This is a genomic window from Mangrovimonas futianensis (assembly GCF_021245805.1).
GTDB classification, from domain to species: domain Bacteria; phylum Bacteroidota; class Bacteroidia; order Flavobacteriales; family Flavobacteriaceae; genus Mangrovimonas; species Mangrovimonas futianensis.
This window is the reverse complement of sequence record NZ_JAJJNF010000003.1, coordinates 346,029-403,699: the sequence shown is the minus strand read 5'-3', so window position 1 is coordinate 403,699 and position 57,671 is coordinate 346,029. Positions and strand designations below refer to the sequence as shown.

The 57,671-nt window shown below is 37.0% G+C and carries 54 protein-coding genes (2 of these 54 cut by a window edge); 26 read left to right on the top strand and 28 right to left on the bottom strand.

Annotated elements, in window-relative coordinates; all coding sequences use genetic code 11:
• Positions 1 to 405, top strand: the end of a protein-coding gene (locus LOK78_RS07170; RefSeq protein ID WP_232634464.1) for an endonuclease/exonuclease/phosphatase family protein. It extends 678 nt beyond the left edge of the window; 405 of the gene's 1,083 nt are visible here — the last part of the coding sequence; the start codon falls outside the window, past its left edge; the stop codon is at positions 403 to 405.
• Here LOK78_RS07170 and guaB read toward each other — a convergent pair.
• Positions 389 to 1,861, bottom strand: a complete 1,473-nt coding sequence (gene guaB, locus LOK78_RS07165) for an IMP dehydrogenase (protein WP_232634463.1) — start codon at positions 1,859 to 1,861, stop codon at positions 389 to 391. The genes LOK78_RS07170 and guaB overlap by 17 nt on opposite strands.
• A 92-nt stretch (positions 1,862 to 1,953) precedes the next feature.
• Positions 1,954 to 2,670: an Insecticidal toxin complex protein gene (locus LOK78_RS07160; protein WP_232634462.1), complete on the bottom strand. Its 717-nt coding sequence runs from the start codon at positions 2,668 to 2,670 to the stop codon at positions 1,954 to 1,956.
• A gap of 173 nt (positions 2,671 to 2,843) precedes the next feature.
• On the opposite strand from LOK78_RS07160, the gene LOK78_RS07155 reads away from it, so the two are divergent.
• Complete coding sequence (locus LOK78_RS07155; RefSeq protein WP_232634461.1) at positions 2,844 to 5,078, top strand: TonB-dependent receptor family protein; 2,235 nt, start codon at positions 2,844 to 2,846, stop codon at positions 5,076 to 5,078.
• Here LOK78_RS07155 and LOK78_RS07150 read toward each other — a convergent pair.
• Positions 5,075 to 5,938, bottom strand: coding sequence for a hydroxymethylglutaryl-CoA lyase (locus LOK78_RS07150; RefSeq protein WP_232634460.1), 864 nt, complete (start codon positions 5,936 to 5,938; stop codon positions 5,075 to 5,077). The two genes, LOK78_RS07155 and LOK78_RS07150, sit on opposite strands and share 4 nt — an antisense overlap.
• A 51-nt stretch (positions 5,939 to 5,989) precedes the next feature.
• Positions 5,990 to 6,745: a hypothetical protein gene (locus LOK78_RS07145; protein WP_232634459.1), complete on the bottom strand. Its 756-nt coding sequence runs from the start codon at positions 6,743 to 6,745 to the stop codon at positions 5,990 to 5,992.
• Between the two features lie 69 nt (positions 6,746 to 6,814).
• Between LOK78_RS07145 and LOK78_RS07140 the strand changes: the two genes are divergently transcribed.
• Complete coding sequence (locus LOK78_RS07140) at positions 6,815 to 7,306, top strand: GNAT family N-acetyltransferase (protein ID WP_232634458.1); 492 nt, start codon at positions 6,815 to 6,817, stop codon at positions 7,304 to 7,306.
• Here the strand turns inward: LOK78_RS07140 and LOK78_RS07135 are convergent.
• Positions 7,303 to 8,337, bottom strand: coding sequence for a quinone-dependent dihydroorotate dehydrogenase (locus tag LOK78_RS07135; RefSeq protein WP_232634479.1), 1,035 nt, complete (start codon positions 8,335 to 8,337; stop codon positions 7,303 to 7,305). The two genes, LOK78_RS07140 and LOK78_RS07135, sit on opposite strands and share 4 nt — an antisense overlap.
• A gap of 73 nt (positions 8,338 to 8,410) precedes the next feature.
• Here LOK78_RS07135 and pepT point away from each other — a divergent pair, with 73 nt between their 5' ends.
• Positions 8,411 to 9,652 carry a peptidase T gene (gene pepT / locus LOK78_RS07130; RefSeq protein WP_232634457.1) on the top strand — a complete coding sequence of 414 codons (1,242 nt, stop codon included), beginning with the start codon at positions 8,411 to 8,413 and terminating at the stop codon, positions 9,650 to 9,652.
• Between the two features lie 65 nt (positions 9,653 to 9,717).
• Here pepT and LOK78_RS07125 read toward each other — a convergent pair whose 3' ends face one another.
• Positions 9,718 to 12,093 carry a TonB-dependent receptor gene (locus LOK78_RS07125; protein ID WP_232634456.1) on the bottom strand — a complete coding sequence of 792 codons (2,376 nt, stop codon included), beginning with the start codon at positions 12,091 to 12,093 and terminating at the stop codon, positions 9,718 to 9,720.
• 166 nt (positions 12,094 to 12,259) lie between these two features.
• On the opposite strand from LOK78_RS07125, the gene LOK78_RS07120 reads away from it, so the two are divergent.
• Positions 12,260 to 12,865 (top strand): YdeI/OmpD-associated family protein, encoded by a 606-nt coding sequence (locus LOK78_RS07120; RefSeq protein WP_232634455.1) that lies wholly within the window; start codon positions 12,260 to 12,262, stop codon positions 12,863 to 12,865.
• 54 nt (positions 12,866 to 12,919) lie between these two features.
• On the opposite strand, the gene yajC is transcribed toward LOK78_RS07120, so the two are convergent.
• From yajC to LOK78_RS07100, 4 genes are all read right to left on the bottom strand, one after another.
• Positions 12,920 to 13,210, bottom strand: coding sequence for a preprotein translocase subunit YajC (yajC, locus tag LOK78_RS07115; protein ID WP_232394266.1), 291 nt, complete (start codon positions 13,208 to 13,210; stop codon positions 12,920 to 12,922).
• A 4-nt stretch (positions 13,211 to 13,214) separates the two neighbouring features.
• Positions 13,215 to 13,706 carry a DUF1573 domain-containing protein gene (locus tag LOK78_RS07110; protein WP_053972586.1) on the bottom strand — a complete coding sequence of 164 codons (492 nt, stop codon included), beginning with the start codon at positions 13,704 to 13,706 and terminating at the stop codon, positions 13,215 to 13,217.
• Positions 13,707 to 13,755: 49 nt separating this feature from the next.
• The gene (gene nusB, locus LOK78_RS07105; protein WP_053972585.1) at positions 13,756 to 14,667 is read right to left on the bottom strand and encodes a transcription antitermination factor NusB; all 912 of its coding nucleotides are present in this window, start codon (positions 14,665 to 14,667) and stop codon (positions 13,756 to 13,758) included.
• 116 nt (positions 14,668 to 14,783) lie between these two features.
• Entirely contained in the window at positions 14,784 to 15,887 is a 1,104-nt protein-coding gene (locus LOK78_RS07100; protein WP_232394267.1) for a Glu/Leu/Phe/Val family dehydrogenase, read from the bottom strand.
• Between the two features lie 149 nt (positions 15,888 to 16,036).
• Here LOK78_RS07100 and LOK78_RS07095 point away from each other — a divergent pair, with 149 nt between their 5' ends.
• On the top strand, positions 16,037 to 17,791 hold the full coding sequence (locus tag LOK78_RS07095; RefSeq protein WP_232634454.1) for an ABC transporter ATP-binding protein: 1,755 nt from the start codon (positions 16,037 to 16,039) through the stop codon (positions 17,789 to 17,791).
• Between the two features lie 120 nt (positions 17,792 to 17,911).
• Positions 17,912 to 18,286, top strand: a complete 375-nt coding sequence (locus LOK78_RS07090) for a PUR family DNA/RNA-binding protein (protein WP_053972524.1) — start codon at positions 17,912 to 17,914, stop codon at positions 18,284 to 18,286.
• A 63-nt stretch (positions 18,287 to 18,349) separates the two neighbouring features.
• On the opposite strand, the gene LOK78_RS07085 is transcribed toward LOK78_RS07090, so the two are convergent.
• Complete coding sequence (locus LOK78_RS07085) at positions 18,350 to 18,685, bottom strand: tRNA-binding protein (RefSeq protein WP_232634453.1); 336 nt, start codon at positions 18,683 to 18,685, stop codon at positions 18,350 to 18,352.
• 48 nt (positions 18,686 to 18,733) lie between these two features.
• Between LOK78_RS07085 and LOK78_RS07080 the strand changes: the two genes are divergently transcribed.
• A complete protein-coding gene (locus LOK78_RS07080) occupies positions 18,734 to 19,291 on the top strand; it encodes a thioredoxin family protein (RefSeq protein ID WP_232634452.1) in 558 nt (185 codons plus the stop codon).
• On the opposite strand, the gene LOK78_RS07075 is transcribed toward LOK78_RS07080, so the two are convergent.
• Positions 19,292 to 19,837, bottom strand: a complete 546-nt coding sequence (locus LOK78_RS07075) for a YfiT family bacillithiol transferase (RefSeq protein ID WP_232394271.1) — start codon at positions 19,835 to 19,837, stop codon at positions 19,292 to 19,294.
• A gap of 67 nt (positions 19,838 to 19,904) precedes the next feature.
• Positions 19,905 to 20,837, bottom strand: a complete 933-nt coding sequence (locus tag LOK78_RS07070; protein WP_232394272.1) for a peptidylprolyl isomerase — start codon at positions 20,835 to 20,837, stop codon at positions 19,905 to 19,907.
• Positions 20,838 to 21,347: 510 nt separating this feature from the next.
• Between LOK78_RS07070 and LOK78_RS07065 the strand changes: the two genes are divergently transcribed.
• The 11 genes from LOK78_RS07065 to LOK78_RS07015 all read left to right on the top strand — a co-directional run bounded on the left by LOK78_RS07065 (position 21,348) and on the right by LOK78_RS07015 (position 33,588).
• A complete protein-coding gene (locus LOK78_RS07065) occupies positions 21,348 to 22,418 on the top strand; it encodes a tetratricopeptide repeat protein (protein ID WP_232394273.1) in 1,071 nt (356 codons plus the stop codon).
• 81 nt (positions 22,419 to 22,499) lie between these two features.
• On the top strand, positions 22,500 to 23,330 hold the full coding sequence (locus LOK78_RS07060) for a DUF4261 domain-containing protein (protein WP_232405841.1): 831 nt from the start codon (positions 22,500 to 22,502) through the stop codon (positions 23,328 to 23,330).
• 103 nt (positions 23,331 to 23,433) lie between these two features.
• The gene (locus tag LOK78_RS07055) at positions 23,434 to 24,579 is read left to right on the top strand and encodes a tetratricopeptide repeat protein (RefSeq protein WP_232394275.1); all 1,146 of its coding nucleotides are present in this window, start codon (positions 23,434 to 23,436) and stop codon (positions 24,577 to 24,579) included.
• 586 nt (positions 24,580 to 25,165) lie between these two features.
• Positions 25,166 to 26,449 carry an erythromycin esterase family protein gene (locus LOK78_RS07050; RefSeq protein WP_232394276.1) on the top strand — a complete coding sequence of 428 codons (1,284 nt, stop codon included), beginning with the start codon at positions 25,166 to 25,168 and terminating at the stop codon, positions 26,447 to 26,449.
• A gap of 507 nt (positions 26,450 to 26,956) precedes the next feature.
• On the top strand, positions 26,957 to 27,217 hold the full coding sequence (locus LOK78_RS07045) for a hypothetical protein (protein ID WP_232634451.1): 261 nt from the start codon (positions 26,957 to 26,959) through the stop codon (positions 27,215 to 27,217).
• A 323-nt stretch (positions 27,218 to 27,540) separates the two neighbouring features.
• Positions 27,541 to 29,607: a M3 family metallopeptidase gene (locus LOK78_RS07040; protein ID WP_232394278.1), complete on the top strand. Its 2,067-nt coding sequence runs from the start codon at positions 27,541 to 27,543 to the stop codon at positions 29,605 to 29,607.
• A 301-nt stretch (positions 29,608 to 29,908) separates the two neighbouring features.
• A complete protein-coding gene (locus LOK78_RS07035; protein WP_232394279.1) occupies positions 29,909 to 30,424 on the top strand; it encodes a RidA family protein in 516 nt (171 codons plus the stop codon).
• A 198-nt stretch (positions 30,425 to 30,622) separates the two neighbouring features.
• A complete protein-coding gene (locus tag LOK78_RS07030; RefSeq protein WP_166959801.1) occupies positions 30,623 to 31,153 on the top strand; it encodes a hypothetical protein in 531 nt (176 codons plus the stop codon).
• 213 nt (positions 31,154 to 31,366) lie between these two features.
• Positions 31,367 to 31,879 carry a hypothetical protein gene (locus tag LOK78_RS07025; protein ID WP_232394280.1) on the top strand — a complete coding sequence of 171 codons (513 nt, stop codon included), beginning with the start codon at positions 31,367 to 31,369 and terminating at the stop codon, positions 31,877 to 31,879.
• Between the two features lie 171 nt (positions 31,880 to 32,050).
• Positions 32,051 to 32,956 carry a pirin family protein gene (locus LOK78_RS07020; RefSeq protein ID WP_232634450.1) on the top strand — a complete coding sequence of 302 codons (906 nt, stop codon included), beginning with the start codon at positions 32,051 to 32,053 and terminating at the stop codon, positions 32,954 to 32,956.
• A 32-nt stretch (positions 32,957 to 32,988) separates the two neighbouring features.
• Positions 32,989 to 33,588 (top strand): hypothetical protein, encoded by a 600-nt coding sequence (locus tag LOK78_RS07015; RefSeq protein ID WP_232634449.1) that lies wholly within the window; start codon positions 32,989 to 32,991, stop codon positions 33,586 to 33,588.
• Positions 33,589 to 33,752: 164 nt separating this feature from the next.
• Here the strand turns inward: LOK78_RS07015 and recQ are convergent, their stop codons facing one another.
• Positions 33,753 to 35,954: a DNA helicase RecQ gene (gene recQ / locus LOK78_RS07010; RefSeq protein ID WP_232394283.1), complete on the bottom strand. Its 2,202-nt coding sequence runs from the start codon at positions 35,952 to 35,954 to the stop codon at positions 33,753 to 33,755.
• 231 nt (positions 35,955 to 36,185) lie between these two features.
• Here recQ and LOK78_RS07005 point away from each other — a divergent pair, with 231 nt between their 5' ends.
• The 4 genes from LOK78_RS07005 to lptB all read left to right on the top strand — a co-directional run bounded on the left by LOK78_RS07005 (position 36,186) and on the right by lptB (position 39,082).
• Positions 36,186 to 37,103, top strand: a complete 918-nt coding sequence (locus tag LOK78_RS07005; RefSeq protein ID WP_053972584.1) for a KpsF/GutQ family sugar-phosphate isomerase — start codon at positions 36,186 to 36,188, stop codon at positions 37,101 to 37,103.
• Positions 37,103 to 37,915, top strand: a complete 813-nt coding sequence (tatC, locus tag LOK78_RS07000) for a twin-arginine translocase subunit TatC (RefSeq protein ID WP_166959786.1) — start codon at positions 37,103 to 37,105, stop codon at positions 37,913 to 37,915. Before LOK78_RS07005 ends, tatC begins: the two co-directional genes overlap by 1 nt.
• A gap of 3 nt (positions 37,916 to 37,918) precedes the next feature.
• The gene (locus LOK78_RS06995) at positions 37,919 to 38,266 is read left to right on the top strand and encodes a carboxymuconolactone decarboxylase family protein (RefSeq protein ID WP_053972512.1); all 348 of its coding nucleotides are present in this window, start codon (positions 37,919 to 37,921) and stop codon (positions 38,264 to 38,266) included.
• Between the two features lie 75 nt (positions 38,267 to 38,341).
• A complete protein-coding gene (lptB, locus tag LOK78_RS06990) occupies positions 38,342 to 39,082 on the top strand; it encodes an LPS export ABC transporter ATP-binding protein (RefSeq protein ID WP_053972511.1) in 741 nt (246 codons plus the stop codon).
• A 249-nt stretch (positions 39,083 to 39,331) separates the two neighbouring features.
• On the opposite strand, the gene LOK78_RS06985 is transcribed toward lptB, so the two are convergent.
• On the bottom strand, positions 39,332 to 40,204 hold the full coding sequence (locus LOK78_RS06985) for a DUF808 domain-containing protein (RefSeq protein ID WP_232634448.1): 873 nt from the start codon (positions 40,202 to 40,204) through the stop codon (positions 39,332 to 39,334).
• Between the two features lie 197 nt (positions 40,205 to 40,401).
• Entirely contained in the window at positions 40,402 to 41,151 is a 750-nt protein-coding gene (locus LOK78_RS06980; RefSeq protein WP_232634447.1) for a CDP-alcohol phosphatidyltransferase family protein, read from the bottom strand.
• Between the two features lie 129 nt (positions 41,152 to 41,280).
• On the opposite strand from LOK78_RS06980, the gene LOK78_RS06975 reads away from it, so the two are divergent.
• Positions 41,281 to 42,351 (top strand): putative type IX sorting system protein PorV2, encoded by a 1,071-nt coding sequence (locus LOK78_RS06975; RefSeq protein ID WP_370465556.1) that lies wholly within the window; start codon positions 41,281 to 41,283, stop codon positions 42,349 to 42,351.
• A gap of 12 nt (positions 42,352 to 42,363) precedes the next feature.
• On the top strand, positions 42,364 to 43,518 hold the full coding sequence (locus LOK78_RS06970) for a lipoprotein N-acyltransferase Lnb domain-containing protein (RefSeq protein WP_232634446.1): 1,155 nt from the start codon (positions 42,364 to 42,366) through the stop codon (positions 43,516 to 43,518).
• 194 nt (positions 43,519 to 43,712) lie between these two features.
• Here the strand turns inward: LOK78_RS06970 and LOK78_RS06965 are convergent, their stop codons facing one another.
• The 6 genes from LOK78_RS06965 to LOK78_RS06940 form a co-directional block, all read right to left on the bottom strand.
• On the bottom strand, positions 43,713 to 45,104 hold the full coding sequence (locus LOK78_RS06965) for an exopolysaccharide biosynthesis polyprenyl glycosylphosphotransferase (RefSeq protein WP_232634445.1): 1,392 nt from the start codon (positions 45,102 to 45,104) through the stop codon (positions 43,713 to 43,715).
• 1,067 nt (positions 45,105 to 46,171) lie between these two features.
• The gene (locus LOK78_RS06960; protein ID WP_232634444.1) at positions 46,172 to 47,179 is read right to left on the bottom strand and encodes a glycosyltransferase family 4 protein; all 1,008 of its coding nucleotides are present in this window, start codon (positions 47,177 to 47,179) and stop codon (positions 46,172 to 46,174) included.
• Positions 47,130 to 48,497, bottom strand: coding sequence for an O-antigen ligase family protein (locus tag LOK78_RS06955; RefSeq protein ID WP_232634443.1), 1,368 nt, complete (start codon positions 48,495 to 48,497; stop codon positions 47,130 to 47,132). The genes LOK78_RS06960 and LOK78_RS06955 overlap by 50 nt, the downstream gene beginning before the upstream one ends.
• A gap of 23 nt (positions 48,498 to 48,520) precedes the next feature.
• A complete protein-coding gene (locus LOK78_RS06950; RefSeq protein ID WP_232634442.1) occupies positions 48,521 to 49,222 on the bottom strand; it encodes a transglutaminase-like domain-containing protein in 702 nt (233 codons plus the stop codon).
• A 200-nt stretch (positions 49,223 to 49,422) separates the two neighbouring features.
• Complete coding sequence (locus LOK78_RS06945) at positions 49,423 to 50,541, bottom strand: glycosyltransferase (protein WP_232634441.1); 1,119 nt, start codon at positions 50,539 to 50,541, stop codon at positions 49,423 to 49,425.
• 31 nt (positions 50,542 to 50,572) lie between these two features.
• Positions 50,573 to 50,722 carry a hypothetical protein gene (locus LOK78_RS06940; RefSeq protein WP_232634440.1) on the bottom strand — a complete coding sequence of 50 codons (150 nt, stop codon included), beginning with the start codon at positions 50,720 to 50,722 and terminating at the stop codon, positions 50,573 to 50,575.
• Between the two features lie 275 nt (positions 50,723 to 50,997).
• Here LOK78_RS06940 and LOK78_RS06935 point away from each other — a divergent pair, with 275 nt between their 5' ends.
• Complete coding sequence (locus LOK78_RS06935) at positions 50,998 to 51,345, top strand: GIY-YIG nuclease family protein (RefSeq protein WP_232634439.1); 348 nt, start codon at positions 50,998 to 51,000, stop codon at positions 51,343 to 51,345.
• Between the two features lie 444 nt (positions 51,346 to 51,789).
• On the opposite strand, the gene LOK78_RS06930 is transcribed toward LOK78_RS06935, so the two are convergent.
• From LOK78_RS06930 to LOK78_RS06905, 6 genes are all read right to left on the bottom strand, one after another.
• Positions 51,790 to 52,878, bottom strand: a complete 1,089-nt coding sequence (locus LOK78_RS06930; RefSeq protein ID WP_232634438.1) for a glycosyltransferase family 4 protein — start codon at positions 52,876 to 52,878, stop codon at positions 51,790 to 51,792.
• Between the two features lie 567 nt (positions 52,879 to 53,445).
• The gene (locus LOK78_RS06925) at positions 53,446 to 54,780 is read right to left on the bottom strand and encodes a glycosyltransferase family 2 protein (RefSeq protein WP_232634437.1); all 1,335 of its coding nucleotides are present in this window, start codon (positions 54,778 to 54,780) and stop codon (positions 53,446 to 53,448) included.
• Entirely contained in the window at positions 54,780 to 55,607 is an 828-nt protein-coding gene (locus tag LOK78_RS06920; RefSeq protein ID WP_232634436.1) for an FkbM family methyltransferase, read from the bottom strand. Before LOK78_RS06920 ends, LOK78_RS06925 begins: the two co-directional genes overlap by 1 nt.
• Positions 55,608 to 55,811: 204 nt before the next feature.
• Positions 55,812 to 56,942 carry a glycosyltransferase family 4 protein gene (locus tag LOK78_RS06915; protein ID WP_255673739.1) on the bottom strand — a complete coding sequence of 377 codons (1,131 nt, stop codon included), beginning with the start codon at positions 56,940 to 56,942 and terminating at the stop codon, positions 55,812 to 55,814.
• Complete coding sequence (locus tag LOK78_RS06910) at positions 56,891 to 57,505, bottom strand: sulfotransferase family protein (protein ID WP_232634434.1); 615 nt, start codon at positions 57,503 to 57,505, stop codon at positions 56,891 to 56,893. Before LOK78_RS06910 ends, LOK78_RS06915 begins: the two co-directional genes overlap by 52 nt.
• A 10-nt stretch (positions 57,506 to 57,515) precedes the next feature.
• Positions 57,516 to 57,671 carry the final stretch of a sulfotransferase gene (locus LOK78_RS06905; protein WP_232634433.1) on the bottom strand. 510 nt of this gene lie beyond the right edge of the window, so the window shows 156 of its 666 coding nt (coding positions 511-666); its start codon lies beyond the right edge, outside the window; the stop codon is at positions 57,516 to 57,518.

The window sequence follows — 57,671 nt, the reverse complement described above, 5'->3', positions numbered from 1 at the left end:
GAAATGATGATTGTGGCAGAAGAATGTAGAAATTCAAAATTACCTGTCGTCGTTTTGGGAGATTTTAATGATGTAGCATGGTCAAAAACCACCAACCTTTTCCAACGTACTGGTGAATTACTGGATCTGAGAAAAGGTCGCGGATTTTATTGTTCCTACGATGCCAATAACATGATTTTTAGATGGCCTTTGGACCACCTTTTCATTTCTGACGAATTCAGACTGAAAAAAGTCATGCTTTGCGATAAAACAGGATCTGATCATTTTCCTTTTTACACAGAGTTAACCTATGAACCCAATTTGGCACATGAACAAACTCCTGAACCTCCAACAGAATTGGAGTTAAAACAAGCCAATGATCAGATTAAACAACTTAGGAAAAAAAGACCTATCGCGAATAATTAGGTGATTCCTTAGTGATGGTCACATCATGCGGATGACTTTCATTGATTCCCGATGCCGTAATTTTCACAAAACGACCATTTTCTTTTAAGGTCTCAATATCCTTAGCACCACAATAACCCATTCCAGCGCGTAAACCTCCTACAAATTGGTGAATGCTCTCAAACAACTCACCTTTATATGGCACACGACCAACAATTCCTTCTGGAACCAATTTTTTAATATCATCTTCTACATCTTGGAAATAACGATCTTTACTACCTTTCTCCATGGCTTCCAAAGATCCCATTCCTCGGTAAGATTTAAATTTTCTTCCTTCATAGATAATGGTCTCACCCGGAGATTCTTTTGTTCCGGCCAATAGAGAACCTAACATCACACTATCAGCACCAGCAGCAATGGCCTTTGGAATATCCCCTGTATAACGAATACCACCATCAGCAATAACTGGAACACCTGAACCTTTGATAGCTGCAGCCACTTCCAAAACAGCAGAAAATTGAGGGAATCCAACCCCTGCTACTACTCTAGTAGTACAAATAGAACCAGGACCTATACCTACTTTGACGGCATCAGCACCTGCTTCAACCAAATACTTGGCTGCTTCTGGAGTGGCAATGTTTCCAACTACTACATCCAATTGCGGAAATTTTGTTTTTACTTCTTTCAATACAGCAACCACCCCTTTGGTATGTCCGTGAGCGGTATCAATAATAACCGCGTCTACTCCAGCATGAACCAAAGCTTCAACACGTTCAACAGCATCACCTGTAACACCAACAGCCGCTGCTACTCTCAAACGACCAAACTGATCTTTATTAGCCTTTGGTTTTTGGGTCAATTTGGTAATATCTCTAAACGTAATCAAGCCTACCAATTTGAAATCCTTATCAACAACGGGAAGTTTTTCAATTTTGTTTTCTTGTAAAATGACCTCAGCATCCATCAAAGAAGTACCTTCTCCTGCCGTAACCAAATTTTCAGAAGTCATGACTTCCACAATAGGACGTTGGATGTTTCTTTCAAAACGCAAATCGCGATTAGTAACAATTCCTTTTAAAACCCCTTGATCGTCAACAATAGGAATTCCTCCAATGCTATGCTCAGCCATGTTTTGTTTGGCATCAACCACCTTAGCACTTAAAGGCAATGTCACAGGGTCTATAATCATCCCACTTTCAGCACGCTTAACACGTCTTACTTTGTTGGCTTGTTGTTCTATTGTCATGTTTTTGTGCAACACACCAATTCCTCCTTCCCTAGCAATAGCAATAGCCATCCTACTTTCTGTAACCGTATCCATAGCGGCAGAAACAATAGGGGTGTTTAAAGTAATATTTCTTGAAAATTTAGTCTCTATACTAACTTCGCGAGGAAGAACTTCAGAATAAGCTGGAACTAAAAGGACGTCATCATAGGTTAAACCTTCACCTAGAATCTTGTTTTGATGTGCAGTCATGTTGCAATTACGTTTATAATTGCGGGCAAATTTACATATTTTTTTTCACTTTAAATCCCATGGAAATTATAAATGAACGTTAAGTTTCATATTTATTCCTCAGTTGTGTAAATTTCCTTTTTAAAATGAGGCCTTAGCTTTTCTAAGGCATATTGGTAGCGTACATCTGCATTGGTTATATCTCCCTGAAAACGAATATCTTTTGGAACCATCAATCCATAGAAGCCTTTCCCTTTTGCCATTTTTTCAATGGTATGTAAAGTCTTTTCGTCCACCTCACTATAAATGGGTCCCAACCATTGAAATTGTTCCATTTTCAACATGTCCTGGTCCCAAGAGAGCGCTTCATCCCCTTGAATAACTTTTCCTTTCAGCAATTTATCTACGGGATCAAAACAAGCATTAAAGACGGTAACACTCCCCATCTCTGCATACGTTTTTATCTCCTTACTTGTAAAAATGGAATAGGGAAATACCTTTATCAAAGCCAATTTTTTAGAAATATAATGAGCCATAGTAGGCCAAACAATCTCATACCCCCTTGCCACTAAAGTCTCATTGAGCCACACATAAAAATCTCGACGTTGTTTAATGGTGGTATACTCCTGAGGTAATTGATGTTCTAAATTATAGAGATTCGCCTTTTGCCAAACCAGAGTGTTTTGCTTTCTATCTTTTTTCAACCAGTCTGAGGGACCCAATTCTTTCAGATTTGTAGTCTTTTGATAGGTTTTTAAACATGGCCACTCACTAGCAGAGACAAAACACCCAATTAACATAAGGCATAAAAAAAAGAAGGTTTGTTTCATGATAAGGTCAATTAAAGCTAAAATAAATCATTTTTTAAACTTTACAACGAATTAAAATCCTAGCATCCAAGGAAAAGCAAATCGCCAACCATCCCTTTATTTTTATTTATTCTAAATAAATTTGATATTTTAAAAGGTGTTTGTACTTTTGCCGCAAAATTTAAAAAACACCAATGAAACATCTTAAAACTCTATTAATTGGCTTCCTATTTATTTCCCTAAATACCTTGGCTCAAGAACAAAAAGAGGAAACAACTTTAGATAGCGTTCAGGATTTAAGTGAAGTGATTATTAAAAGCCATGTCATATTAGGAAATAAGCATGTTGCCAAAAATCGTACGGGCTCAGCATACTACCTATCTAGTGAGGAATTAAAGAAATATAACTATACCAATATTAATAGAGTATTGGCCAGTGTTCCTGGTGTGAATTTAGTAGAAGAAGATGGATTTGGATTAAGACCCAACATTAGCTTAAGAGGGACGTCACCTGAGCGTAGTGCTAAAATAAGTTTAATGGAAGATGGTGTTTTAATTGCACCAGCTCCATATAGTGCTTCTTCCGCATATTATTTCCCGTCAGTGGCGCGCATGGAAGCAATTGAAATACTTAAAGGAAGTAGTCAAGTACAATATGGCCCCTTTACAACTGGAGGTGCCATTAACATGGTTTCTTCTTCTATTCCTGATTCATTTTCAGGAAACATTAGCGGCTCTTATGGAAGCTTCAATACGCAGCAATGGCATGCTTCGGTTGGAGATAGTAAAAATTTAATTGGATATCAGATTGAATATTTAAACTACAATTCAGACGGCTTCAAATTTCTTCCTAATCAATCAAATACGGGATTCGACAAGAATGACTTTATGGCCAAGTTTCGAGTAAACACCCCTAAAGACGCGAAAATCCAACAAGCTGTTGAATTGAAGTTCCAATATAGTGATGAAGTATCCAATGAAACCTATTTGGGTTTGACTGACGCCGATTTCTCCAATAGTCCATTCGATAGGTATGCCGGTTCTCAGAAAGACAAAATGACAAATGACCATCTACAATTTATGGTAAGTCATGACTTGAATTTCTCAGAAAATATCAAATTGGTAACCAAGGGTTATTACAATAGCTTTTCTAGAAATTGGTATAAACTAAATGATGTTACAGCAAATGGTGATAAAGTGGGAATTGCAGATATTGTGGAACAACCAGAAGCCTATTCTGCGCATTACAATTTGATTACCGGAAGTTTATCTTCTACATCTGATGATTATTTAGCGGTAAAGGCCAATAATAGAGATTATATTTCTAAAGGTGTTCAAACCAAATTGGATTATCATTACACCATTGGCAATACGTTTCATGATTTGGAAATCGGTGCTAGATATCACTACGATGAGGAAGACCGTTATCAATGGGTAGATAAATATGGTATTTATGATCAAACGATGGTTTTGGAAAATGCGGGTGTACCTGGAACAGATGCTAACCGTATTAGTAGTGCTAAAGCCTTTGCAGCATTTGCCATGTACAAATTAAAATTTAACAATTGGACCATTGCACCAGGTATACGTTACGAAAATATCGAGCTCATGAGGTCTGATTATGGAAAAAATGATGTTAGCAGAATTGGGACCGTACTATCGAATAGAGACAATCAAGTAGATGTTTTCATTCCAGGTATTGGAGTCAATTATAAGTTCAACAATCAAATGTCCCTTTTCGGTGGTATTCATAAAGGATTTTCTCCACCAGGCAATGAACCAGGACAAAAACCTGAAGAAAGTTTAAACTACGAATTGGGAGGACGATTTAATTTCATGAATATTTCGGGTGAAGTGGTTGGGTTTTACAATCAGTACAATAATCTTTTAGGTAGTGATTCGGCTGCCTCAGGAGGTACTGGATCTTTAGACCAATTTAATGCCGGAGAAGTAAATGTTTATGGTTTAGAAGTATTGCTAAATTATGATTTACTTCGTAATAATGCCAATTGGAACCTACCTATCGCCTTAGGATACACCTTTACAGATACGGAATTCTTAACCAGTTTTGATAGTGATGAAGGTATCTGGGGAGAAGTTACAGAAGATGATGAAATCCCTTATATTTCAAAGCATCAAGCCAATGCATCCATGACCTTGGAAAACAAACATTTTCTATTGGCACTTAATGGAAGATATAATGGTGCTTTTAGAACCGTAGCGGGTACCGGAGACATCCCTGCCAATCAAAAAGTTGACGGGAATATTGTTGTTGATTTTTCTGGAAAATATTTTGCTACAAAATACTTGGCCCTAACTGGGCGCATCATCAATTTACTAGATAATACCTATGCTGTTTCTAGAACTCCTGCAGGATTAAGACCTGGACATCCATTTGGTATATATGGTGGAATAGAACTACAGTTTTAATGATAAATACTGAAAATTTTGGTGGCCTCATTATGGGCACTTTCAAAACTGAAGGCATTCAAGCCTGAAGCTTTTTTTGTGGTAAAATAGGAAAGTAATTTTTCAGTTGGCATATTGCCGGTGAGTTCATCTTTGGCCATGGGACAACCTCCAAACCCCTGGATGGCTCCATCAAACCGGACACATCCAGCTTTATAAGCAGCATCTACCTTTTCAAACCAAGTGGTTGGTGTGGTATGTAAATGGGCTCCAAATTCGATATGTGGGTATTTGGGTATTAAATTGGAAAAAAGGTAGTCTATGGTCTCTGGATCGGAAGTACCTACGGTATCACTCAAGGACAATATCTTAACACCCATGTTGGCTAACTTTTCGGTCCACTCCCCTACAATATCCACATTCCAAGGATCGCCATAAGGATTTCCAAATCCCATAGAAATATAAACCACGACTTCCTTATCAGACTTATTGGCTATTTCCAAAATCTCACTTAAAGTGTCAACCGATTGGCCTATGGTTTTGTGAGTGTTCCGCATTTGAAAATTCTCTGAAATTGAAAACGGATATCCCAAATAATCGATTTCTGAATGTACAGAAGCATCCTGGGCACCACGGGTATTGGCAACAATGGCCAATAATTTACTTTTGGTGGCACTTAAATCTAGTTTTGACAACACCTCTGCCGTATCCACCATTTGAGGGATGGCTTTAGGTGACACAAAACTGCCAAAATCTATTGTATCAAACCCTACTCTTAAAAGGGATTGAATGTATTGCACTTTCTTTTCGGTAGGAATAAATGCCTTGATACCTTGCATTGCATCTCTGGGGCATTCAATGATTTTTACGGTGTCACTCATAGAAGCTCAAAGATAAGAAAGATTCACATCTGCGAAAACGTTTTCTTATAACTAATTGGAAACAGGTAAAAACTGCTCTCCCAAAAAGCCAAACCAAATTCCAAATCCCATAAAGCCACCTATCAACCCCGCCAAAATAAAAGTGAGCCTATAGGAGGTTGGGATAACCTTAAAAATTATATAAAGAGATATTCCTAATCCATAAATCATAGTAAGTAAGGGCACAATCCATTGATTAAGGCCAAAATACAATGAGATTCGAAATTCATCACCGCTGAAATATATCTGTTCATTGATTAAATTAGAAAATAAGGCCATGAGGGTATTAAAGACTTCTCTCAATACAAAAAGTCCACAAAAAATTCCAATCCAATCCAAAATCTGAAAGCTAGTTTTAAACTTGCTTTTTCGATACCACAATATCAAGAGTCCTAAGATTGAAGTTAAAAGTGTTTGTACCGGCCCTCCCAAAGTCACTAACATGTCTTTGGTAGAATTAGTTGGAAACTCCCTTTCCAATTGGTTAAATACGTTTTTGTATCGATTTTGAATGCTTACATCAAGACTATCAAATATCTGATCACCATACCTCTCGTTAAGCTGGATAAGCTCCTTAAAACTATCACTTTCTTTATACCCTTTAGGAAAATGTTCCATGCTACCATAAAAAACTCTAGCTTCATATCCCAAAGATTTTGCAACTATGTAATGTCCCAATTCATGTGTAAGGGTTCCTATAATTGTACAAAAAACAAACCCGAGAATAAGAAATATAAAAAGTCGAGGATTAAATTTGTTAGCTATCATGATCTAAATCTAAATTAAAATTCTCAAACCAATAGAATTTATTCTAGCTTTGGATTATAATAAAACAACTTGATTCGTTTAGTTCAAACCGCTTCTGAAATTGCCTTGGTTGCCCAATTAGCTCACCGCATTTGGAACCAACATTATGTGCCCATTATTGGTCAAGCACAAGTAGATTATATGGTTGATAAATTTCAAAGTGAAGCAGCCATAACTGCCCAAGTAGATAACGGCTATCTCTATTATTCAATCCATTTTAAAGATTTGCCTGCTGGTTATTTGGCACTTGTTCCAGACTTAACAGCAAAGAAATTAATGATTAGTAAAATTTATATAGCACAAGAGTTTAGAGGAAAACACCTCGGTCAGCAACTTATAAATTTTTCGGTCAGTAAAGCAATTGAACTTCAAGCCTCCACCCTATGGTTAACAGTAAACAAAGACAACCTAAAATCCATAGAATGGTACCAAGCCCAAGGTTTTAAAATCAAGGAAAAAGTGGAGTTTGATATTGGCAATGGCTTTATAATGGACGATTACCTCATGGAAAAGAAGCTTTAAGCCTTCTTCAATACCGCTTTATTAATAGCCTTCACCAACTTTGGACCTTCGTAAATAAACCCGGTATAAACCTGAACTAAATCGGCACCTGCCTCAAGCTTCTCTAAGGCATCTTCTGCAGAGTGAATACCACCCACACCAATAATGGGGAATGCTTTTCCACTTTTATCTGCAAGATACTTTATGGTTTGGGTACTCTTTTCTTTAATGGGCTGTCCACTTAATCCTCCATTTCCAATCTCTTGCAAACGTTCTGTTGAAGTCGTCAGACCACTTCGATCCACACTCGTATTACTGGCAATGACACCATCCAACTTCGTTTGTGCCATAATTTCAATAATTTCATCCAACTGAAATTCATTCAAATCTGGAGCAATTTTTAAAAGGATGGGCTTCTGTTGTGAAAAAGATGTATTACTTTTTTGCACCGCTTCAATCAATTCTATCAAATAATCCTTATCGCTTAATTTAGCATGACTTCCTACATTGGGACAGCTTACATTCAGTACAAAATAATCGACATAAGGATGTAGCGCTTCAAAACAAGCTAGATAATCTGCGGTATAATGCTCGGGAGCAGTCTGGGTGTTTTTCCCGATGTTCCCACCAATAATCATTCGGTGTTTGTTTTTCTTCAGCTGGGAGATAGCAGCCTCCAGACCCTTATTGTTAAAACCCATTCGGTTAATCAATCCCTGATCCTCTTTAAGTCGAAACAAGCGTTTTTTCGGATTCCCTGCTTGCGCCTTGGGAGTTACCGTTCCTATTTCTACAAATCCGAAACCAAAAGACCCCAATTCGTTATATAACTCGGCATTTTTATCAAATCCCGCAGCCAATCCCACTGGGTTTTTAAAAGTAAGACCAAACAGATTGCGCTCCAATCGTTTATCCTCTGTGTAATACATCGATTTAACCAAGGCTCCCATACCAGGCACCTTATGTAGTGTTTTTATAAAACTAAAGGTAAAATGATGGATGCGTTCTGGATCGAAGGAGAATAATAGAGGCCGAATAAAAGCTTTGTACATATTGGCAGAATTGTGGTGCAAAAATAGTATTTTTGAAGGTCTTTTTATAGTGAACACAAACAAAACTTATTTCATGTTAAATAAACAGCATATAATCGATAGGTTTACGAAGTATGTTACCATCGATACGGAATCAGATCCAGATTCTAAAACAACTCCTAGCACCGAAAAACAATGGGACTTAGCCAATTTATTGGCCGAGGAATTAAAGGCCATCGGTATGACCGATGTGTCCATAGATGAAAATGCCTATATCATGGCTACCTTGCCAAGTAATGTTGCTCATGAGGTACCCGCCATTGGATTTATTTCCCATTTTGATACCTCCCCTGACTTTACTGGGGCGAATGTGAAACCTAGAATCATTGAAAATTATGATGGAAAGGATATCACGCTCAATGAGGAAGAAAATATCATTTTGTCTCCAGACTATTTTGATGATCTGTTACAATATAAAGGACAGACCCTAATTGTAACTGATGGAACAACGCTTTTAGGTGCTGATGACAAAGCAGGTATTTGTGAAATTGTTTCTGCTATGGAGTACTTAATCAATCATCCTGAAATTAAGCACGGGGATATTAAAGTAGGATTTACACCGGATGAAGAAATTGGTCGTGGTGCCCACAAGTTTGATGTAGAAAAATTTGGAGCCGATTGGGCCTACACCATGGATGGAAGCCAAATTGGTGAATTGGAATACGAAAACTTTAATGCTGCTGGAGCCACTGTAAAAGTGAAAGGAAAAATTGTACACCCTGGATATGCCAAGGGCAAATTGGTCAACTCCATGTATATAGCGACCGAGTTTATCAATTCCTTACCTAGGCTTGAAACACCTGAGCATACTGAAGGTTACCAAGGCTTTTTCCATTTGCATGATATGGAAGGCCATGTAGAAGAAACCGTTTTGAAATACATCATACGAGATCACGATAAAAATCATTTTGAAGCCAGAAAGGAAGTGATGTCCAAACTGGCTACTGAAATCAATCAGCAATACGGTAAAGAAGTGATTGAAATTGAGATCAAAGACCAATACTTCAATATGAAGGAAAAGGTAGAGCCTGTGATGCATATTGTGGATATTGCAGAAGAAGCGATGAAGCAACTCAATATCACCCCCATCATCAAACCTATTCGTGGAGGGACCGATGGGTCGCAATTAAGCTACATGGGATTACCTTGTCCTAACATTTTTGCTGGCGGACATAATTTCCATGGACGTTATGAGTATGTGCCTGTAGAAAGCATTATGAAGGCTACCGAAGTCATTTGTAAAATTGCCGAAATAACAGCTGAAAAGCACAAATAATAAAGCATTATTATAAGTAAAAAAAGCAGTCTAAATGACTGCTTTTTTTATTGTTTGAATGTTTCTTAGAACTGATAAGTTAACACACCTGAGAAATTTCGAGGGTCGGTTTGATTGATAAAACTTGTTCTGTAAGCATTATATCCTATTTCATTAAACACATTGTTGAATAGTAACCTAACGTTCCAGTGGTTATTGATTCGGTATCCCGCTTGTAGATTTACAAGCGTATACGCATCCACATTAAACGGCTTTTGGCCAGGAACAATTCCTTCATGGGTCACAGCCCCAGAACTCCAGTCATTGATAGGTCTTTCACCTGTATAATAGGCTCCTGCTCCAATTGAAAATCCTTCCAAAGCACCTCTAAATTGGTAGTTTCCATACAGGTTTGCTGTATGCTTGGGTGTATTTAAAGGCGCTGAACCACTTACAAAGGCCGTATGCTCTTTGTACTGGGCATCTATGTAACTATACCCCGCAATCACCTCTAGATTCTCCAATACCCTTCCAGTCAATTCTACTTCAATCCCTTGACGTTGGTCATTTCCTCCTTTTTGATAATATAAAATGGTTGACCACGTATCATCATAAACAGGTAAGTTAATATCCTTGTTGTTGATTCGGAATAAAGTTAAGTTAAACCTAAGACGGTCTTCCAGCCATGTGGTTTTAACCCCTGCTTCAAGCTGGTCGTACCGCTCATTACCCAGTTCTTCCCCATTTTCTCCCAATCGGGCCGCTGTTCGTGGATAGGAACTGTTGGTATAGGAAGCAAAAATATTGATGTTCTTTGTAGGTGAAACCACAATACCTCCCAGAGGGTTAAAGGCATCACTCATCGTGTTTTCTACCTCGCCTATGGTCTCCGTGGTACTGTATCTCAAGCCCACAAAAGTTTGGAACCAATCAGTCCAAGATACTACATCTTGGGCAACAAAGCCAAGAGATCTTGTTTTACCACCTCCCAATCGGGCATCTCCTAAGGACAAATTAGGTAACTTATTGCTGACACTACCAAAAACATCAATAGTATCAACCGTTGAAACCGACTGACTTGAAGTGCTGTATTTGGTAGTTCGGTAATCAAAACCTATTTGTAAGGTGTGTTTCACCTTCCCGGTATAGATGTCTTGTCCTATAAGGTCAAATTGTAACACGCTGTTGTCATCGGTTCTATTGGATACCGAATACCCACGTCTTTTCAAGTTGTAAATGGTCTCTCCATCCTGTTCGATGGCACTTCCCAAACTAGCTCCTTTATCATCTAACTGTAAATGAGATTTATAAAAGGCTGCCTTTAAGGTTAATTGGTCACTTAACTCCCTGTCAAATCTGATGGAATAGGTACTGTTTTGAGTAATGGAACGGTCATTGGCAAACCCTAGAAATTGATCATAAGGCAAATCATAAATGGCATTGGTGTCATTTTCAGCCAAATTGATGGTTCCTACATCTGGCGTACGGCTATCATCAAAATAATCCATTTCTACTGTGAAACGAGACTTGTCATCTACCTTCCACTGAAAGGAAGGGTTGATATAAAACCTTTCTGAAGAAATTCCATCACGGTAACTATTGGCTCGCTCAAGAGCACCATTGATTCTATAGGCTACCTTATTATTGCTATCCATAGGCCCATAGACATCAAAGGTGGGACGTACTTGTCCAAAACTACCCACCCTCATAGAGGCTTGTCCACCAAACTCATATTTTGGTGTTTTGGTCACAATATTGATTACACCTCCCGGACTTCCTAAATCGGTGGCTACACCTTGAGTAACGGAGGCAGATCCTTTTAAAACTTGGATGTTATCTACCCCTTGCATGTCGGTAAGGATACCAACACCTCTAAAATCAGAATGTACCCTGACACCGTTTTTCAAAATCGGAATTCCTCTAAACCCTCTGGAAGACATACTTTCACGTTTGTTACCATAAGTAGCGAAAGTATAAACCCCAGGCACATTTTTAGTGACTTCAGAAATACTTAGTCCACCTTGGTTCTCAATTAACTTCTCCCCAATAACCGAAATACTTTGAATTTGTTTATAGGGTTCTAGTGGCAATCTGGTAAGCGCCTCAATCTTATCTGGATTTTTAAGACGTCTTCCAAAAACCTCAACGGCATTTAAATCGTTGTTAAACTCCAAGCTAACATTTAAGCTATAGACCTTGTTCTCTGAAAAGTCTAGGGTCTGACTTTGGGTTTCAAACCCCATATTGGACACCCTGACCTCATATCGCCCAAAAGGAATATCCTTTATAAAGAATTCTCCTTCATCATTGGTCATCGTTCCTATCGATGTTCCTTGAAGGGTCACATAGGCATTGGGAATAGGTTCTTGATTGATTTCTGTAATAATTCCTTGCAAACTGGCTTGTGCAAAAGAAAATTGTGTGAATACAAACGCTAGTAAAATAAGTGTAAATTGGCGCATGAACTATCAGTGTTTTTATTTAGATTTATTTAAAATAACGATGCAAATATACTTCCCTTCATATATCTCACCAACTTATTTAGAATGATTTTAAACAAAAATTTATAAGTGACTAAGCCAATGAAAATTAGAAGTTGTATTTTTATACATAAACAAAAAAACACCCATGAAAAAAGCCACTTCCGTTGAAGAATACATTGAGAACAATGCCCATTTCAAAGAGGAATTGACTCTGTTAAGAGACCTTTTATTGCAAACAGAATTAGAAGAAACCCTCAAATGGAGTGCCCCTGTTTACACCATAAATGGAAAAAATGTTGTGGGTTTAGGAGCCTTTAAAAACCACTTTGGCATTTGGTTTTTTAATGGCGTGTTTCTAAAAGATGAACAGGGTTTGTTAATTAATGCCCAAGAGGACAAAACCAAAGCCTTGAGACAAATGAGATTTGAAAACCTTTCAGAAATCAAAAAAGAAGCTGTTCTCTCCTATGTCAAGGAAGCAATAGACAATCAAAAATTGGGTAAAACTGTTAAACCAGCCAAAAAGGTTACCAAAGACACCTTGGAGATCCCAACCGAACTATCCCAATTTTTAAAGCAGGATAAGAATCTCCTAAGTTGTTTTGAGGCGTTAACCCCTTTCAAGCAAAAGGAGTATGCCGAGTATATTGCCACCGCTAAAAGAGAAGCCACCAAAACGTCCCGATTGGAAAAAATAAAGCCCATGATAGAAAACGGGCAAGGTCTTAATGACAAATACCGAAATTGTTAGCATAAAAAAAAGCCACTTAAAAAGTGGCTTTCCTTATATTGTAATAAACTGAAACTATTTGGTTTTAGCAGGTTCGTTAAGCTTTCTACTTCCTTCCATAGAGATGGCAGAACGATCAAACTTAATTTTTCCAGCTAAGGTTTCAATGACACAGCTACTGTCTTTCTCATTCAATTCAACAATTTTACCGTGCATACCACTTTTGGTAATCACCTTATCCCCTTTTTTAATTTCAGCGAGGTATTTCTTTTCTTGTTTTTGACGCTTAATTTGAGGGGCTATCATGAAAAAATAGACCACAGCAAACATCAAAATAAGCGGTAAAAAACTTCCAATTCCTTCCATATTCTTATTTTACAGCAGGTGCTTTAGAAATTGCTTTTGAAGGAGCGTTAGGATCTTCTTTTACAAAAGCTTTGATCTTTACCATTTCCTTACCTTTTTCAGTGTTGGCAGTAACAGTAATTGTTTTACTTACGTTTCCTTTACCAGAACCGTTGTACTTAACAGTAAACTGTCCAGACTCTCCAGCAGCTAAAGGCTCTTTACTCCAGTCTTTAGGAACTGTACATCCGCAAGAACTTTTTATATCTGTGATAACCAAAGGAGCTTCTCCTGTGTTGGTATATTTAAATACAGTTTCTACAGATTGCTTTGATTCAATTTGACCAAAATCATGTTCAGTCTTATCGAAAGAAATTTCAGGATACTTGGTAGCCTGAGCATCTCTTGCAGAAGCTTCTGCTACGTTTTCTTCACTAATTTTTTTTGAAGCATCCTCCTTACAAGAAGTAAATGCCACTAAGCATAAGGCTGATAAGCCTAATATTACTTTTTTCATAATCATTTATTTTTTGAGTTCGGGTGGTAAATGTAACAATAAATTCTTATTACATCAACCCTCGCCCTATTTTATTTAGGTTCCCTTGGTCTTCATATTCCTTTACCAACTTGTCCAAAATACCATTAATAAAGATGCTACTTTTAGGCGTAGAATATTCTTTGGCTATCTCTAAATACTCATTAATAGTAACTTTCACCGGAATGGTTGGAAACTTTTGCAATTCACACATGGCCATTTTCAACAAAACAGTATCAATGATGGCAATTCGGTCTGCATCCCAATTTTGGGTTTTCTCCTCAATGATTTTCGCATAAGAAGATTGGTTCAACAAAGTTTTTTTAAACAAAGCGACCGCATAATCCTTATCATCCAAATCCTTGAATAAAGGCGGTAAAAAGAACTCGTCATTCGATTTAGCCTTTACCTTTCTCAATAGCTTTAAAATAACCGTATTTACCAATGGAAGGTCATCTAACCAAGTTAGATTTTTGTCCTCTAGATAATCGTAAAGCTTTTCGTTAGGTGCAATAATTTCCTTGAAAAGATCAATAACAAACTCCTTATCTTCCTGGAATGTGGAAGTCTTGGTTTTCATGTAGTCCTTATAAAGATCACTCTTCATAAGCTCCTTAAACAACACATCAATGTACTCGTCGTCCAATTCCCAATTGCGAATGTGACGATCTGCCATGGCTTCCTGAAAAGGTTCGTTATTGATTAATTTTTGTAGAACTTCATTGTTTACCAGCTTTCGGTTGGGATTTTTGTCCTCAGAGGTAGCCAAATACTTTTTACTCGACCTGTCTAAATGGTCATCGGCTTTCTTTTGCAATTCAATTAAAATGGATAGCAATAATAAATACAAGTTATACATGTTATCCATACTTTGAAGAAGAAACTTTTGTTCCTTTCCAAAATCATCTCCTTCTCCACCTTGGAAGGAATAAATGGTTTGCATGACCTTAATTCTAATTTGTCTCCTGTTAAGCATATAAACAAAGAACTTTTATAACATTAAAAAGGGCAAAAGCTGCTTGAACTTTTGCCCGACAAAATTAATATTATTTTGAAGAATTACTTCTTGTTTTCTTTTTTTCTTGTCTCAATTCGATCTTGAGCCATCTTTAAAGCCGCTTGGTGGGTTGTGATATCCTCATTTTCAGCTTTATTCAAAATATCTAAAGTGGTATTATAGATGTTTTCGGTTTTACGGATGATTTCATCTTTACCATAACCTTCCAATTCTGCATACACATTGATGATACCTCCCGCATTAATCAAGAAATCAGGAGCATATACAATCCCCTTCTCTCTTAATATTCGTCCGTGTTTTTGCTCTTCAGCCAATTGGTTATTAGCTGCACCAGCAATTACTTTTGCTTGAATTTGGTTGATGGTAGCATCATTGATGGTTGCTCCCAAAGCACAAGGTGCATAGATATCCATAGCTTCTTGGTACATGTTATCTCCCGTATAAATAGTAGCACCATAAGTTTTGGCAACTTCTAATAAGCGATCTTGATTGATATCAACGATGGTTACTTGCGCTCCTTCTTCGGTTAAATGTTTTACCAAAGTTTCACCCACATGGCCAATACCTTGCACAAACACTTTTTTACCTTCCAACTTGTCTGTTCCAAATTGGTATTTGGTAGCTGCCTTTAATCCCATAAATACCCCATAGGCTGTTATAGGTGACGGATTACCTGCGCCTCCTTTAGCTTCAGAAATACCGGTAACGTAGGGTGTCGTTTCTCTTACCAAATCCATGTCTGCTGTTTCCATTCCAACATCTTCGGCAGTGATATATTTTCCACCTAAAGAATGTACAAATTCAGCAAAGCGAGTCATTAATTCAGGCGTTTTTTGGGTTTTGGCATCTCCAATAATAACGGCCTTTCCACCTCCTAAGTTCAAACCAGTAATAGCCGACTTAAAAGTCATCCCTCTCGAAAGACGTAAAACGTCATTTAGGGCTTCCCATTCATTGTTGTAATTCCACATTCTAGTACCGCCAAGGGCTGGTCCTAAGGTCGTATTATGGATACCGATTATTGCTTTTAAACCTGTATCTTTGTCGTTGCAAAAAACAACTTGTTCATGATTGTCAAAAGAAAGTTGACCAAAAACAGGGTCTACTTTTTTTAACTCTTGTGGGTTTAGGACGTCTGAAATCATTTAATGAAATATTAGGTTAAACGTTTACGTGATTTAAAAATCATTAAAATCACCGCGCAAAATTAAATCAAAATTATCAATATGTCAAAATTAACGTATCAAAAATAACAAATCGTTAATTTGATGTGTAATTTCTGTTAAATCAATATATGAAGGAACTTCGCCATCTCAATAAATATTTCCTAAAATATAAAGGCAAATTGCTTTTAGGAATCATCATTACCATCATTGCCAGAATCTTTCTATTGTTTACCCCAAGACTCATCAGAGAATCGGTGAATGTGGTAGATGAATTCCGAAAAGGCGGACTCTCTATGCAAGAAGTGCAGGATGAATTGCTTCAGGACATCATTTATATCATCATAGCTGCTGTGATTGCAGGAATTTTTACCTTTTTAATGAGGCAAACCATTATCAATGTGTCCAGGTTCATTGAATATGACCTAAAAAATGAGGTCTACCAACAATACCAGAAACTATCTCTTAACTTTTACAAGCAAAATCGTACTGGGGATTTAATGAACCGCATCAGTGAAGATGTGGGAAGGGTAAGAATGTATGCAGGTCCAGCTATAATGTATAGCATCAACACGGTGACCCTGTTTGTAATTGCGCTTATATATATGTTCAATGAGGCTCCTAAGCTAACCTTATATACGGTATTGCCATTGCCTATCCTTTCTGTAGCTATTTATAAACTGAGTAAAGAAATTCATAAACGCAGTACTATTGTTCAGGAGTTTCTTTCCAAATTATCCTCCTCCACTCAAGAAAGTTTTAGTGGTATTGCCATTATAAAGGCATATGGTTTGGAACCCATGACTTCAACTTCCTTTAATGAATTGGCTTCAGAAAGCCGTGACAAGCAAATGGATTTAGTCAAAGTTAGATCCCTATTCTTTCCTATGATGATCCTATTAATAGGTGTCAGCAATTTAATGGTGATATATATAGGAGGAAAACAATACATAGATGGTGAGATAGAAACCTTAGGAACTATTGCCGAGTTTATTATTTATGTCAATATGTTAACATGGCCAGTAGCCACGGTAGGTTGGGTGACTTCAATTGTACAGCAGGCGGAAGCATCACAAAAACGTATCAATGAGTTTTTAAAAATCCAACCAGAAATCACCAATAACAATACAGAGCCTACTAACATTGTTGGCGATATCGAATTTAAAGATGTGTCTTTTACCTATGATGACACCAATATTCAGGCATTGAAGCATGTATCCTTTAAACTTAATCATGGTGAAACTTTGGCGATTATTGGCAAAACAGGATCTGGTAAGTCTACCGTTTTAGATTTAATAGGACGCCTATATGATGTGACTGATGGAACCATCCTTATAGACAACAAACCCGTTGAAGATATTAACCTAACCTCTTTAAGAGACCATATAGGTTATGTCCCTCAAGATGCCTTTTTGTTTTCTGATTCCATTAGCAACAACATAAAATTTGGTAAAGAAGAGGCTACCGACGAGGAAGTCATTCAAGCGGCGAAATATGCCCAAGTTCATAAAAACATTATGGGCTTTAGCAAAGGATATGAAACCGTATTGGGTGAAAGGGGGATTACCCTTTCTGGCGGACAAAAACAAAGGGTATCTATTGCCAGAGCCATTGTCAAAAATCCGAATATCTTACTGCTAGATGATTCCCTTTCAGCAGTGGATACAGAAACTGAAGAAAAAATCCTAAGACACCTAAAGGAAATAGCCAAAAACAAAACTACTATTATTGTGAGCCACCGAGTGTCATCGGCTAAAAATGCTGATAAAATCCTGGTTTTGGAAGATGGAAAAATCATCCAACAAGGAAACCATGAAACCTTGTCTGCACAAGATGGATATTATAAGAAATTGTATTTGGAACAATTGAGTGAAACCCTTTCTTAAGAGGATTCCTATTAAAATTTCTTAAAATCAGCCAAAAAAGAAATAACACAAATTGTTGGTTAATATGGTTTTTTTTTAGATTTTTGGACTTCTTAAAATTGATAATTTAACAATTAGACTATGAGTAATAATGATATGATGGAGAAAGAGGAAATATTCTCTAAAGTGCTAAGGGCAGGTAGAAGAACCTATTTCTTTGATGTAAGATCTACTAAGGCTGGAGACTACTACCTAACGATTACTGAGAGCAAGAAATTTACCAATGACGATGGTTCATTTCACTACAAAAAGCACAAAATTTATCTATACAAAGAGGACTTTACTGACTTCAATGAAATCATGCAAGAGATGACTGAATACATTATTGATGAAAAAGGCAATGAGGTAATCAGTGAGCGTCACCAAAAGGATTTCAAAAAGGAGTATGAAGAGGAAACTGTAGGAGAAACTAGTTCCGCAGACAAGTTTACCGATATTGATTTTGATGATATTTAATCATCAATCTTACTAAAAGACTAACAAAGAAAAAGCCATTACAATGTAATGGCTTTTTTATTTTTAAGCTACTGTGCTTCCGTTAGGAACTACCTGCGATGGATGTAACAACATGACGTCTTTTTCCTTGACAGCACCCATGACCAAACATTCACTCATGAACTGAGCTATTTGTTTTCTGGGAAAATTGACAACAGCCACAATTTGCCTTCCTAATAAATCTTCTTTTGTGTACAATTGGGTAATTTGCGCCGAAGTTTTACGAATCCCCAAGGTTCCAAAATCAATACGCATTTGATAAGCCGGTTTTCGGGCTTCAGGAAAATCATTTACCTCAATTATCGTCCCTACTCTTAGGTCTACTTTAACAAACGCTTCAAAATTTATTTCTGGTTTCATTCCTCAAAAGTATCATTTTTTGCGTTATTTTGAAGTAAATAAAATACGATGGCAAATACACCTTCAAACATGCTTCCCCTAGGAACCAAAGCTCCAGATTTTACATTACGAGATGTGGTTTCCAACGATGAGATTTCGCTAGATGATGCCAAAGGACTTAAAGGCACCTTGATTATGTTTATTTGCAACCACTGTCCGTTTGTAAAACATGTGAATGAACAGATCAGCCTTTTGGCCAAAGATTATAAATCAAAGGGTATTACATGTGTTGCTATTTCCAGTAACGATGTGGAAAACTATCCACAGGATGGCCCTGAGGAAATGAAGACCAACGCCCTAGAACAAGACTTTATCTTTCCTTATTTATATGATCAAACCCAGGAAGTAGCCAGAAACTATGACGCTGCCTGCACGCCAGACTTCTTTCTTTTTGATGGCCAGCTCACTTTGGTGTATCGTGGGCAATTAGATGATTCGAGACCTGGAAATGGTGTTCCCGTGACGGGAAAAGACTTAAGACACGCTATGGATTGCCTGCTTGAGAATGAAACCAATACATGGAACCAAGAACCAAGCATTGGGTGCAACATTAAGTGGAAGTCTTAATTAGTGCCAGTGGTTTCTAATGATTAAGTGCTCAATGTGGGCATAGTGATGCAAACTGTGCCACGAGTACATACCAAGATTGACTTTTAAAGGAATCTCACTGTGGGTTTCTGGATGAATAAAGGACTTCTCAAAATCTTCGGGAGACAAACCTTTTAATAGATATACCAACTTGCCATGGACTGCCGTCAAGTGATCAAGTGACAATTGTATGGGTGCAGTTTTTGAATCAAACAAATCAGCCCATCGGTCTTCATAATAAGCCTTGATGACCGGCTTGTTTTCGGTAAGGGACCATTTAAATCGAGCGTAGCTGTGGTGGTGACTGTCTGCAATGTGGTGAATCAATTGCCTAACCGTCCAACCATAAGGTCTGTATGGGGTTTCCAATTGCTCGTCTGTTAACGGACGTACCAAAAGTGTCAATCTTTTGGGAAAGGTCTCCAATACATCTATCCATTCCTCGATATGTTCCGGGGTAATCGTGTTAGGTAGCTCAAAGTTACCTATGGGATATTTCAGTTTTTCCAGTTGCGCTTCGGTCATACCTAAAATTAAAAAAAGCTGTTCATTTGGAACAGCTTTTTAACGTTTTATATAAAGCGCGAGCTTCTTATTTCACATCCACAAGTTCGACATCAAATACCAAAGTAGCATTAGGAGGAATAACACCTCCAGCACCTCTGGCACCATAACCCAAATCACTTGGGATCACCAAACGAGCCTTATCACCTACCTTCAATAGACCGATACCTTCATCCCATCCTGGAATCACTTGTCCTACTCCTAATGGAAAATCAATAGGTGCATTTCTTTTGTATGAAGAGTCAAATACAGTTCCATCGGCCAATTGCCCTTTGTAGTGTACTGAAACAGTTTGTCCTTTTTGGGCTGCTTTACCAGAACCTTCTTGTAATATTTGGTAACGTAGACCACTATCTGTTCTTTTGAAACCTGCTGCCAACTTATCCAACTCGGCTTCTCTAGCAGCTTGTTCTTCTAAAAGTCTTTTTTCACGAGCCCCTTCAAAGGTTCTAAAAGCCTCTACGGCGTGGAACTTTTCTGCAGCTTCACCTTGACGAATGATCTCAACGTGGTCTATGGTATCACCTTGAGCAATAGCATCTACTACGTCTTGGCCTTCTACCACTTTCCCAAAAACGGTATGATTGTTATCCAACCATGGGGTTTCTACGTGGGTGATAAAAAATTGGCTTCCGTTAGTGCCCGGTCCGGCATTGGCCATAGAAAGTACCCCTGGGCCATCGTGTTTTAAATCGGGGTGGAACTCGTCATCAAACTGGTATCCTGGGTTACCAGAACCGGTGCCTTGAGGGCAACCGCCTTGAATCATAAAATCTGGAATGACGCGGTGAAATTTCAAGCCATCATAATAAGGTTTTCCTTGCGGTCTGGCTTCGTTTTCCAAATTTCCTTCTGCCAAGGCCACAAAGTTTCCTACGGTACCTGGGGTTTTTTCAAATTCCAAGTTAACTAGGATATCTCCCTTTGGGGTTTGGAATTTTGCATATAATCCGTCTTGCATGTTCTTGTTTTTAAATGAGGTGCAAAGATACAAGTTTTGAACTTAAGAAGGAAGTTAGGAAGCTGTTTGGTTGGGAGTGTTTTTTGTGATGGTTTACATGGTTTGGTCATGCTAAAGATGCCCACTACTTCACTCTACCAATGAAAATGCTTAGGAACAGTTTATTGTTCAATTAGAACATACAAATTAAAACGTTTTTCCTTCCAATGTCTTTTGATAGCTCTCCTTTTTTGGTTATGCTTACACCTCTCCTCTAAGAACAAAGGCTTTATAGTTTCTTGTAAGGTCATGATGGCAATTATATTTTAATTTAAAGCATGCAAACCTCTAGAATGGATGGGTAATACCTAGTTGGGTGATTTAGGGAAACCATGCTAGATGGAACCCAAAAAATTTAAAAAGACGACAATAACATCAAGTTTTTGTAAGAAATTTATTTAATTAGACGGTTCTATTGTAAGAATAAACACAGTAGGTGTGTTTAAACACTTTTTGTTAGTAATTTAAAGAATGACAAAAGACGTACTTTTAATACTTATACTTATCTCAATCAAATCATATTGTCAAACAATCAACACTTCGGAATTGTATGGCGAGTGGATTAAATATAAGATCGAGATGAAAGATGGCAGTAATTTAATTGATAGATTTTTAACTGATTCTTCTTATGTAAATTATAGCTTTAAAAAAATGGAAATGTGCACAAATGGCAATCCAACTCATCGAGTTAACAAGAGTTGTTTTCCATTCTCAATAAATCAAAATTTCATCAAAACATCTTCAACTTCTGGCTATGAAATTGAAAAAATAAAAAATGACACTCTAATACTTTGTCAATCGATTAGCGGAATGGACAATGACAAGTTGAAGAGATTTTTTTTCGTCAGAGAACAAAAGCTATTTAATGAAATTAAAGAAGCAAAAGGGAAAAGTAAAAATCAGATTGCAAATGAATTTTACACACCAACTTTAAAGTCCAGTTTAATTTTAGAGTTAAACAATGCTTTTAAGAACAAACATAGTAACTTCAAAGCTAAAGGAGTTATAACCATTGATTTAAAAAATAAAAAGGTAAGTACTTTAGTAAATTACTCTGATACTTCTGATTCATCCAAAATTGAAAGAGTAAAAAAAGTAATTGACAAATCTTATATTCTTTGGAATACAGATAGATTCAAACACCTTGAAAGATTAGAAATGCCCTTTGTTTTGAAAGATGAAAAAACCAAGACTTTTCGTGGAATTTCAATGAAGTTTTTCACTGATTCTTTTTATCAATTAGACCATTTTTATGGTGGAGATTTAAGAATAATTCGAGAAGCTAGAGGCTATTTTAACAAAGGAATAAAGTCTTATCAGAATAAAGATTATGATAACTCAATAAAAAACTTTTCTAAAAGTTATTCGCTAGATCCTAAAAACATAGATGCCCTTTATAATAGAGCAGCTATTTACTATAAATTGGGAAAATTAGAATTAGCTTGTAAAGATTGGAATGAACTATCTGAACTAGGACAAAAAAGAGGAATCGAATTATTAAAAAATAACTGTGAAAAAACTACACACAACAATGGCTATTAGTAATGGCCTGTTCTGGCCTACTTATGATTATGGCTTTGAATTTTCGTCAAACAAAACTATACACAAAGCGTTCAACACAATATGAGAAAATCACTAACCATTATATGTATCGGAATTCTTTCTATGGGATTATTTAGCTTTCTAACAAAGGAGAAAAAGACCGAGTCAAACACAAATTCACCAATTTTAGGAATGATTCTTTTAGAAGACCCAAATTCATTTGATTTAAAGGGAACTGTAAATGAATTAAAGACAAAATGGAAACTAAAAGTAAATGACAGTGACGCTGATAACAAAACTGCGGTATTAGTAATTGAAGATTACAATGTTGCTATAGCTCATATTCCAGTTGCAATTCCAGAAGGAGAGGTTGAGAGAACAGCTTCATATAATTATTTCTGGGAAAATGGAGTTGAAGAGACATCTAAACACAAAGGCCATATTGTCTTATCAATTATGAATGCAGGAAAAAATCCAGTTCATGAAAACTTGTTATATAGTAAAATTGCCTCTTCAGTTATGAATAATAGCAAAGCAATGGGAATTTATATGGGAAGTAGAACATTAGTTATAAAAAAGGATTTCTATCAAGAGAATGTAAAAATGATGAGTGAAGAAGACCTTCCTTTGTACAACTGGATTTACTTTGGTTTAAGAACAGAAAACGGAAAACAATCTGCATACACATATGGACTTGCTGACTTTGGTAAAATGGAAATGGAAATTGTTGAGTCTAAAAACTCCATAGAAAATTTGAATGAAATGATATTCAATTTAGCTTATTATGTTATAGCCTATAACGTGACGCTTAAAGATGGTGAAACAATTGGGGTATCGGCTGAACAAAAACTAAAAATTACCGAATCAAAAGGGAAGTTCTTAGATGGAAAGACTTTACAAATTGCCTATTAAAATACAATGCTTAATTATGTCTTAAAGCAATTGCTTCTTCTCCATTAATTATGAGAATGCTAATGGATTTTCAAACACCAAATACAAACTACAACCTGCACTTATGAAAAAACTCTTATTCATATTAACCATTTGCCTTTTTAGTACCAACCAATATGCCCAAGAGGAGATTACTTCGGAACTAGAAAAAGCTTATCATGAGGAAAAATATAATGTTATAATTTCCGAACATTCTGATAAAGTAAGTGCGTATCCAGCTAAAGCAATTTTCTATGTTGCGATGGCTTATTATATGCAAGCGAATGACCATAAAGTATTGGAGTTAATGGATATGTCCATTCAAAAGGACAGCATAGACCCTGATGCCTACTTTATAAAAGGTATGACTCTTAATTATATAGGGCAATATGACAATGCCATAGCGTCTTTTTATAAAGCCATCGCATTAGATTCTACAGATTCAAATTATTACAGTGGTTTAGGAGATTCTTTTATTAGTCAAGAAAAATATGAGGATGCCCTTAATGCATACATAACAGCCACTGAAAAAAAGGAGCCAATTGACCGCCCCTTTACCATGATTCCACAAATCTATGCGGAATTGAACCAGCCAAAGAATGCTTTGGAGGCTTATTACATATCAAAAGAAACTATATCTAAAGAATCGGAATCGTATATAAATGCGTTATACAATATTGGACTTTATGAATATTTGAATCAGGATTATGACAAAGCTGAATTAGCATTCAAAGAGCTGAATGAATTGGTACCCAATGACTATCATTCCATTGCAAAATTAGTTCAGGTTTACTATGGCAAAAAGGATTACGAGCAGGCAAAACCGCTAAAGGATCAATTATATGAGGCTTATAATAAAGGGATACTAAAAGACGACTTGAAAGATCAGTTTTGCTTTGACCAATTTGACTGGGAGGATAAGTACATTTTTGCGTTTGAGCGATTTGCCGAAAATGAAGGCAACTTATATTATAAACATGTATTTTATGTAACTAATAAAGAAAGTGGGAAAACCGAATTTACAATTCAAACAGAGAACTCCCCGATTTCGGTTGAATTGGGTGGACCCAAATATATACTTGGCATGGATAATAATGGAACGCACTCCACTTTTTCCTATGGACTTGAAGCGGACTACAATTATGAAGATTTGAGGAAGTTGGTAATTCTGGTACTTGAGGATAAAATAAAAGCTGGAGCAAGTTCAAGACCTGCCAAAAGAAATAACTAAAGGCTGGTAACGATTGCTGGCACACGCCTACTTGTGAAAAAATGATTGCTACTAGCCATGGGATGGTCAATGAAAAGCCTTAGTTTGGCTATGGGTTGTTTGCAGGAAATTTAGTTAATTTAGGGGTCTATAGGTAAATTAAATGACAGGTGTTTTATAGACTTGTTGGCATTCATTAAAAAATGACAAAATCTAGGTTAATAGGAGTTACAGCAACTTTATTTACTTTAATTTCATTTAGATTCATTCTGAAATTTATTCGGAGTGATGTTTTTGCTTCAATCTATCCTGGATGGAATTTTACGGTATATGCAGATTTTTGGATTTTAAATTTCCGAACTTTAATGTATGGATTAGCTACTTTGACCATGATTATCCTGTTCAGATTTTGGAGATTAATTCTGACCAAATTAATGACTTGAATCACAGATTATACAAAAACCCATGCCAACACCCAGTACAATAAATTGCTTCCTATTTTCTTCGCGGAAAACCCTCGCAGATGAACCGTACGTAAGTGCTTTTTTACTAAATTAGGTCCATAACCATACACAAACCGTTGTAAGTACATTTTAAGACAATCATTTTGCAAAAAAAATTACTTTCATTCTTTATTCTTATTTCACCACTCTTTCTATATTCTCAGAAAAAGGAAACGATAAATAGAATAACGAATAATTCCATAGAAATCGAAGATGCAAATCCTGATACTGAACTAAAAATATTTGAACAAAATACACCTCAAAAGTTTTCTAACGCCAAAATTTATGGTTTTGGAGAAGCCTCACATAACTCCAAAGAATTTTTTGACCTAAAAGCCAAGTTCTTTAAATATTTGGTAAAAAATCATGGTGTTAAAACGTTTATAATGGAGGAATCTTACCAAGCTGAATCTGGAATTAATGAGTGGATAAGCGGAGGCCAAGGGGATATAAAAACGATTGCTGAAAATTTTAATATAGGATTTTGGTATACAAAAGAAATTGTAAATCTTCTACACTGGATGAGGGCATACAACAAAGGCAAATCCAAAGAAGAACAAATTCAGTTTTATGGTATGGACATCCAAATAGGCAAAAAACTTAATCAAGAGATTCGAGAGTTTGTTGATAAGGCTAATATCTCAATAGACGAAAATCTTTTGGCCGTTGCTGATAGTTGTGCAAATAAGAAAATAGACTATGGTAAAGAAGAAACTTGGTGGCAAAATCAGCTTCCTAAATTAAACGAACTTAAACAACAAATTCTTAAATCAAACTTAAAAAGAGAGACGTACAAAAATGTTTTAAGAAGTTTAAATTACTTGATTAGCTATACGCAATATGCTTCTTTGGTTAAAGAAGAATATCCCAAGAGCACAGAATATAGAGACTTAAAAATGTTTGAAAATGTCAACTATATTGTAGAAAATTTATCTAAAAATGGCAAAGCATTTATATGGGCTCATAACGAACACATTAATAAAAAAGAAATGTACAGTACCGGTAGTAATATTATTAATCTGGGCCGTAATTTAAAAGATTATTATAGTGACGATTATTATGCAGTAGGATTCGATTTTGGATTTGGAAAAATAAACGGGTTAATCACTAACCAGAAAGGGAGTTCTTGGAAAACTTATGATATAGAAAAGCCAGTGAGAAAAACTTATGCTGAAACCTTGATTTTAGTAGACAAGGACATTTATTTTATTGAATTTGATAAAAGCTTGGAATTCTTCAACGAGAAGTCCAAACATTTATTAATTGGCGGTGGGGGATATCAACCAAAATCTTTAAGTAGGATATTAATTAATAAGGTATATGCAGATACTTATGATGCTTTAATTTTTGTAAAAGAAATCTCAGTGCCAGATTATAACTTAAATTAAGAAATAAAATGGTGTACAACAAGTTGGCTATAAGCAATTGTTTGCACTCGCCTACTTGTGAAAAAACGATGGTTGCTTGCCATGGGATGCGTTGTTAAAAGCCTTTTGTCATGCTTAACTTGTTTCAGTATCTCGTTGTTATGAACACCATTTAAAGACAGACCCTGGAATGAATTCAGGGAGACTAGCTGGTGTATTATGGAATTTCTCTATTTTAGGAGTATCTCTAATAAAATTTAATCCATTGACGTGTTTATTTGCTTATAGCACCCAATTTTGAAAAACCCTAAGAACATAAAAGAATTATTACAAATTGATATTGATTTCCTTTATCAAAATTCTCTATTCAAATCTGACTTAAAAACCGACCAAAATGATACTCGGAATTATTTACTTTTTGATTTGGAATCAAAATTTTTAGATTTATTTGACCAATTTCAAATAACACTATTTGACGGAAATGTTCGTCATTTGGAGTTAATTTCCAAAGATATAAACTCCGATAAGATGAAAAAGATTATTGAATTGATAATAAGCCAATATGGAGCTGACGAAAATAATCAAACCAAATCAGATTGGAATACTTCAAAATATCTGTCGTGGTGGTTTAAAAATTCCAATCATCAACAAACAATTGATCAACCAGAAAACTCGGACGAATTGTATTACGGCATAGTGGTTGACGGAATGAAAAATAACCAATTAAATATAGTATTGCTTGACTATATAAATATTGACCCAAAACTGAATAATAAAAACTGGTTATAACGTCGTGTCCAATAAAAAGTCTTCTGTCATTCTGAACTTGTTTCAGCATCTTATTGTGACAACCAAAACTTGAATTATAGACCATGAAATAAATTCAGGGTGACAGTAACTAGTAGGAAGTTTAGTTGTTCAGGAGTATATATTTAATAAAACACGCCACAACCCATTGTCCAACAAATCATTACTACTGAATACCTCATCGTAATCCATTGCGATTTACTATATTAGAGTTACGGCAGGAAAAGTCCTGCGGAAATATGGCGCATCCAAACCCAACACAAAACCGTTCTGCGCCTTTATAACAACATCTAACATAACTCATTATGAAACTTCATTTACTTCTTTTTACAACCTTATTAATTGGTTGCTCCTCTGCCCAAAAACCAGAAAAATTACAAATGTCTGCAGACAATCCTTTTAATGTCTCTCTAAATGAACCTTTCGATTATGCAAAAGTTACTGGAGACCATATTGAATCCTACGTAGATGCCATGATTCACAATGCCAACATTGATTTTGAAAAATTAAAGTCAACTGATAAAGTAAGTTTTGAATCCACATTTGGAGCTTATGACGAAATTTCAAATAGTTTAGGAAAAGCATACAGCAATGCCCATATGATGTATTGGGTTTCAACAGACTCTATTACCAGAGCAAAAGGACTTGAAGGCTCACAAAAAATAGATTCGCTTTTTACTGATATTAGTTCAGACAGAGCTATTTATAACAAGTTTCAAGCTTTCGTGGAATCTGAAGAAGGTAAAACCATTCAGGGACCAAAAAAAATGCTCATTGAACGTACTTTAGAGGAGTTCGCGCAATCTGGTGTTAATTTAAATCCGAAAGATTTAGCAACCTTTAAAAAGCTTTCTTTAGAAATTAAAGAACTATCGGCAAAATTCACCACAAACATGAATACGGCCCAAGAAAGCTTGGTTTTAAATGAACAAGAAGTAGACGGATTGCCTGAAAATTTTAAAGATACCTACAGATTAGAAGATGGCAGCTATGAAATTCCTGTTATCAATGCTACTTCCAGCCAAATTATGAATAACGCGACATCTAGTGACGTTAGAAAAGCTTATATCGTAAAAAAGAGCAATATCGCGGCAGATCAAAACCTACCGATTCTTGATTCTCTAATTAGCAAACGCTATCAACTAGCTCAAATAATGGGCTACAAATCGTATGCGGAATATAACCTACAGTCAAAAATGGCCAAGACACCAAAACGTGTCTGGAATTTTCTGGATAATCTGGTAGTAGAGTCGAAATCGAAAGCACTTCAGGAAATTGACTTATTAAAGTCAGTAAGAAACGAAGATAAGCACACACCTGATGACAAAAGTTCAATTAATCCATGGGATATGGGTTATTACATCAATCAGCATTTAAAAATAAAATATGATGTTGATTATGAAAAAATGCGTGATTATTTACCCATGGATGCCTGTTTGGAAGGCATGATGGCATTATACCAAGAACTTTTAGGATTAGAGTTTAAAAAGGTACAAAATCCGTCCGTTTGGCACGAAGATGTGACCATGTATGAAGTTTATGAAAACGATCAGTTAAAAGGTCGATTTTATTTAGATTTATATCCAAGACCAAATAAAGAAACTTGGTTCTATGCTGTGCCTTTAACTTCTGGCAGAACGTTTACAAATGGTCAGGAGGTTCCTGTAGCGATGCTTTTGGGGAACTTTAATAAGCCTACTGAAAATCTGCCTTCTTTATTAAGTTTTGGAGAATTAAATACCTTATTTCATGAATTTGGTCACATTGTAGACTGTATGTCTTACAATGGTGATTATAGCTCGTTGGCCTATCCAAAAGCTGATTTTGTTGAAGCCATGTCACAAATTTTTGAAAACTGGGTTGATGATTATGATATAATAAGCGCTTTTGCCAAACACTATGAAACGGGGGACGCATTTCCTAAAACCTTATTTGAAAGTAAGTTACATGCTAAAAACGTATTTTCTGGTTTAAGTGCTCAAGGAACTATAAGGTATGCGCTATATGACATGAATTTATATGATTCCTATAACCCCAATGATCCATTAAACACAGATAAGCTATGGCAAGACCTTGACGCCAAAATGGGCACTTTAAATGGTTATATTGAGGGGACACATCCACAAGCCAGTTGGATTCATATTAACACCCATCCTGTTTATACCTATGGCTATTTATGGTCTGAAGTATACGCTCAAGATATGTTTACGGCATTTAAGCAAAATGGTTTAAGAGATACCGAAACGGGAATGAGATATAGACAGCTTATACTAGCCAACGGTGGGCAAAGGGATATGGTTTCAGCTGTTGAGGAGTTTTTGGGAAGACCCTCCAATAACAAGGCTTATATAGAGAACCTGGGCTTAAAGTAAAGAAGTTAAAAATTCTTTGCAGAACAATGTGTCTAATAAAAAGCATTCTGTCATGCTGAACTTGTTTCAGCATCTGGTTGTGAGGATTAAGATTGACGTTTAGCTCCTGAAATAAATTCAGGGTGACATCGTGCTTACACGATGTTTTTGAACCTAAGAAGTTAAAATAAAAATAGTTACCTTTAGACGAACCCGATTCTCCCCTGCATAAAACTGTTATACATTATACCGATAACCCAAACTTCGCGTGAAAACGGGATAGCCGAAAACCGACCAAAGTAGGCACTAAACCATTTGAATTATGAAAAAAGCAACCAACCAACTGACTTTATTTGCTACCCTTATCATTCTAACCTTAAACTTTCAAAGTTGCGAGCAAAAACAAAAAGAAGAACCCAAAACAATTGAAAAAGAAATAATCGTAAAATCGGAAAAACCAGAATATTTCCTTTTGCGACCTGAGGTAGAAAAAGCATATGGCTATTCGCATGCAGTGAAAATTGGAAATGATATAAAAATTTCGGGAGCAGTCAGTATGGACGATGAGGGAAATCCCACTGCCATTGGCGATTTGGAGCAACAAATGAAAAACTGCTACTCCGATTTAGAAAAGATTTTAAAGCATTACGGCTGTACATTTGATGATGTAGTGGTAGAAAACATTTTTACAACAAATATGCCCTTAATGCTGGAAAAATCTGCATATCGAGCTGAAATTTACAAAAATGGTTTCCCCACAGGTTCTTGGCTTGGGGTTAAGGAATTGGCACTTCCTGAATTTATGATTGAAATTGAGTTGGAAGTACATAAACCTTAAAAATTAAAAAGGAGATTCTGAACCCTCAAGGAAAGTTTGCAATGGGTTTTAACTATTAAAGGTCTGTAGTAGTAGGATCCCATGACTTGTAACATGTTAAATCAAAAATAATTGCCTTCAGTTTGATTCGGCTCCGAAGTTGAAAATCCTCACAAAATTACTAACTTGGTTGTGAATACTGAAACTCATAATTATCGAATGATTAAGAAGATATTTTTATTGCTTTTATTGTTACAAGTATTGATTTCTTGTTCAACTAAAAAAAAATCGGATGAAGCTGTAAAAAAAGTATATCCTGCTGAGAGGTTTGGACAATTGAATAGAAGTATTATAGATTCTGTTTTGCAGCAAAATGGTAATATAAGAATTGATTCCCATAAACCATTGGTAATTATATACTATCCAGGAAAGGATAAATGTAACTCATCGGGTACTTCAACAAGACAATCTACAGAAGTTTGGTACAATCAAATGGAAATAGGGATTAATAAAATAAAGCCCTCAAATATTCTTTATGTTTATAAAGATTCTACAGGCTTGTTTCAAAGGAATGATGGATTTAAGGACTGGAAAAAAGATCCGAATGAAATAATAGAAAAAACTTTTTTCAAAGAGCATCCGCCATGTAGTGGATATGTTCTCGTTTCCGATACTGGAAGATATATTTCATGTTTAGCTGAATTTGATAAGAAATTTTTGTGGCAAAGATTAGAACAATTGGTTAATTAAAAACCAACTTATGTAATCGTTGCAATGAGGAATAAGGCTCACTCAAAGAGGTTGCCCTTAGTGTTGCACAACCTCAAAACCCAAAGAATTACCATATTTTATACTGATTAACCAACCCCTTTCCTAGCCAATAATTACCTATTCCCTAATTAAAAACAAGCTTTTACTAATTCCGATTTCATTTTGGCAATCTGATTAGATAATTTAGTCGAAATGGAAAAAATGAATGTTAAGGTATTTATAGGCTTCCTTTTAGTAACTGTTTTAGTTTCATGCAAATCAAAACAAGTAAAAAGTAGCGATGTAGATTTAGAAACTTACTGCACAAATGCTATCAAAAAAGGACTTATTGAAAAAGACCCTTTAATCCTTTTAGACGCTAAACCCATTGGTTTGCTCTCAGAAATAGATATGGAAAATTTTGAGTTTAAAACAATTAATTCTAATAGCTTAAGCATCATTCCCAAAGGTTCAGAATACTTAAAAAGGATTTGGGGGGAAGATTCAAAAAATGGTGTAATCGAAATTACTAAATTCAAAACTTTACATTGTGGAACACCACCAAAGTGGATTTATTTGTTAAATGACCAAGAAGTGAGTTTTGAACAATTAAAGAGTTTTAGAGGCAAAGATATTAAGTATTGGACTAGAATTGATGATATAGTAGATTCTGAAAAGAACGAACTTGTGATTGATATTATAATAACAAATAATATATCAAACTAAAGTCCTTTTAACTTGGCATGAATCTCACCTTCCCAGTATACCTAGCAGGAAGTTATTCTATTGTAAATATTTTACATAAAAATACTAACTTTAAAACTGTAAAATACATTCATACAAAATCTCACGATTCCACTATTTTTATGGTGTCACTTTCAAAAGGAAAACCAAGGTATGCAATCTAACGTCGGACTAATTTTAGAAGAAAAAGCAGCTGATATTGGCAATTTTATGGTGGGAAGACTTCTCCCCTTCAGACATAAACGAGCGGTAGGTCCGTTTGTGTTTATTGACCACATGGGACCAGCCTGTTTGGAGTCTTATAAAAATCTAGACGTGCCGCCACACCCCCATATCGGGCTCTCTACACTTACCTATCTATTTGAAGGAGCCATTTTTCATAGAGACAGTTTGGGCAATGCCATAGAAATCAAACCGGGAGAAGTCAACTGGATGACTGCCGGAAAAGGTGTGGTACATTCAGAGCGAACACCAGAATACCTGAGACAAAAAGACAAATTTTTACACGGACTCCAAATTTGGATTGGGTTACCCAAGGAATTGGAGCAATCAGATCCCTCCTTCTACCATATCAGCAAAGAAGATATTCCAACGTGGGACGAACATGACGTTTCCTACAAGTTAATTGCAGGTAAGCTCGGTGATAAAACCTCACCTGTACCAGTACACAGTCCGTTATATTTTTTGGAAATAAAAACCCAATCAGCGCAAAAAATTAAGATTGGCGACCAACTTTATGGCGAGGTGGGTATGTATGTTTTAGAGGGTAGTATCACTATTGAAAACAACACATACGGCACCAAACAATTGTTAATTGCCAAAGAAGCAACATTATGTGAATTTGAAACCAATGGGGAAACCACCTTATATCTTTTTGGTGGCGAACCATTTGAAGAGGAGCGCTTCATGTTTTGGAATTTCGTCAACTCTGATAAAGCTATTTTGGAGCATGCCAAAGCCAACTGGAAAGAACAAAACTTAGAAGCCTTCCCAAAAATACCTGGTGACTCAGAAGAATATGTGCCCCTTCCTGAGTATAAGTTTAATAGGAACAACTAATTTTAAAATCAAAATATAAAGAACCCCAAAACATGAAACACCTATTCTTATTATTTATTTTTAGCATAACATGTCAAACAATATCATTGGGTCAAAAAAGCGAAACAGTTTCTGATTTTACAGCTTTTGAGCCTATATATCTCCATCTAAAAGAGAGTCCAAATGTAATTTTTAAGCGATTCAATGAATTACATAGCCAATCTATAGATTCCATATTTAAAAAGGACTATAAAACTTATCATGTGCAGAATGTTTTATCTCAAGAAAAGCTCGAAAGTTTAAAAATCTCTGAGAATGATGTGGATCGTTTTTTTAAATCATTAGAAACCCAAAATCAAGAAGTAACGCTATATTCTAATTGGGATTCTCAAGGATCGACAGGTATTAACGATCACATAATATTAATGAAAGTTACAACCAAGGGATATGTTAGAAAAGAAGGAAGCGGTACCCCTCCTTACTACAAAACAAAAATTGCTTTAGCATTTTACAATCTCAATTTAAACCAATTAGAATATTATGAGGAATCCAATTATTTCCCATGGCTTTATGATGGAATGTTTAAAAAGTATAAGAAACAACTAAAAAAGATATTTCAAAATTATCAAGACCATCTGGAACAAAAGGAATAGCTAATTGCTAAAAAACTTCTGGGTTCACGATTAAACTTCTTTCAGTTGACATCAATCATATAACACAATGTTTATTGACATTTATCTGTCATTAATCGTAAAGAGCCAAACAGAATCAAAAAGCCACCAAAAACCAACAACTAAAAACTAAAAACCAGCAACAACTAATTAGCCACCTCACTGATAAATTTGATGCGGTACAATCGCAATTCCTCATCGTCATAATCGCCATCAAACTCATCTATAGCCGTTGAAATCTTATCAGATTCTGATTCCATAAAATATTCGTGGATTTCTTCCTGTTGGTCATCATCCAGAACATCATCAATCCAATAATCAATGTTCAGTTTGGTCCCTGAATACACAATGGCCTCCATCTCCTTGATGAAATCTGGCATATCCATCCCTTTAGCAGCAGCAATGTCATCTAAAGGTAATTTTCGGTCGATACTCTGTATGATATAGAGTTTAAGGGCAGAATTGGTCCCCGTAGATTTCACAATCATGTCATCAGGACGCGTGATATCGTTATCTTCCACATATTGGGCTATCAAACTCACAAAATCCCGACCATATTTTTTGGCTTTCCCTTCTCCTACACCATGAACATTTCCAAGCTCCTCCAAAGAAGTGGGATATTTCAATGCCATATCCTCAAGGGACGGATCTTGAAAAATCACAAACGGAGGAACTCCCAATTTCTTGGCATTACGCTTTCTTAGGTCTTTCAACATACCCAACAAAACTTCATCTGTAGAAGCACCACCGCCTTTGGCCGCCGTTACAACCGTTTCATCACTGGAATCATCAAACACATGATCCTCAGTCATCATAAAACTCTCAGGAGATTTTAAAAAGGCCCTTCCTTCTGGACTCATTTTAATAACCCCATAAGTCTCAATATCTTTATTTAGATAACCGGCCACCAAAATTTGACGTACCAAAGCCATCCAATAGGACTTCTCCTTGTCTTTCCCCATTCCAAAGAAAGGCTGCTCATCTGTTCTATGAGATTTAATCATCGCATTGGCTTTACCCACAATGACATTAACCAAATCCTTAGCTTTATACTTTTCATTTGTTTTTGAGACGGTTTCCAAAACCACCACCACATCATCCTGGGCTTCATGTTTCTTTTTGGGATGACGCACATTGTCATCCATATCACCGCCTTCTCCTGTTTCGTTGTCAAACTCTTCCCCAAAGTAATGTAGGATAAATTTCCTTCTGGACATAGAGGTTTCTGCATAAGCCACCACTTCTTGCAATAAGGCGTGTCCTATTTCCTGTTCGGCGACTGGTTTCCCAGACATAAATTTCTCTAGTTTCTCAATGTCTTTATAGGAATAAAACGCCAAACAATGGCCTTCGCCACCGTCCCTTCCAGCTCTACCAGTCTCTTGATAATAACTTTCGATACTTTTTGGAATATCGTGATGGATCACAAACCGCACATCGGGCTTGTCAATCCCCATTCCAAAAGCAATCGTTGCAACCACCACATCCACGTCTTCCATCAAAAACATATCCTGATGATTGGCTCTGGTCTTGGCATCCAAACCAGCATGATATGGCACCGCCTTAATGCCGTTTACTTGCAATACTTGCGCCAACTCCTCTACCCGCTTTCTACTCAAGCAATAAATAATACCAGATTTTCCCGGGTGCTGTCTCACATACCTAATGATATCGGCATCTACTTGCTTGGTCTTGGGTCTAACTTCATAATACAAATTAGGCCTGTTAAAAGACGCCTTAAAAGTATTAGCATCGGTCATTCCCAAATTCTTCAGAATATCTTCTTGAACCTTGGGGGTGGCCGTAGCCGTTAAAGCAATCATAGGAATGTTTTCCCCTATACGCTTGATGATGTGTCTTAAATTTCGGTATTCTGGTCTAAAATCGTGCCCCCATTCACTAATACAGTGGGCTTCATCTATGGCTACAAATGAAATGGAAACCGATCTTAAAAAATCGACATTTTCTTCCTTGGTCAAGGATTCTGGTGCCACATAAAGTAACTTGGTCACTCCATTGACCACATCCGCCTTCACATTTTTGATTTCGGTTTTGGTAAGGGATGAATTCAGTACATGGGCTACGCCATTATCATTAGAGACACCCCGTATGGCATCTACCTGATTTTTCATCAGGGCTATCAAAGGCGAAACAACAATTGCCGTTCCCTCTTGCATGAGAGCAGGTAATTGATAACACAGGGATTTACCACCACCTGTGGGCATGATTACAAAAGTGTTTTGTTTAGAAAGGATGCTATTAACTACTTGTTCTTGTAAACCTTTAAACTGGCTAAACCCAAAATACTTCTTTAAAGCAGATCGCAAATCTTGCTCAACTATCGACATGTATCACTATTGTTTAATTTACACTAAAAGAGAATTTACACTAATCCAAAGATAGTTTAGTTATAGAAACTCCAAGCAATTTTTTCGTTAGCTTTGCAGCACAAAAAATGCAATTAGAGTTTACTCATTAACTTTAAAGATAAAAAAATCTTTAGAAGCATCAACCCAAAAAATATTAAAATTTTGAATAATCATTCAACCATTTTAGAAAATGCACGCCAAACCATTGAAATGGAAACAGAAGCCATTTCTAATTTGAGCCAGCTATTGGATCAAGATTTTGCCGAAGCGGTTCAACTAATCTATAATTCCAAAGGAAGAGTCATTATTACTGGGGTTGGTAAAAGTGCTATCATTGCCACAAAAATTGTGGCCACTTTAAATTCTACAGGAACACCTTCAGTTTTTATGCATGCCGCCGATGCCATTCATGGCGATTTAGGGCTCATTCTTGAAGATGATGTTGTGATTTGCATTTCAAAAAGTGGTAACACACCAGAAATAAAGGTTTTGGTTCCATTGATAAAAAATGCCCAAAACAAAATGATTGCCATTACGGGTAAAAAGGATTCCTTTTTAGGGCAACAAGCCGATTTTGTATTGAATGCCTATGTTGAAAAAGAAGCTTGCCCAAACAATCTAGCACCAACTACCAGCACTACCGCCCAATTGGTTTTAGGTGATGCCCTAGCAGTTTGCTTGTTAAAGCTAAGAGGTTTTTCTAGTAAAGATTTTGCTAAATACCACCCGGGTGGTTCGCTAGGTAAAAAACTATACTTAAGAGTTAAAGATTTATCAGAAGTGAATCTAAAACCTCAAGTAAGCCCAGAAACCTCTTTAAAGGATGTGATCATTGAAATTTCAGAAAAAATGTTGGGGGTGACTGCTGTTTTGGAAAACGATGAGATCATTGGGATTATTACCGATGGGGATTTAAGACGTATGCTTTCCAAGGCAGAAGATTTTAATACCTTAACAGCTAAGGATATCATGAGTAAAAATCCCAAACGAATCCAAGGAGATGCAATGGCTGTCGATGCTATGGAGTTGATGGAAGAAAACAACATCTCCCAATTATTGGTTGAAAAAGACGGTAAATACGCGGGAGTGGTTCATATTCATGATTTAGTTAAAGAGGGTATTTTATAATGGCAGCTAAGAATGTAAACGACATGTCCTTTCTAGACCATTTGGAGGACTTGAGATGGCATATCATAAGGGCTGTTCTGGCCATTGTGGTGGGCGGAATTATCGCCTTTATTTTTAAGAGCTTTATTTTTGACACCATTATTTTGGGTCCCAAGCACATGGACTTCCCAACTTACAAATGGCTGTGCAAAATGGCGCAGACCTTAAGTATGGATACCACCTTTTGTGCCGATGAATTTCCGTTTATTATTCAAAACAGAACCATGGCCGGTCAGTTTACGGCACACATCTGGACTTCTATCTATGCCGGATTAGTCATTGCCTTCCCCTATGTTATCTATCAAATGTGGAAGTTCATTAGCCCTGGAATGCATAGCAGTGAAAAAAAATATTCCAGAGGATTTATCATAATTTGTTCCCTGCTGTTTTTTACGGGAGTACTTTTTGGATATTACATTGTCACCCCACTTTCAATCAATTTCTTGGGTACTTACAGCGTGAGTAATGAGATTTCAAATCAAATAGATATTAGCTCCTACATTTCGTTAGTTAGGTCTTCAGCTTTGGCCTCAGGTATTATTTTTGAATTGCCAATACTCATTTATTTCCTAACAAAAATTGGATTGGTAAACCCAACCATGCTTCGCAAATACCGAAAATTTGCTTTGGTTATTGTGTTAGTAGTGTCTGCAGTCATCACACCGCCAGATATTGCCAGCCAGATTATTGTAGCAATCCCGGTATTAATTCTATATGAAGTAAGTATTTATATCTCGGCATTTATTTTAAAAAGAAACAAATCTAAAGCCTAAGCTATGTCACAAATAGTAGATGATTTCAACAGTTACCGTTCCAAGATGAACGAAAAGATTTTATCAGACAATAACAAAATCATTAAAAGAATCTTCAACTTAGATACCAACGCCTTCCAGGAAGGAGCTTTGGATGTAAAAACCAAAGAATTACTCGGTTTGGTAGCTTCGGCGGTACTGCGTTGTGATGATTGTGTCAAGTATCATTTGGAAAAATGCCATGAGGAAGGACTTACCAAGCCGCAAATTGTTGAAGCGCTTTCTATAGCCACTTTGATTGGTGGAACCATTGTTATTCCGCATTTAAGAAGAGCCTACGAGTATTTGGAAGCTTTAGAAGAGACGCGTTAAACTTTTAATAAACTCCTTAGGCCTCCTTCGGTCTCTGGGATTATTTTTTATTTTAGCAACAAGTATTATAATATCATGAAGTTAGTAGCAACCAATTTAATGAAGTCCTACAGTGGACGAAAAGTGGTAAAGGATGTTTCATTGGAAGTAAACCAAGGTGAAATCGTTGGATTACTTGGACCCAATGGAGCGGGAAAAACAACTTCATTCTACATGATTGTGGGACTAATCAAACCCAATGGGGGTACCATCTTCATGGATAATACAGACATTACCAAATTCCCCATGTACAAAAGAGCACAAAACGGAATTGGGTACTTGGCACAAGAAGCTTCGGTTTTTAGAAAGTTAAGTATTGAAGACAATATTTTGAGTGTGCTGCAATTGACCAAATTAAGCAAGAAGGAACAACTTCATAAAATGGAATCCTTGATAGAAGAATTTGGTTTAAACCACATTCGTAAAAACCGTGGAGATTTATTGTCTGGTGGGGAAAGAAGACGTACCGAAATAGCAAGAGCTCTTGCAACCGACCCCAACTTCATTCTATTGGATGAACCATTTGCGGGAGTAGATCCCGTAGCTGTGGAAGACATTCAGCGAATTGTAGCCCAATTGACAAAAAAGAACATTGGAATCTTAATTACAGACCACAACGTACAGGAAACCTTAGCTATTACCGACAGAACCTATTTGATGTTTGAGGGAAGCATCCTAAAAGCAGGTGTTCCCGAAGAATTGGCCAATGATCAAATGGTAAGAAAAGTGTACTTGGGTCAAAACTTCGAATTACGTAAAAAGAAAATCAGGACTTAGTAGATTTTTGGTTTTTAGTAAAAAATAAGCATCAACTCTATCTACCATTCCTTATTTGGTCAAATTATTTTTTCCTTTTACAAAATATTCCTTTTAACCCGTTGTGAATTTTGCGATTTAAAAGAGGTTAATTTGTATCGAGAAGTCACCAAAAACGAAACACGAACAACCAAACCCTAATTCATCCTCGTCTTGACTCCTAGCTCCTGGCTCTTGACTCTTGGTTCTCATATTTCAGGCAACAAAAAACTATTTCTTCTTAAATAACTTTTTAATAAGCATCACAACACCCAGCACCACAAATCCAATCACCAACCCCATCAAAAAATCACGGATAAAGGATGGCCAAGTGTCCAACAAATGATGTAGGAAAGGAACGTTATGGGTAAAAATACCTCCAGCAACCAATACAAGGGCTATGGTTCCTACAAAGGACAAACCTTTGACGATTTTAGGAAGTACCCATACCAAGAAATTTCCAATGGTATCGGTAAAACTTTCATCGCGATCGTTAAAATTAATCAATCGCAAGCCCAAGTCATCCAGTCTTACAATCATGGCAACAATACCATAAACTCCTACGGTTGCTAGTATTGCAACTATAGAAACAACCATGATTTGCACAGATATGGGTTGCTCCATGACCGTTCCTAAGGCAATGATGACAATCTCTACCGAAAGAATAAAATCAGTGACAATGGCCGATTTTATTTTTTGCTTTTCCAATGCCAAAACCGCTTCCTTATCAACAGTTTCAGACAAGTCTACAGCCTCATGACTTTCCTTATGTTTGGAAAAATAGTGAAAGATTTTTTCAGCACCTTCATAAGACAAATAAAGCCCTCCAATAACCAAAATGATGGTTACGGCAATGGGTACAAAAGCACTTAATAAAAAGGCAATAGGTAGAATAATAAGTTTATTCAGGAACGAACCTTTAGTGATGGCCCATAATACAGGGAGTTCCCTAGAAGATACAAATCCCGAGGCCTTTTCAGCATTCACAGCTAAATCATCTCCCAGAATACCTGCTGTTTTTTTGGTACTAACTTTGGCCATAACAGCCACATCATCCATTAGGGAAGCGATATCATCTAAAAGTGCAAAAAATCCGGATGCCATATTGTTTTAATGTTTGGTTTTTAGTGTTTGGTTGTTGGTACTTGGTTGTTGGTTGCAAGATTGAGCATTTTGGTCTCATGTCAAGCGCTGTCGAGACATCTCATCATTCTTTCATAATTAAATATATCGTCATGACTCTTGTTTCTTGCCTCTAGTATCCAACCCGCCATTGTTCATTGTTAATTGTTAATTGAGCCCTACTTCACAAACCAATAGCGCTCAAATACCACAGAGACTAAGACATATCCTATAATGATCATGGGAATAGCAGCAAATTGAAAAAACAAAATAGCCAAAATACAGAACAGCAAAAACCCATAGCGCACTAAATTATCCTTAAAGGCATATGTTTTTACTTTCAACGAGAACAGCTTGATAGGCGACACCAATAAATAGGAACTTAATAAGGTTAATCCAATCAAAAACCAGGGATTCATTATCAAATTGGTTAGCCATATTTGTTGTTGAAATTCCGCTGCCAATGGCAAAGAGACAATTAATAAGGCATTGGCTGGGGTAGGCAATCCTTTAAAATAAGTCTGCTGATCCTCATCCAAATTAAACTTGGCCAACCGATAGCAGGAAGCCAACGTAATCACAAATCCAAGCAAAGCATAGGGCACAAAGGGAACATCAAACCAAGACATGGCATATTGCCAGTTCTCAAGTCCATTTTCTGGTTCCGCGACGGCAGTAAGCAACCTAAACATAACCATCCCGGGAACCAAGCCACTAGTTACCAAATCGGCCAAAGAATCCAATTGAATCCCCAACGGACTCTGAACGCCCAATATCCGAGCCAGAAAACCATCAAAAAAATCAAATAAAATCCCTAAAGCCAAAAACAAGGCAGCCATTGTAAAATTGTTTTGGGAAGCCAAAGTGACAGCCAAACAACCACAAAATAAATTAAGAAGGGTAACCAGATTAGGTATGTGTCTAATCATTAAAAAAAGATTTACAACGTAAAAATAGCAAACTATTTCCGTCTAATCCAAACCAGGCACAATATCTTAAAATAAATCAAGTTTATTATATTGAAAAATAAGTGCATCTTTGCACAAAGAATGAGCTATTTGAAAAAGATTTTAACCGCTATTTGCTTAGTTATTTCTTACGGTGCCGTTGCGCAAACGGCACGCAAGTACTCCAATGAATTTATGAATATAGGAGTCGATGCAGCCGCTATGGGAATGGCCAATGCAGTGACTGCTTATTCGGCCGATGTCAATTCGGGGTATTGGAATCCTGCCGGTTTAGTCCATTTGGAAGATAACCAATTGGCCCTGATGCACTCCAGCTATTTTGCTAACATTGCCAATTACGATTATATTGGATTTGCGATGCCTTTGGATGACCGAAGCGCCATGGGCATTTCTGTTATTCGTTTTGCAGTTGATGACATTTTGGATACCACCCAATTAATTGATGATGAAGGAAACATCAATTATGATCGCATCAGCCAATTTTCTACGGCAGATTATGGTGTGACCTTTTCCTATTCAAGACACCTCCTATTTGAAGGTTTAAACTACGGTATCAATGCCAAGGTCATCAGACGAATTATTGGTGATTTTGCATCTGCATGGGGGTTTGGATTGGATGCTGCCATTCAGTTTCAAACCAAGAACGACTGGAAGTTCGGAATCATGGCAAGAGATATCACTACCACCTACAATGCGTGGAGCATCAACGAAGAGGAGTTCGCAAAAATTCAAAATGCTGTGGAAGGACAAAACCAAGAACTGCCAGAATCCACAGAAATTACCATTCCGAAATTGCAAATTGGAGCCGCCAAAAAGTTCGTGATCCGTCACGATTATTCCCTTTTGGCTGAAATAGATCTAAATGTTCGTTTTGCTGAAACCAATGACGTGATCTCTACCTCTTTTGCCAGCATCAATCCGGCTTTGGGATTGGAATTTGGATACATAGACATGATTTATTTAAGAGGCGGATTGGGTAATTTTCAAAACGAGTTGCAATTAGATAACTCCGAAAGAGTAGGTTTCCAACCCAGTATGGGAGTGGGCTTTAAATACAAAGGCATTCAGGTAGATTATGCCTTTACCGATATTGGGGACCAAAGTGTCGCGCTTTATTCCAATGTCTTTTCCCTAAAACTCGATTTTAGTATCTTTAGATAAAATTCCCAACCCATGCTTAAAAAGCTTTTAGTTTCCCTTTTCTTTCTACCGCTATTAGCATTTTCTCAAGAAATTTTATCTCCAGAAACTGAAATAAGTGTGCTGACTGTCGGCCCTGGAAACAACCTCAACGATGCCTTTGGCCACAATGCCTTCCGAGTCAAAGACCCCAGCAAAGGCTTGGATGTCACCTTTGACTATGGTCGTTATGATTTTAATGCACCTAATTTTTATCTTAAATTCGCACAAGGAAAATTGGACTATGCCATTGGCAAGACCAATTACTCAGACTTTTTAGGCTTTTACATTTGGCAAAAAAGAACGGTTAGAGAACAAGTTTTAAACCTAAAACCCTATCAAAAAGAAGCACTTTATAAGTTTCTGGAACACAATTACCAACCAGAAAACCGCAATTACAAATACGATTTCTTTTACGACAACTGCGCCACCAAAATCAAAGATGTTTTAATAAAGGCGCAACCAGAAAAAATCAAATTTGAAAAACCAACCAACTACGAACCCCAAACTTTCAGAACCCTTATTCAAAGGGAATTGCATTGGAATACTTGGGGAAGTTTGGGCATAGATATCGCTTTGGGTTCGGTCATTGACCAAATGGCTACACCAGAAGAGCAGATGTTTTTACCAAAATACATCCATGCCTATTTTGAAAAGGCTCAAATAGGGAGCCAACCCCTGGTAAAAGAGGAAAAAACAGTGTATCAAGCTCCAGACAAAGTATTAAGCACGTCCTTCTGGATGAGTCCCATGTTTATTTTTTCCATCATAGCACTTTTCATTTTATTCCAAACATACAAGAACTATACGAACCAATCCCGAAGCCGCTATTTAGACACCATTATTTTTGTTCTTACAGGATTTATTGGCTTGGTACTACTATTACTTTGGTTAGCTACAGATCATTCAGCTACAGCCGCCAATTACAACCTTCTATGGGCATTCCCCTTAAATCTTTTGATATGGCCGCAGCTACTTTCAAAACAGCCCAAACCATGGTTGAACCGCTTTCTTAAATTTTTGGTTATTATGCTTTGCCTTATGGGGCTTCATTGGATTATTGGGGTGCAACGCTTTGCTCCTAGCCTGCTACCATTAGTTTTCGCCTTAGCCATCAGATATGTGTATTTGATAAAAAGCATGAAATAGGGAATAGTGGTTAGGAGTTAGGAGAAAAAATAATAGTCCCTTGGATCTTTGTCACTATTGAAAATACAGATCTTTTGCATCTGAACATTGATTTTCAAGATCCTTACTACTAGAAAATTGTCTTTCCAAGAAATCTATATTCTGTGTTCTGTTCTCTATTCTCTATCCTCCATTCACTTTTCACTATTCTTCTTTCATTGCCCCCTGTAAAAAATAATGGTACTTAAAGTTTTCACAAGTATGTTGGCATCCAAAAAAAAACTGCGGTGTTTGATATAATATAAATCATACTGAAGTTTAAGAAGGCTATCCTCCACCGTTTCTCCATAACGAACCTTTACTTGAGCCCAACCGGTAAGGCCTGGTTTAATAACATGACGCGTTTCATAAAACGGAATGACTTGGGAGAGATCTTGAACAAAAATAGGACGTTCGGGTCTGGGTCCTATCAAACTCATATCTCCTTTTAGAACATTCCAAAATTGAGGAAACTCATCCAAACGGGAACGTCTTAAAAACTTTCCAAAGTATGTGATGCGAACATCATCCTTACTCGCCATTTGAGCTCCTAAGGCCTCAGCATCCTTAACCATGGTTCGAAATTTAAGAATTTGAAACGTCTTGCCATTCTGTCCAACCCGCTCCTGTCTGTAAAACAGAGAGCCTCGATTACCAAATACATTTCCTATAAGAATAAGGGGTAGCAAACAAAATCCCACGAATAAACCTATCACAGAAATGAACCAATCGAACAGACTATGAAAAAACAGATAAAACTTATTTCTATTACTACGACTAAAAGGAAAATAACGGTAAAAATCTTTCCCCACATAGTGTACAGGAATACGGTGAACCATCTCCTCAAATACTTGACTATATTCCCTAATAGACACCCCTTTTTCCAAAAGACCGATCAAACCTTGGTATAATTCTGGGGTAATATGATCGGCATTATAAGCGGATACCACAATTTCAGTAACTTTTTTTTCATTAACCAAGCGCGATAAATCAGACACGCCAAATTCAGAAACCCCACCATAACGGGAAGCTTCTTTGTGGTTTCCCGCGCTGTTAATAATTCCTACGATATAGAAATTAGGATCGGCCTTTCTAAATGCCGTGACAATCTGCTCCATTTGATCGACTTCCCCAACTAAAAGGACACGTCTGTAAAACCGAGGTCGAGTAACGACCATCAAATAAAAGACCCGCCATAAAAGGATTGGCAACAAGATAGAAAAGAAAAAATAAAGAATCTGCATCCGGTTGGATGGCAGCAGGGGGGTTAAAAAGGGTGTTAACAAATAGAATAATACCGTTACCGAAACGGTAATGCCCACATTGGGGATCACTCGGTGCAACATGGCAGAGCCCTGTATATCATAAATTTCAAAAATGGTTCCAAAAACCATAAGATACAAGCCCAGGACCCCAACCCACATCCAATTCTTGGAAGAAATAGTAAAATAGTCAAAATCAAAATACGAAGACACCAACATAAGCGTAAAGAAAACCACCCCCAAATCGATAACTCGCAAAAGGATTTTACGCTCCGAAATATTAAAATGAATATCTAAGGCTGACACAAATGTTGGTTAATAGCACCCTAAAGATATAAAGAATGCAAACCACTCCAAGCCAAATCGATAAAATCGTATGAAATTTGTTTAATAGAACGTGTTTTTATAAAGTCAACCCTTAAAAAAGAGGACCTCGACCCTTGTAGACTTCCAAATCCCATAAAACGAATTCAATCAAATCGACCTTGGTTTTCACCCATATAAAAAGTCAAAACCTCATTTAGGCAAAGCCGAAAAACCGATGGTCTGCGACATAATGAGCAGAAATACTTTTAACCAGAAAAACGCTAGGAGCTATCAGACCTAAGCAGATTAAAAAGAAATAGGTTTAAATGCTCAAAGCTCATGGTAGCCATCAAAAGATATCTAATGGCATCAGAACATCTTGATGTTTTGGATACTTTTGCATCAAGGTAAAAGTATCATTCCATTTTCAGGATGCTGCAGGGTAGCACATCATGTGAGTCCTCAAAACAAATCTCGGCAACACCGAAAAAACAACGACCTAATTCTTACCTGTAATAAAAGTCAAAACCTCATTTCGGCAAAGCCGAAAAACCGATGGTCTGCGACATAATGAGCAGAAATAGCTTTTACCAGAAAAACACTAGGAGCTATCAGACCGAACCATATTAAAAAGAAATAGGTTTAAATGCCCAAAGCTCATGGTAGCTATCGAAAGATAGCTAATGGCATCAGAACATCTTGATGTTTTGGATACTTTTGCATCAAAGTAAAAGTATCATTCCATTTTTAGTATGGTGCAGGGTAGCACATCATGTGAGTCCTCAAAACAAATCTCGGCAACACCGAAAAAACAACGACCTAATTCTTACCTGTAATAAAAGTCAAAACCTCATTTCGGCAAAGCCGAAAAACAACCGACCTAGTTTTTAAGACGTAGAAAATCAAAAACCTTCCTCGCTCGGGCAGAGGAGCGCCGGACGAGCGCAGCGGTTGTGGCGCACATGATAAAGGAAGTTTGCCAGATTTTCAAGACTTAAAAAGTAAGTCTTGATGTTTTGGTTCGTTTTACATCAAGGTAAAATGAACATGAAAACTAAATTAACTTATCATTTCAACAAACCAACCCACTGCCCTTTCACCACTTCCCAATCAAACCCCTCCACCTTCTTCCTAGCCTCCAAAGCAATGGAGCTTGCCACCTCTGGATGCTCAAATAAATAGATTAAAGTCTCTACAAAAGCCTTGGTGTCATTAGGTGGCACCAACCACCCATCCTTCTTGTGCGAAACCAAATATGGCATCCCTCCTACACGCGTAGACACCACAGGTAATCCCAAGGCCATGGCTTCAATAACACTTACGGGCATGTTATCAAAATGGGTGGTATTGATAAAAAAGTTGTGGGATTTGGAAAGTTGATGCCAGTCTGTCTTGGATAACTTTCCTGTAAAAGTTACGATAACATCCATTTCCTTTGCCAAATCCTGCACCTTCTTAAAACTCCCATCACTTTCGGGACCTACCATCGTCAAAGAGGCATCATAGCCCAAGTCTTGCAAGCCCTTTAAAATTTGAACCGCTAAACTTGGATGGTAAATTTCAGAAAAGGAACGTACCCACAAGAGACGAATGGATTCAAACGAGGGTTGTTGAAAAGGATATTTAGAGATTTCAATGCTATTGGGAATATAAACAGATGGATACCCATGACTTTCAAAGGTGTCTTTCATAAAAAGCGAAGGTGACACCAAAGTATGTGCAGGCCCAAACACACAGCGCGATAATTTAGGATTTCTTTGAAGTCGCTTTTCCAAATTCCCGCCATGAAGTATGGGAATATAAGGCAAGTGTAACAAACGACACAATTGACTCACTGCCAAAGCATAATAAAAATTAATAGTGCTATAGGTATCGATCAAAACCACATCAACCCAACGTCGTTTCACTAAAACACACCAACACATATCCAGCAAACGCAACCATTTATGGCGTTTACTAGAGGTATACCACAACTTAAAACCAAAAGCTTCCAGTCTAGACCCTAAAACATGGATACTAGAAACGTTACTCTTTGATTGCTGCAGGTTGTTGCCTACGTAAAGGACGTTTTTCATAAGTAACATTTAATAAGGCCAAGGCATAAACAAAAGCAGGGGCCGCAATACGCATACTAGAATGATTAACGGTCGCAAACCAAAAAGCCAAAAAGGCATAAAAGAACACATTGCGCCTATTCCGACTTCGAATGGACACAGGTTTGAACAATAAAATCACCAACATGGCAATCCCAAAAATCCCATGTTCAGCCAGGGTACGACTCACCTCATTGTGAGAGGTCACTCCTTGCCCTTCTTCTTCCTTTCTTTGGTCCTTAGATCGACTTGAACCTATACCCAAAAAAGGATGCTCGATAAACCCTTCCAATTCTTCCATAAATAAGGTACTCCTACCAGTAGTTATATCCCCTTTTTCTCGTCCACGTGAATCCTTATTAGCATAACGAAGCTCGATATAACCTGAAGTTTCGGAATTACTGATTACCCACACCGAAAAACTAATACCAAAAAACAAACATAACATTACAACTAATTCAGTCCGTCGTTTCAAATTACTAGATTTAAAATAATAAAATAAAAATATTATCAAAGTAAGATAAGCTGCAATAACGCCACCCCGACTAAAGGTGACCAAAGCACGATACCCAATCAATCCAAACAAAAGGAGATTAAACAACTTCATAAAAAGGTTTGGAGACTTCATAAAAAAACGAATGGCTACCAAAAACATACCCAAACCTAAAGTTGTCGCAACTTGATTGGCTCCAAAACCTCCAGAAGCGGCTCTGTTAGACGCATTAGATGAAAGGACCTCTTCAATACTTGGATTATAAAAATAGATATATATAGTATGAGATATAATAGGCAACAACATTAAAAACAAGATTTCATGAAGCTGATTTTGAGTAATACGTTTGTCATAGGTAAATAAAGCTGCCAGACCCAAACAAACGGGCCCACTCAACACAAAGGCGATATTGGTTCGAAAATGGGCATCAAAACTCAAGGTCGTAGAGGCCACAAAGATAGAGGGAATCATACATAAAAGGTAGATAAAATAGGGGTACCCCTTCCCTGAAACACCTTTATAAAACATCCCCAAGACACAAAAGGCAATAACCAGATATTTTCCCGCTTCATAAGATATCCCTCCTCTAGTTGTTCTGAATAATACTTCGGCACCAACAAAATAACCACAAGCTTTTAAAACCTCAAATACACGTTCGTTATTGCTACTTGTGATTATCCTGTAAAGAAAAATTATTAAAGCTATAAGAAAATAAACCCTAGCTATGGGTTCATATAAATACAAGACCATGCCAATCAATGCATGTAAAATCACTAAACCAAAAAATGATTGATTTCTAAAATCCAAAAAATAATACTTTTTTGAGAAAGTTAGGAAAATATTCTTTGAAACCGATCCAATGGAAATAGATAATAGTAGCTCTTTCGCAATAAATAAATCCAAAAGTGAATGACAAACACAGGAACAATTTTAGGCGCCAATTTTAAACACCGATCGTAAGTTCGATTAGAATAATTACAAATCAAAAAAGGGATCGTTGATTTTTGAAAATAATTACGTTCCAGGGCCATATCATCTACATGCATACCTTCCTTAAAGCATTCAACCGAAATAGAATTTCCGCGCCTCTGAGAATCGAAAAATTCCATGACCGACAGAGGTTTCAGAGTTTCAGAATAAAATAACAGACAATAATAAACATCCACCATGACCCATTGATCCAATTCCTTGCAAAAAACCTCATTAAAACTATGACCGCCATAAACAGGATCAAAAGGAGCCCGCGTTGTTCCCCACTCCCGTATTTCTAGGTCATTAAGCACACAAAAATTGTTAAAAATTTGAGCCATATCACTACATACCCCACCTTTACCAGCCAACATCAATCTCAAAGCTTCTTCTGATGGTTTGCTTAAACCTGGACCTCCCGGAATATGATCATGCAACCAAACACTCAACTTTTTTAAATTGTCTAAATCGTCAGTAAAAGTACCTCCCATAAAAATAATATCATTGATAACCTTAAAATAAGCAGGAATCTCCGTTTTGGGATTATTAGAGTTAAAATTCATGTCCGCCATACTTTGCTCATTTCCATTTTGAGATAATAAACGAAATCGAGTTAAATAAAAAAATGGGTGGCGCTTAATGAACCGCGTAAAACTCTTTTTGGGCATTTTAAACTTCCTTTAACACCTCTAAAATAGATTAATTTTGTAAAACACAACAATTTTCACTCAATTGTCTGAATAAAATTCTAGAACTTAAACCTTTATAAAATGACCTCTTTTAAATGTTCACCATAGGAGGCATAGGAGAACTTCTTAACGCCATCCAAACATTGCTTACCCATATTTTGATAGGTCTCTGTAGTCAAATCCAAAAAAGATGATAAAGTTTTTACCAAGGTTTCAATTTTCAAATCATCCAACAAAAAGCCTGTATCAACAGTCACATACTGACCAATAGCAGAAACCGAGGAGACCATAGGTACGCACCCATATGCCATAGCTTCAGAAATGACTTTGGGGAAACCTTCCGATTGAGTGGGAAGCACAATACCATGACTTTCTGCATAGATATTATGGACATCAACCCGAGACAAAAGACCATGAAATAGGACTGGAATATTAAAACCTGCCATGAGATTTTGATATCGAGCAATCTCAGGGCCGGTGCCTACCACGTGAACCTGGTCCAATTGTTTTAGAAGGGAGTCGGGCAATTCCTTCAATGCATTCAAAAAAACATCCACGCCTTTGGCTTCCTCCAAGCGTCCAACAAAACAGAGAACCACCCCTTCAGTTATAGGTTTTTTAGTTTGGAAGGCGGATACTCCCTTTTCAAGTTCGGTTACCGTTAAACATGGATTCTCAAAGGTCAAACATTGATTGGGTTGATCGGGCCAATGCCCATTAATGGTCACCTTCCGTTTTTGATGCATCAGCAGCCACCGTTGAAAACGGTAGGACCAAGGTGCTGCCTCCTGTTTCCAGTTTCCAGCATATTTAAACCAACCTGATTTTTGAGTACACATCAAGTAAGGAATCACATATACCCCTATCCCCGTGGGCGCCCGAAATTGGAACCAGTCACTTTCTGCCACCGCCTTTTTAACCTGACGTAGCACCTTAGGAGCTTGCCAAAGCACTCTTAATTTGTCAGTCATTTTTGATCCTCCTATGGCTGGCAACCCCCGAAACTCAATCCGTTTATCCTGATAAGCCATAGCATGAGCAGGTGGCGTTCCATCGTGTAACATAGCCACATGAACAATCCGATCAAAAAGGTTTAAAAGACTATTGATTTCCATTACGGTAGGCCCAAACCCCACAATCTGGCCATTGGCTGTTTTATAATGTTCCGTATGTGAAATAATGGTCAAAGTCATAAAGAATGGTTTGGCAATCAAATATAGCCCATTACCCCAAACCACCAAGCTCTATAGCATGGAAAAGCTCCAATAAAAAATTACCCCTCATATCGGTTTGTGCAGAGTCTACCCAAAACATAATTAAAATATAAAAGGCCACCATCCCCCTGTCACCCTGAGCCTGTCGAAGGGCTGCCATAATAAGCATTTCAATTTAATGTCACATAGCCTGTCGAAGACGATTAAAACAAATACAATAATTTCAATTCATTGTCTCACTTAGGGGAGTCCATCCTGAACGCAGTTGAAGGATTAAAGTATTCATACAAAAAACATTTTAATTTAATGTCACCCTGAGCCTGTCGAAGGGCTGCCATAATAAGCATTTCAATTTAATGTCACACTGAGCTTGTCGAAGTGTTTTCAAAAAAGTTTTAAAGCAACTGACAACCATATTTTCATTAACTTAATCTCATGAAATTTTATTTTGTTTATATATTAGAATGCTCTGATAAATCCTATTACACAGGAATAACCAATGACCTTGAGAGGAGAATGATGAAGCATCAAACTAAGATATCCAAGAGCTCTTATACACATTCGCGATTACCAGTAAAGCTAATTTGGCATTGTATGGTTGAAAATCCAACCGAGGCCATTAAGATTGAAAAACAAATAAAAGGTTGGTCCAGAAGAAAAAAACAGGCCATGATACAGGAAAATTGGAAGGATTTAGTTAAGTTTTCTAAAAATTATACGGAATATGGAAATGGTGGTTTAAAAGGACCTATTGAAGATGATGCTTCGACAAGCTCAGCATGACATACGTCCTTACTTTTAAAATTCGCAATCCTTGCCTAACTTCTCACTGTCAGTTTGAGCCTGTCGAAGACGATGAACACAAACGATTTCATTTCCAATAGCATAAAAACTTTGATTATTACAATAACTCGACTAATTAAAAATGGGCCATTCGAGATAAAACATGCTGCGACAAGATCAGCATAACATTCATCACTACTTTTAAAATTACGCAATCCTTGCCTAATTTCTCACTGTCAGTCTGAGCCTGTCGAAGACGATGCATACAAAAACCTTCATTTCAAACGGAGCCTTTAGAAGGACTCTTTTCACTCCCCGCAACCACCAACCACCAACCATCAACCATCAACTAAAAACAACAAACTAAAATCATCTTGACGCTTGATTCATGAATCAAACTTCCCACGAACTCCTAATTACTAACTACTGACTACTGCTTACTGTTTACTGATTACTAAATCCTTCAATCACCTCCACATAACCTTTAACAACCTGCTCCCAAGCATGGACCTGAGCCCAAGCCTTCGCACCTTCCGAATAAGCTTTATAATAACTCAAAATCTCCTGAATGGCTTCTAAAATGGCTTGAGGGTCTTTAGCATCAACCAATTTCCCAGAAACCCCATTCTGTATGGCATCTTCCACCCCACTACCCAAGCCTCCTAAGGCGGGAATCCCAAAACCATTAGCTTCCAAAATCGCAATCCCAAAGCCCTCAACATCCCCAGAAGCTGTCTCCTGACTCAGCATCACAAAGATATCGGCGTCTTTTAAATAGGAAGCCACCTCATCTGTAGACAACCTTCCATGAAAACTGATATGTGACTCGACCCCCAACTGTTCGGCCTCTTTTTGAAATCTGGGAACCTCGGTTGGCAGTCCCACACAGTGATAATGTAGGTCTGGAAAAACACGAAGCAATTCAGGCAATAACTTAATAACCTGCAATTGTCCTTTTCGTTCATGAACGTTCCCCACGGTAATCAGTTTAGGGTTCCCTTTCAAAGTAACTGGAATAAAATGGGTGGTTGCCCATTTATCCTTCGCATACCCATTGGGAATCACGTGAACCTTATCCTGGAACTGAGAAACCTTAGAGGCTGTAAAATTGGATACGGCAACCAAACGATCAAATGATTGCAATGCTCTGTCAATACTTTTCTTTAAAGCGGTTTTATGGAAATTGACTTCAAACCCATGCAGAATCCCTATACTCGGCTTTTTATAAAGCCATTGGGTAAAACCCACCAACCACAAAGAAAATTTCCCACTGGCAAGAACCACATCCGTATGGGCTGCCAATTCACGATACTGTTGAATACGCTGAAAATACATCTGCCACCGAGAACTTCGAAGTGCAGTACGAACTACTTGAAACGGAAGAGCTTCGTCAAATGTATGTTCTTCAAGACCTTCCGAAACTCGTTGATCACACAATACGGTGATGTGATAGCCTAATCGATATAGTTGTTTCGCCAATTGGTAAGCATGCTCACCAATCCCCCCTGGCAAGGGCGGAAACTCAGACGTCACAAGCAATAAGTTTTTATTTTTCAACGATTTACACACTTTTTTTTTTTTAGAAAACTAATATTAGAACTATTCACTATTCACTTAATTCTTGCCTCTAGAATCTAACTCAAAACGATTACACAATGAAACCACAACTCACTACTGATTACTGACTCCTGACTACTGAATACTGTCTACTTAATTGCGATATGCTTTAAGCCATAGGTTCTATTTCCTTTTCTCTATATTCTATTCTCAATCCATCTTGATTCTTGATTCTTGGCTCTATATAGAGGTAATAGTATAATAGGTGGACGAAACCGACTTTTCTTCACCAATAAGGTAATTAGAGCAAAAACCACCATAAACCAACAACCAAAAACTAAACACCAATTCGTCTTGGTTCTTGCCTCTAGAATCTAACTCAAAACGATTACCCAATTAAACCACAACTCACTACTGACTAGTGACTACTGACTCCTGACTACTAACTACTGACTACTATTTTCTATTCTCTATTTTCTATTTTCTTTTCTCCTATAACTAATCCGTCTATTGTTCATTGCTAATTGTTAATTGTCCACACATCTACTCATCAATTAACCTCTCAATCTTTGGTCCCTCTTTAAGTTTCAGACGTGCCAAATACCAGGAACGTGTTACCTGAAACAAAATAAGGGGCAGCAGTAATAAACTGATTAAGCCACCTAAAACCATCATCGACTTACTTTTTTTAAACTGATAAGGCATCACCGAAAAAGGGACGGTTCGCAAAAGGCTATATATAGTTGCCTGATTTCCAAAATACCTCTTAAAATAATAAATAACACTAGGAATAGGTCTAGGTGCCAACCAATGCTTGGGTCGAAACGCATCCCAACTCCCCATATCCCGTAATCCTCCAACACCAGCCTTCACATCCAAACAAAAAGCCAGCGGATTAGAGACACTTTTAAGGCCTGCCAAATAACACCGCATTCCAAATTCCCCATCACCCATCCGTTGCTTCTCAAACTGACGATCAAATAGACCCACTAGCTTAAAAACATCTTTATGCAACAGAGCGTTACCCGTAGCAAATTGGCTAGCCAAAGTAAAAAACGAACGTTCTTTGGGCATATGCCCACCTTCTGGGTAAAAAACACCGGCAGAAATATCTGCTTTGAAATAGTCCATACATTTTAAATGCTGTTCAATCCAATCCTTGGGAATTCGTACATCATCCTCTGATAAAGCGATGTAAGTTCCGTGAGCAGCTTTGACGGACTGATTTCGAGCCAACCAAAGAGCCTTTTCTTCCTGTCGGATAACACGGATAGTTAAATCAAACCCTTGATAAAACTCCGGTCGAAAGGGTTCGGATTGATCCACAACCAAAATTTCAAAATGGGTATAGGTTTGTGCCTCAAAATCCTTTAAAACATCATGAAGATACGTATAACGATTGAGAGTAGGAATGACCACACTCACCAAAGGTGAGACCTGTATTAAACTAGAATCATAGGCATCATAATCTGGATACCGGATGGGTTTTTGATCAAAAGTAATATGCTTATTGCCTTTCGAAGCCTTCCAAGCAGCTATTTCCTTTAGGGGAGGATGTAACCCAAACAGTCGAAGTAATAGCACATAAAACACCCAAGCAACATGAAAATGCTTCCTCAAAAACCGATACTCATCCAACAGCGGAACCGGTTCAAATGTAGTATAAGTGGAAACATCACCAAGATACCCATATTGAATGGCTTGCCACGATAAATCATATTGGGTTCCCAAATCGGATTCATACCCCAAATCAGGCTGTAATTGGTTAAGAACCTCTTTAGGTAATTCACTGGCTATGGGAAATACCGATTGACCATCAGCTCGATACCGTTGAAAATAATGGGTGGGCTGTAAATACTTTAAAAGTTTAAATAGCATTATAAAGATTCTGGTAATGTACTGGCCTCAGCAATTCCTGTCAAATAGCCTGGATAAGATTTTTCTTCAGGAAGCAATAATAAATGATATTTTCCACGATGCTCTACAGGTTTGGGTGACGTTAAAAGAGTCCCAGTCTTTAAATACCACGCATTATAGGCTACCGATACACACCAATCCAAAACCATTTGAGTATTATTTACCATGGTTAGTTGGTCATTACAATGCATTTCAATAAAAAAACCACACTTCGACTTGTCTGCAAGCTTTTTAGATCCAGCCAAGACTAGAGCCTCTGCTCCTTCCACATCAATTTTGACCAAATCCGGCAATACCTCATAAAAGCTCATTAGATAATCCAAGGTTACTGAATTAACATTCATAAAGGAGTTCGTTTGTGATGCGGTTTTGGCATGAGAAGCATACATACTGCCTGCTGCTCCTGTTCCTATGGTATAAAATGTAACCGCTTCGTCACAAGTATCGCTCACAAAAGCGGAATAATAGTTGGCACGAAACCCTATTTGATTCTCTAAAAACATCTTTGAAGCAGCTTGTAACGCTTTTGGATTAGGATCAACCAACAGGATTTGTCTATTAGGGTTTTGAATAAGAGCAAGCAAGGACATATAGCCTACATTACTACCAATGTCGAATATAATATTATGATGTTTAGTCAAAGAAAACCACCAAGCATCATCCTTGTCTTGTTGCAATCTAATAGAGTTCTTTAAAACCTTTAATGGCACACCACATAAGGAAACATCCACAAAAGAAGACTCTCTTTTCGGAATATATTTTTTTATACCATTTACAAAATATTTCACTTTTAACACTTATTTCCTTTTAACTATTTCTACTCATTCAGGCATTTAAAAATCCTAAATTATTTCAACAACCTTTGATTTTAATTAAACTTTCAAGATACAATTCTTTATATCAAATCTTCAATCCTTTATCCTAAAATCTGATACAATTTTAAGTGGAAATAGCTCACAAAACACTAATTTCTTTGGATCACTCACAAAATTTCATGAGTTTAATAATACACATTTGATTTGCTTATAAATTATATCAACATCAAAATATCGTTCATAAAGCGCTCTAAAATAATGCCTTTCCATTCCCTGTCCTTGCATATAGGGCAACAACCGTTGAGTGAGTGAAGCTATCTCCCTTGGGTCAAAAACAAATCGATCCAAGATCTCTTCACTTTCCTGAACATACCCTAATGCCCCAAAGGCCGACGATACCAAAACGGGGCACCCCATGGCCAGCGCCTCGATAAACACCAATCCAAAAGCTTCATGTAAACTAGGCAAAACAATGACATCCATTTCCTGATAAAACTCAATCATTTCCGTATGGGATAAGTGGCCCAAAAACGCCAAATGCTCTTCAAACTGCAGATCGATACTTAATTGGTTTAAGGAAAATTCATCATCACCTTGGCCTGCCAAAAACAATTTAAAATGGGCAATTCCGGAATCCTTTAATTGGTTTAATGCTTGAAGAACCATTCTCTGATTTTTATGGGTTTCCAAACGCCCAGGACACCCTATTTTAAGAAGTCTATCACTAGAACGCTCCTGTTGAAGTTCTATCTCGTCTTTTAGTATTTGATGTATAGGCGTCCAAAATGGGACAGCCTTAACCCTAGAATCCAAAAGACCATAAATGGATATGAGCTCCTCCTTGGTCCTTTTGGAATTGGCAATGACCAAATCAGCCAATTTCAAAAACTGCTTTTTTATGAAAATCTGTTTTCTAGAGGCTCCAGTCTGCTCATTTAGAGAATGATACCAAACAACATTTTTCGGGACTCCAAATAGCCTTCCAAACAAAAGGGCTGGATTCACATAGCTAAAATTGGACACCACCACATCTGGTTGAGCGCTCTTTAGTATATTATAAATCTCATAATAATTCCTAAGATAGCCTCCTTTTTTTTTGATAATCAATTCAAAAGGGTGAGAATCATCTACCTTCCTTTGTCCTTTCAAGCTAAAAAAAGTGACTCGATAGCCATCATTGGAAAGTTTAGTTGCCAATTCACTATAAAATTGTGACAACAGACCTTTATTAAACGTATATAAAAATAGAATATGCACTAATACCCTTTTTTTAAATTCCAATAGAGGGACCTTAAATCCCGGTACCATTTATATTTTGGAAGGGTTCTCCTCCCATTATTTCTTCCATGTGGAAAAGCTTCAATTGGGATGTCTTGTATGTTTAAAAAACTACATAAGGTCTCATAGTTAAAATCCTTCTTCATGTCCATAACCAAAAAGTGGGGCTTGCCAGAAAAAAAGAATTGAACCTCCTTATTATTCTGTTGATAGACTTCTAAGTATCTAGATTCATAGCCCTCGGCACAAGGCACTCCATAAATTTTTTGATGCAAAGGAAAACGAATACTTCCAAAAAACTGAACAACACTTTGAATCCAAGACTGAGGATCTCTAACTGTTAAAATAAAATACGCTTCGGGATAAAGCTCAAATAACTGTTTATAAAATATGGGCCAGGGCATATCCTGAACCGCATCCCAATTCTGTAAAGTTTTCTGGATATAAGTCTTGAGTTCTATTGTATTTTGAAATTTCATTAGGTTTTTATCACCACCATACACCCGAAAGCCCAACCTTTGTAAAGCTAATTCCAATGAGGTGGTACCTGTCTTTTGAAAACCTATTACAAAAACCTTAGTTTTATCTATCACAGCTCCTTATTTAAATTCCATTTTTTCTCAAAAAAAGCATCAATTTTTGCCAACGCTTAACTCCTATGATAGGAATCCAGAAGTTCCTAATTCTTTTAATCAAAAGATACTTTTTTTTCTGACCTTGCTGATAGTTCAATTGATTAACATGTGGCTTTTTAACAAT

Coding starts and splice junctions, on each gene's coding strand:
- LOK78_RS06915 (WP_255673739.1), bottom strand. CDS start 56,942: ATGGTACCGGGATTTAAGGTCCCTCTATTGGAATTTAAAAAAAGGGTA.
- LOK78_RS07085 (WP_232634453.1), bottom strand. CDS start 18,685: ATGAAACCAGAAATAAATTTTGAAGCGTTTGTTAAAGTAGACCTAAGA.
- LOK78_RS07060 (WP_232405841.1), top strand. CDS start 22,500: ATGAGAAAATCACTAACCATTATATGTATCGGAATTCTTTCTATGGGA.
- LOK78_RS06960 (WP_232634444.1), bottom strand. CDS start 47,179: ATGAAAAACGTCCTTTACGTAGGCAACAACCTGCAGCAATCAAAGAGT.
- LOK78_RS07080 (WP_232634452.1), top strand. CDS start 18,734: ATGGCAAATACACCTTCAAACATGCTTCCCCTAGGAACCAAAGCTCCA.
- LOK78_RS06945 (WP_232634441.1), bottom strand. CDS start 50,541: ATGACTTTGACCATTATTTCACATACGGAACATTATAAAACAGCCAAT.
- LOK78_RS07070 (WP_232394272.1), bottom strand. CDS start 20,837: ATGCAAGACGGATTATATGCAAAATTCCAAACCCCAAAGGGAGATATC.
- LOK78_RS07100 (WP_232394267.1), bottom strand. CDS start 15,887: ATGATTTCAGACGTCCTAAACCCACAAGAGTTAAAAAAAGTAGACCCT.
- LOK78_RS07005 (WP_053972584.1), top strand. CDS start 36,186: ATGGAAACAGAAGCCATTTCTAATTTGAGCCAGCTATTGGATCAAGAT.
- LOK78_RS06980 (WP_232634447.1), bottom strand. CDS start 41,151: ATGATTAGACACATACCTAATCTGGTTACCCTTCTTAATTTATTTTGT.
- LOK78_RS07095 (WP_232634454.1), top strand. CDS start 16,037: ATGAAGGAACTTCGCCATCTCAATAAATATTTCCTAAAATATAAAGGC.
- lptB (WP_053972511.1), top strand. CDS start 38,342: ATGAAGTTAGTAGCAACCAATTTAATGAAGTCCTACAGTGGACGAAAA.
- LOK78_RS07030 (WP_166959801.1), top strand. CDS start 30,623: ATGATTAAGAAGATATTTTTATTGCTTTTATTGTTACAAGTATTGATT.
- recQ (WP_232394283.1), bottom strand. CDS start 35,954: ATGTCGATAGTTGAGCAAGATTTGCGATCTGCTTTAAAGAAGTATTTT.
- LOK78_RS07025 (WP_232394280.1), top strand. CDS start 31,367: ATGGAAAAAATGAATGTTAAGGTATTTATAGGCTTCCTTTTAGTAACT.
- LOK78_RS07065 (WP_232394273.1), top strand. CDS start 21,348: ATGACAAAAGACGTACTTTTAATACTTATACTTATCTCAATCAAATCA.
- LOK78_RS06985 (WP_232634448.1), bottom strand. CDS start 40,204: ATGGCATCCGGATTTTTTGCACTTTTAGATGATATCGCTTCCCTAATG.
- tatC (WP_166959786.1), top strand. CDS start 37,103: ATGGCAGCTAAGAATGTAAACGACATGTCCTTTCTAGACCATTTGGAG.
- nusB (WP_053972585.1), bottom strand. CDS start 14,667: ATGCAAACCATTTATTCCTTCCAAGGTGGAGAAGGAGATGATTTTGGA.
- LOK78_RS06970 (WP_232634446.1), top strand. CDS start 42,364: ATGCTTAAAAAGCTTTTAGTTTCCCTTTTCTTTCTACCGCTATTAGCA.
- LOK78_RS07125 (WP_232634456.1), bottom strand. CDS start 12,093: ATGCGCCAATTTACACTTATTTTACTAGCGTTTGTATTCACACAATTT.
- LOK78_RS07055 (WP_232394275.1), top strand. CDS start 23,434: ATGAAAAAACTCTTATTCATATTAACCATTTGCCTTTTTAGTACCAAC.
- LOK78_RS07110 (WP_053972586.1), bottom strand. CDS start 13,706: ATGAAAAAAGTAATATTAGGCTTATCAGCCTTATGCTTAGTGGCATTT.
- guaB (WP_232634463.1), bottom strand. CDS start 1,861: ATGACTGCACATCAAAACAAGATTCTAGGTGAAGGTTTAACCTATGAT.
- LOK78_RS07015 (WP_232634449.1), top strand. CDS start 32,989: ATGAAACACCTATTCTTATTATTTATTTTTAGCATAACATGTCAAACA.
- LOK78_RS07150 (WP_232634460.1), bottom strand. CDS start 5,938: ATGAGTGACACCGTAAAAATCATTGAATGCCCCAGAGATGCAATGCAA.
- LOK78_RS06935 (WP_232634439.1), top strand. CDS start 50,998: ATGAAATTTTATTTTGTTTATATATTAGAATGCTCTGATAAATCCTAT.
- LOK78_RS07135 (WP_232634479.1), bottom strand. CDS start 8,337: ATGTACAAAGCTTTTATTCGGCCTCTATTATTCTCCTTCGATCCAGAA.
- LOK78_RS07020 (WP_232634450.1), top strand. CDS start 32,051: ATGCAATCTAACGTCGGACTAATTTTAGAAGAAAAAGCAGCTGATATT.
- LOK78_RS07035 (WP_232394279.1), top strand. CDS start 29,909: ATGAAAAAAGCAACCAACCAACTGACTTTATTTGCTACCCTTATCATT.
- LOK78_RS07120 (WP_232634455.1), top strand. CDS start 12,260: ATGAAAAAAGCCACTTCCGTTGAAGAATACATTGAGAACAATGCCCAT.
- yajC (WP_232394266.1), bottom strand. CDS start 13,210: ATGGAAGGAATTGGAAGTTTTTTACCGCTTATTTTGATGTTTGCTGTG.
- LOK78_RS07145 (WP_232634459.1), bottom strand. CDS start 6,745: ATGATAGCTAACAAATTTAATCCTCGACTTTTTATATTTCTTATTCTC.
- LOK78_RS07155 (WP_232634461.1), top strand. CDS start 2,844: ATGAAACATCTTAAAACTCTATTAATTGGCTTCCTATTTATTTCCCTA.
- LOK78_RS07090 (WP_053972524.1), top strand. CDS start 17,912: ATGAGTAATAATGATATGATGGAGAAAGAGGAAATATTCTCTAAAGTG.
- LOK78_RS06925 (WP_232634437.1), bottom strand. CDS start 54,780: ATGCTATTTAAACTTTTAAAGTATTTACAGCCCACCCATTATTTTCAA.
- LOK78_RS06950 (WP_232634442.1), bottom strand. CDS start 49,222: ATGAATTTTAACTCTAATAATCCCAAAACGGAGATTCCTGCTTATTTT.
- LOK78_RS07160 (WP_232634462.1), bottom strand. CDS start 2,670: ATGAAACAAACCTTCTTTTTTTTATGCCTTATGTTAATTGGGTGTTTT.
- LOK78_RS07040 (WP_232394278.1), top strand. CDS start 27,541: ATGAAACTTCATTTACTTCTTTTTACAACCTTATTAATTGGTTGCTCC.
- LOK78_RS06940 (WP_232634440.1), bottom strand. CDS start 50,722: ATGGCAGCCCTTCGACAGGCTCAGGGTGACAGGGGGATGGTGGCCTTT.
- LOK78_RS07045 (WP_232634451.1), top strand. CDS start 26,957: ATGAAAAAGATTATTGAATTGATAATAAGCCAATATGGAGCTGACGAA.
- LOK78_RS06995 (WP_053972512.1), top strand. CDS start 37,919: ATGTCACAAATAGTAGATGATTTCAACAGTTACCGTTCCAAGATGAAC.
- LOK78_RS07075 (WP_232394271.1), bottom strand. CDS start 19,837: ATGACCGAAGCGCAACTGGAAAAACTGAAATATCCCATAGGTAACTTT.
- pepT (WP_232634457.1), top strand. CDS start 8,411: ATGTTAAATAAACAGCATATAATCGATAGGTTTACGAAGTATGTTACC.